At 41.0% G+C, this 53,316-nt stretch carries 46 protein-coding genes and 2 pseudogenes; 31 read left to right on the top strand and 17 right to left on the bottom strand.

From position 1 onward, the window contains the following. Positions 1-154 precede the first annotated feature (154 nt). Complete coding sequence (locus tag HWQ40_RS10020; protein WP_292777206.1) at positions 155-895, bottom strand: 2-phosphosulfolactate phosphatase; 741 nt, start codon at positions 893-895, stop codon at positions 155-157. A gap of 131 nt (positions 896-1,026) precedes the next feature. On the opposite strand from HWQ40_RS10020, the gene HWQ40_RS10025 reads away from it, so the two are divergent. Continuing rightward, positions 1,027-1,401 carry a hypothetical protein gene (locus tag HWQ40_RS10025; RefSeq protein ID WP_292777208.1) on the top strand — a complete coding sequence of 125 codons (375 nt, stop codon included), beginning with the start codon at positions 1,027-1,029 and terminating at the stop codon, positions 1,399-1,401. Further along, positions 1,398-1,820: a type II toxin-antitoxin system VapC family toxin gene (locus HWQ40_RS10030; protein WP_292777213.1), complete on the top strand. Its 423-nt coding sequence runs from the start codon at positions 1,398-1,400 to the stop codon at positions 1,818-1,820. Before HWQ40_RS10025 ends, HWQ40_RS10030 begins: the two co-directional genes overlap by 4 nt. A 22-nt stretch (positions 1,821-1,842) precedes the next feature. Here HWQ40_RS10030 and HWQ40_RS10035 read toward each other — a convergent pair whose 3' ends face one another. Continuing rightward, positions 1,843-2,070 carry a barstar family protein gene (locus HWQ40_RS10035; protein ID WP_292777215.1) on the bottom strand — a complete coding sequence of 76 codons (228 nt, stop codon included), beginning with the start codon at positions 2,068-2,070 and terminating at the stop codon, positions 1,843-1,845. A 57-nt stretch (positions 2,071-2,127) separates the two neighbouring features. On the opposite strand from HWQ40_RS10035, the gene HWQ40_RS10040 reads away from it, so the two are divergent. The 3 genes from HWQ40_RS10040 (at position 2,128) to HWQ40_RS10050 (ending at position 3,891) form a co-directional block, all read left to right on the top strand. Beyond that, a complete protein-coding gene (locus HWQ40_RS10040; protein WP_292777297.1) occupies positions 2,128-2,310 on the top strand; it encodes an element excision factor XisH family protein in 183 nt (60 codons plus the stop codon). Further along, positions 2,298-2,627 (top strand): XisI protein, encoded by a 330-nt coding sequence (locus HWQ40_RS10045; RefSeq protein WP_292777217.1) that lies wholly within the window; start codon positions 2,298-2,300, stop codon positions 2,625-2,627. The genes HWQ40_RS10040 and HWQ40_RS10045 overlap by 13 nt, the downstream gene beginning before the upstream one ends. 82 nt (positions 2,628-2,709) lie before the next feature. Continuing rightward, entirely contained in the window at positions 2,710-3,891 is a 1,182-nt protein-coding gene (locus HWQ40_RS10050) for a class I SAM-dependent methyltransferase (protein WP_292777219.1), read from the top strand. A 70-nt stretch (positions 3,892-3,961) separates the two neighbouring features. On the opposite strand, the gene bioB is transcribed toward HWQ40_RS10050, so the two are convergent. Continuing rightward, entirely contained in the window at positions 3,962-4,969 is a 1,008-nt protein-coding gene (bioB, locus tag HWQ40_RS10055; protein WP_292777299.1) for a biotin synthase BioB, read from the bottom strand. Between the two features lie 478 nt (positions 4,970-5,447). Here bioB and HWQ40_RS10060 point away from each other — a divergent pair, with 478 nt between their 5' ends. Further along, positions 5,448-6,023 (top strand): GNAT family N-acetyltransferase, encoded by a 576-nt coding sequence (locus HWQ40_RS10060; RefSeq protein WP_292777221.1) that lies wholly within the window; start codon positions 5,448-5,450, stop codon positions 6,021-6,023. Between the two features lie 293 nt (positions 6,024-6,316). Here the strand turns inward: HWQ40_RS10060 and HWQ40_RS10065 are convergent. After that, positions 6,317-6,518: pseudogene (locus tag HWQ40_RS10065) on the bottom strand (transposase); the annotation flags it as partial. A 454-nt stretch (positions 6,519-6,972) separates the two neighbouring features. On the opposite strand from HWQ40_RS10065, the gene HWQ40_RS10070 reads away from it, so the two are divergent. Then, positions 6,973-7,428: a hypothetical protein gene (locus tag HWQ40_RS10070; protein ID WP_292777223.1), complete on the top strand. Its 456-nt coding sequence runs from the start codon at positions 6,973-6,975 to the stop codon at positions 7,426-7,428. 452 nt (positions 7,429-7,880) lie between these two features. Then, entirely contained in the window at positions 7,881-9,338 is a 1,458-nt protein-coding gene (locus tag HWQ40_RS10075) for a YdiU family protein (RefSeq protein ID WP_292777226.1), read from the top strand. Positions 9,339-9,524: 186 nt separating this feature from the next. Here HWQ40_RS10075 and HWQ40_RS10080 read toward each other — a convergent pair whose 3' ends face one another. From HWQ40_RS10080 to smc, 5 genes are all read right to left on the bottom strand, one after another. After that, positions 9,525-10,328: a hypothetical protein gene (locus HWQ40_RS10080; protein ID WP_292777228.1), complete on the bottom strand. Its 804-nt coding sequence runs from the start codon at positions 10,326-10,328 to the stop codon at positions 9,525-9,527. Beyond that, positions 10,325-10,483 (bottom strand): LCP family protein, encoded by a 159-nt coding sequence (locus HWQ40_RS35605; RefSeq protein WP_366933947.1) that lies wholly within the window; start codon positions 10,481-10,483, stop codon positions 10,325-10,327. The genes HWQ40_RS10080 and HWQ40_RS35605 overlap by 4 nt, the downstream gene beginning before the upstream one ends. Before the next feature lie 68 nt (positions 10,484-10,551). Further along, positions 10,552-12,276: an ABC transporter ATP-binding protein gene (locus HWQ40_RS10085; RefSeq protein WP_292777230.1), complete on the bottom strand. Its 1,725-nt coding sequence runs from the start codon at positions 12,274-12,276 to the stop codon at positions 10,552-10,554. A gap of 382 nt (positions 12,277-12,658) precedes the next feature. Next, entirely contained in the window at positions 12,659-13,654 is a 996-nt protein-coding gene (locus tag HWQ40_RS10090; RefSeq protein WP_292777232.1) for a PRC-barrel domain-containing protein, read from the bottom strand. Positions 13,655-13,854: 200 nt separating this feature from the next. Then, the gene (gene smc / locus HWQ40_RS10095) at positions 13,855-17,514 is read right to left on the bottom strand and encodes a chromosome segregation protein SMC (protein ID WP_292777234.1); all 3,660 of its coding nucleotides are present in this window, start codon (positions 17,512-17,514) and stop codon (positions 13,855-13,857) included. A 497-nt stretch (positions 17,515-18,011) separates the two neighbouring features. Between smc and HWQ40_RS10100 the strand changes: the two genes are divergently transcribed. Next, positions 18,012-18,833: a carbonic anhydrase gene (locus HWQ40_RS10100; RefSeq protein WP_292777236.1), complete on the top strand. Its 822-nt coding sequence runs from the start codon at positions 18,012-18,014 to the stop codon at positions 18,831-18,833. Between the two features lie 358 nt (positions 18,834-19,191). On the opposite strand, the gene HWQ40_RS10105 is transcribed toward HWQ40_RS10100, so the two are convergent. Continuing rightward, positions 19,192-19,650 carry a BON domain-containing protein gene (locus HWQ40_RS10105; RefSeq protein ID WP_292777239.1) on the bottom strand — a complete coding sequence of 153 codons (459 nt, stop codon included), beginning with the start codon at positions 19,648-19,650 and terminating at the stop codon, positions 19,192-19,194. Positions 19,651-19,940: 290 nt separating this feature from the next. On the opposite strand from HWQ40_RS10105, the gene HWQ40_RS10110 reads away from it, so the two are divergent. The 5 genes from HWQ40_RS10110 (at position 19,941) to HWQ40_RS10130 (ending at position 23,365) form a co-directional block, all read left to right on the top strand. Further along, positions 19,941-20,141 (top strand): hypothetical protein, encoded by a 201-nt coding sequence (locus HWQ40_RS10110; RefSeq protein WP_292777241.1) that lies wholly within the window; start codon positions 19,941-19,943, stop codon positions 20,139-20,141. Next, the gene (locus HWQ40_RS10115) at positions 20,119-21,039 is read left to right on the top strand and encodes a ribonuclease D (protein ID WP_292777243.1); all 921 of its coding nucleotides are present in this window, start codon (positions 20,119-20,121) and stop codon (positions 21,037-21,039) included. The genes HWQ40_RS10110 and HWQ40_RS10115 overlap by 23 nt, the downstream gene beginning before the upstream one ends. Positions 21,040-21,272: 233 nt before the next feature. After that, complete coding sequence (locus HWQ40_RS10120) at positions 21,273-22,115, top strand: tetratricopeptide repeat protein (protein WP_292777246.1); 843 nt, start codon at positions 21,273-21,275, stop codon at positions 22,113-22,115. A 279-nt stretch (positions 22,116-22,394) separates the two neighbouring features. Beyond that, positions 22,395-22,748: a hypothetical protein gene (locus tag HWQ40_RS10125; RefSeq protein ID WP_292777248.1), complete on the top strand. Its 354-nt coding sequence runs from the start codon at positions 22,395-22,397 to the stop codon at positions 22,746-22,748. Positions 22,749-22,822: 74 nt separating this feature from the next. Beyond that, the gene (locus HWQ40_RS10130; RefSeq protein WP_292777251.1) at positions 22,823-23,365 is read left to right on the top strand and encodes a hypothetical protein; all 543 of its coding nucleotides are present in this window, start codon (positions 22,823-22,825) and stop codon (positions 23,363-23,365) included. A gap of 5 nt (positions 23,366-23,370) precedes the next feature. Here HWQ40_RS10130 and HWQ40_RS10135 read toward each other — a convergent pair whose 3' ends face one another. After that, the gene (locus HWQ40_RS10135; RefSeq protein ID WP_292777253.1) at positions 23,371-24,939 is read right to left on the bottom strand and encodes a tetratricopeptide repeat-containing serine protease family protein; all 1,569 of its coding nucleotides are present in this window, start codon (positions 24,937-24,939) and stop codon (positions 23,371-23,373) included. 236 nt (positions 24,940-25,175) lie between these two features. On the opposite strand from HWQ40_RS10135, the pseudogene HWQ40_RS10140 reads away from it, so the two are divergent. Next, a pseudogene (locus tag HWQ40_RS10140) lies at positions 25,176-25,310 on the top strand (IS701 family transposase); the annotation flags it as partial. An 85-nt stretch (positions 25,311-25,395) separates the two neighbouring features. On the opposite strand, the gene HWQ40_RS10145 reads toward HWQ40_RS10140, so the two are convergent. Both HWQ40_RS10145 and HWQ40_RS10150 read right to left on the bottom strand, forming a co-directional pair. Next, a complete protein-coding gene (locus tag HWQ40_RS10145) occupies positions 25,396-26,964 on the bottom strand; it encodes a sodium/solute symporter (RefSeq protein WP_292777256.1) in 1,569 nt (522 codons plus the stop codon). 191 nt (positions 26,965-27,155) lie between these two features. Then, entirely contained in the window at positions 27,156-27,431 is a 276-nt protein-coding gene (locus HWQ40_RS10150) for a DUF485 domain-containing protein (protein WP_094349845.1), read from the bottom strand. Between the two features lie 527 nt (positions 27,432-27,958). On the opposite strand from HWQ40_RS10150, the gene HWQ40_RS10155 reads away from it, so the two are divergent. Both HWQ40_RS10155 and HWQ40_RS10160 read left to right on the top strand, forming a co-directional pair. Beyond that, positions 27,959-28,567: a site-2 protease family protein gene (locus tag HWQ40_RS10155; RefSeq protein ID WP_292777258.1), complete on the top strand. Its 609-nt coding sequence runs from the start codon at positions 27,959-27,961 to the stop codon at positions 28,565-28,567. Positions 28,568-28,921: 354 nt separating this feature from the next. Beyond that, complete coding sequence (locus HWQ40_RS10160) at positions 28,922-30,571, top strand: ATP-binding protein (RefSeq protein ID WP_292777260.1); 1,650 nt, start codon at positions 28,922-28,924, stop codon at positions 30,569-30,571. A gap of 149 nt (positions 30,572-30,720) precedes the next feature. On the opposite strand, the gene HWQ40_RS10165 is transcribed toward HWQ40_RS10160, so the two are convergent. From HWQ40_RS10165 to HWQ40_RS10180, 4 genes are all read right to left on the bottom strand, one after another. Beyond that, positions 30,721-32,112, bottom strand: coding sequence for a hypothetical protein (locus tag HWQ40_RS10165; RefSeq protein ID WP_292777261.1), 1,392 nt, complete (start codon positions 32,110-32,112; stop codon positions 30,721-30,723). 587 nt (positions 32,113-32,699) lie between these two features. Then, positions 32,700-34,370: a phosphatidylglycerol lysyltransferase domain-containing protein gene (locus HWQ40_RS10170; protein ID WP_292777263.1), complete on the bottom strand. Its 1,671-nt coding sequence runs from the start codon at positions 34,368-34,370 to the stop codon at positions 32,700-32,702. Positions 34,371-34,428: 58 nt separating this feature from the next. After that, positions 34,429-35,337 carry an alpha/beta hydrolase-fold protein gene (locus tag HWQ40_RS10175; RefSeq protein ID WP_292777265.1) on the bottom strand — a complete coding sequence of 303 codons (909 nt, stop codon included), beginning with the start codon at positions 35,335-35,337 and terminating at the stop codon, positions 34,429-34,431. Between the two features lie 268 nt (positions 35,338-35,605). After that, positions 35,606-36,586, bottom strand: a complete 981-nt coding sequence (locus tag HWQ40_RS10180; RefSeq protein ID WP_292777267.1) for an alpha/beta hydrolase-fold protein — start codon at positions 36,584-36,586, stop codon at positions 35,606-35,608. A 157-nt stretch (positions 36,587-36,743) separates the two neighbouring features. Between HWQ40_RS10180 and HWQ40_RS10185 the strand changes: the two genes are divergently transcribed. From HWQ40_RS10185 to HWQ40_RS10250, 14 genes are all read left to right on the top strand, one after another. Continuing rightward, complete coding sequence (locus HWQ40_RS10185; protein WP_292777301.1) at positions 36,744-37,676, top strand: lysylphosphatidylglycerol synthase domain-containing protein; 933 nt, start codon at positions 36,744-36,746, stop codon at positions 37,674-37,676. Positions 37,677-38,024: 348 nt separating this feature from the next. Then, positions 38,025-38,414 (top strand): agenet domain-containing protein, encoded by a 390-nt coding sequence (locus HWQ40_RS10190; RefSeq protein ID WP_292777269.1) that lies wholly within the window; start codon positions 38,025-38,027, stop codon positions 38,412-38,414. Between the two features lie 160 nt (positions 38,415-38,574). Beyond that, on the top strand, positions 38,575-38,949 hold the full coding sequence (locus HWQ40_RS10195) for a hypothetical protein (RefSeq protein WP_292777271.1): 375 nt from the start codon (positions 38,575-38,577) through the stop codon (positions 38,947-38,949). 75 nt (positions 38,950-39,024) lie between these two features. Then, positions 39,025-41,607, top strand: a complete 2,583-nt coding sequence (locus HWQ40_RS10200) for a tetratricopeptide repeat protein (protein ID WP_292777303.1) — start codon at positions 39,025-39,027, stop codon at positions 41,605-41,607. A 565-nt stretch (positions 41,608-42,172) separates the two neighbouring features. Beyond that, a complete protein-coding gene (locus tag HWQ40_RS10205) occupies positions 42,173-42,400 on the top strand; it encodes a hypothetical protein (RefSeq protein WP_292777273.1) in 228 nt (75 codons plus the stop codon). A gap of 30 nt (positions 42,401-42,430) precedes the next feature. Next, positions 42,431-43,000, top strand: coding sequence for a Uma2 family endonuclease (locus HWQ40_RS10210; protein WP_292777275.1), 570 nt, complete (start codon positions 42,431-42,433; stop codon positions 42,998-43,000). Between the two features lie 120 nt (positions 43,001-43,120). Then, complete coding sequence (locus HWQ40_RS10215; protein ID WP_292777277.1) at positions 43,121-44,977, top strand: aspartate kinase; 1,857 nt, start codon at positions 43,121-43,123, stop codon at positions 44,975-44,977. Between the two features lie 193 nt (positions 44,978-45,170). Further along, positions 45,171-47,231, top strand: coding sequence for a serine/threonine-protein kinase (locus HWQ40_RS10220; RefSeq protein ID WP_292777280.1), 2,061 nt, complete (start codon positions 45,171-45,173; stop codon positions 47,229-47,231). A gap of 281 nt (positions 47,232-47,512) precedes the next feature. Further along, positions 47,513-48,493, top strand: a complete 981-nt coding sequence (locus HWQ40_RS10225) for a CorA family divalent cation transporter (RefSeq protein WP_292777282.1) — start codon at positions 47,513-47,515, stop codon at positions 48,491-48,493. Between the two features lie 144 nt (positions 48,494-48,637). Then, on the top strand, positions 48,638-50,122 hold the full coding sequence (locus tag HWQ40_RS10230; RefSeq protein WP_292777284.1) for an acyl-CoA synthetase: 1,485 nt from the start codon (positions 48,638-48,640) through the stop codon (positions 50,120-50,122). Positions 50,123-50,315: 193 nt separating this feature from the next. Further along, positions 50,316-51,794: an amidase gene (locus HWQ40_RS10235; RefSeq protein ID WP_292777286.1), complete on the top strand. Its 1,479-nt coding sequence runs from the start codon at positions 50,316-50,318 to the stop codon at positions 51,792-51,794. 126 nt (positions 51,795-51,920) lie between these two features. Beyond that, positions 51,921-52,394 (top strand): type II toxin-antitoxin system VapC family toxin, encoded by a 474-nt coding sequence (locus HWQ40_RS10240; RefSeq protein ID WP_292777288.1) that lies wholly within the window; start codon positions 51,921-51,923, stop codon positions 52,392-52,394. 2 nt (positions 52,395-52,396) lie between these two features. Further along, positions 52,397-52,588, top strand: coding sequence for a hypothetical protein (locus HWQ40_RS10245; protein ID WP_292777291.1), 192 nt, complete (start codon positions 52,397-52,399; stop codon positions 52,586-52,588). 118 nt (positions 52,589-52,706) lie between these two features. Further along, entirely contained in the window at positions 52,707-53,186 is a 480-nt protein-coding gene (locus HWQ40_RS10250; protein ID WP_292777294.1) for a tetratricopeptide repeat protein, read from the top strand. Positions 53,187-53,316 lie beyond the last annotated feature (130 nt).

Raw genomic sequence — 53,316 nt, forward strand, 5'->3', positions numbered from 1 at the left:
TGACTCTAATTAAGCTTTTGTTACATACTTGTAAATTTTCCCGCCGACTTACTTAACTCCTGCAACGTTTTGTCTTCTTCTGGAGTCAACCGAATTCTTAATGGCGAAGGCATTTTCTAGCATCGATTACTGTCCGCTCTTATCTTATAATTTTTTATGTCTCACTACTTAGTATGTAATTTACATAAGCATTATCAGTAAATAAAGGCACGCAATCACTAACGTTGTAGGCAGCGGACATTTCAACATCTGACTCAAAACCTTTTTCAATCAACTCTTTACCCGAACTGCATTTTTTCAAGTACCCGACTAAATCCTGCTGGAAAGCCTGAAATGTTGTCACAGCAACTTCAGCTTCTGGTGATAAACTGCCATCTAAATAACTGAGAATTGCCCCAGCACCAATTAAATCTTCAAATGCAGGACGTAAGCTACCATCTTCTTTCCACCTTTCACCGGCAGGAATGACAGCGATTTTATCACCATACTTTTGAGCAAACTGCGCTATAGCTTGGCAATTTCGCAAGCAACCAGCCAAAGTTGGTGTATTCCCTGTATGTAAAGTCAGAAAAGAACCATTAGGTGATGGTAAAACTAGTCTAGTTCCAGCAGGAATCTGAACTACCGATTTTGGCGAGAGAGAATATCCAGTTGTAGTCCAACGTTGTCTATGACTTGCCAACTCTGCTTGTACTGACTTGGCATAATCTATGACAGATTCATCTCTCATTGCGTAGGGAAAAATTATCGCGCCGTTGTTGGTGGCAATTTCTACGCAGGTAGAAAAAGAGAGAACATCAACTATGACAACTACATCACTGATGGGAGCGAGTTCAGCAACTCCTTGTGGCCCCCATTCACAGCGTAAATTAAACTCTGATTGGTTGTAAATCATTGGAGCGATCGCAAAAGACAATATGATAAAAATCAAACCACAAATTAACCAAGCCAGCGATTTTAATTTGTCTCAAGGCTAAATTGACCTAAATGTTATAATCAATATAAAAATTGAAATATCAAAATATTATGAATTTAGCTGTAAAAAGTACCTCTATAACAACTGTACCCAAGTTAACTTATGATGTGCTGATTGAAAATCAACAAGATGGCGAGGTTAGTGCGACAGTGCTAGGCTTGCCAGATTTTCAAGGTTCTGGTGTGACTAAAGAAGAAGCACTAGAGAAACTAATTCAACTTTTACAAGAGCGAAAACCAGAAATAGTAACTTTAGAAATTGAACCTACCCAAACCGAACATCCTTGGATGAAATTTGCAGGTATGTTCAAGGATGATCCACAATTTGACGAGATGCTGGCATATATAGAAGCTGATCGTCGTGAACTTGACGCACAAATGGAGGAATATTATCGGCAACTTGATGCAGAGGATGAAACTAAGTGACTTTATGGATACTTGATACGGATCACGTATCACTTTTTCAACAGTTGCATCCAGTTATCACACAGCGTATTAATGCAGTTAATTCTGAAGACATTGCCATAACGATAATTACAGTTGAAGAACAACTGCGTGGTAGGTTTAATGTAATCAGAAAGGCTTCATCATCTGATGCATTGCTATTAGCTTACGCAAAGCTACAGGATACTTTAGAGTTTTTCAAAAATGTGCGTTCGCTAGGATTTGATGAGTCTGCTATTAATTGTTACGAAGGCTTGATTCGTCAAAGAATCCGCATTGGTACTCAAGATTTACGCATTGCGGCAATTACGCTGTCAATGAATGGTATTTTGGTTACTCGCAACCGCAAATATTTTGAGAAAGTTCCTAATTTACGTTTAGAAGATTGGACTATATCTTAATTTTTCTCAAGGCTAAACTGACCTATTTGTTTAGAGGTAAAAAATTCAGAATAATATTATTCGCTTCCCAGTATTCTTTGGCTGAATTTAAAATATCCAATGCTATTTGGTACTGTGTCGGTTCAGCTTGAGCAAATATATCAGCATAGTCATACAATATGACGTATCTCTCAGCCGGACACCATGTTAAATCGGTGATACATTCATCAAAAGCATCCCAATTAGCACCAAAGTATGTAGGAAATTGCATTGCTTCAGCAGCTTTACTTATGAAGTAACAGAATTTCATCTCGCTTTAGGTCAAACCTTGAATTATCGGCTAGCATTAAAAAAAGAAGAACCAGAACGCATTTTATATCTAGCTATTAGCCATGATACATACGAAGACTTTTTTTCACGTCAATTTATTCAAGATTCTTTAAAAGAATATCAAATTAAACTTTTAATATTTAATTCCTTAAGTCAGGACATTGTTTTATGGAAGGAATAAATTACTCTCAAATAATTCAAGATATTTTAAGTAATGATTCCGCTAATGACGTAGCTAATGGCACGGAAGTTCAATTGTTGTTTGACGCAGAACGCCATCATTATCAAGTCTTAAATATTGGCTGGAAAGAACAACGGAGAATTTATGGAGTTATCATTCATGTTGATATAAGAGACAAAAAAATTTGGATACAAAGAGATGGTACAGAAATCGGTATCGCTAATGAATTAATTGCTGCTGGTGTACCGAAAGAAGATATTGTATTAGGATTTCACGCTCCTTATAAACGCCAATTTACTGACTTTGCTGTTGGATAAATATCAGGAAATAAACAATAGTAATCTTTGCTCTAATCAGCCACTATCCGCTAAACTCAGAAATGCTGCGTTATTCCTCATCATGTCCGATTCCCAAACTGTTAGTGCTGCTGTTGCCAAACTCTACAATACCTACCCCTTTCCGCCGGAAGCCCTGTTGGATGAACCACCTCCAGGCTACAACTGGCGCTGGAATTGGCTAGCCGCTCACAACTTCTGCACAGGTCAAAAACCCCAAAAGCAAGATATTCGGATTTTAGATGCAGGTTGCGGTACTGGTGTGGGTACAGAGTACCTGGTTCACCTCAATCCTCAAGCTTCTGTTGTGGGAATTGATCTTAGTAGCGGCGCTTTAGCTGTAGCCAAAGAGCGTTGTCAGCGTTCAGGGGCTACCCGCGTTGAATTTCATCACCTCAGCTTGTTTGATGTGGAACAGTTGCCGGGTGAGTTTGATTTAATTAACTGTGTTGGCGTTTTGCATCATACCCCCGATCCCATTCGGGGTATTCAAGCTTTGGCGAAGAAGTTAGCCCCAGGCGGCTTAATGCACATTTTTGTGTACGGGGAGTTGGGGCGCTGGGAAATTCAACTCATGCAAAAAGCGATCGCACTTATTCAAGGTGACAAAAAAGGCGACTACCGCGATGGTGTCCAAGTCGGGCGACAAATATTCGCCTCTCTACCAGAAAATAACCGAATTGTCAAATATGATAAACAACGTTGGTCGCTAGAAAACAACAAGGATGAATACTTTGCTGATATGTACGTTCATCCTCAAGAAATTGACTACAACATTGAGACGCTGTTTGAATTAATAGATGCTTCGGGATTGGAATTTATTGGTTTCTCGAATCCGAATTTCTGGGATTTAGAAAGACTTTTAGGCAAAGCACCAGAGTTAGTAGAACGGGCAAAAGAACTGAGCGATCGCCAGCTTTATCGCCTGATAGAATTATTAGACCCAGAAGTAACTCATTACGAGTTTTTCCTCGGTCGTCCTCCTTTAATCAAAGCTGACTGGTCAGAGGATAATGCTCTACTAGCAGCGATTCCCGAACTGAATCCTTGTATTGAGGGATTTCCCAGTCAATGTTTCTTTAATTACGATTACCAGATAGTTAATTTATCTGTAGCAGAGTTTGAGTTTATGCAAAGATGTGATGCTAATTCCACAGTTGCAGATATTTTGACAAATGTAGAACTGGGATTGGATGGGGTAAGAACCCTTTTGCAACAGCAGTTGATTTTATTGACGCCTGCTTAGAGAATTCAGGTAAAAAATATCCAATTATTTATTGTGGGATAGCCAAAAGGCCCATCCCACAATCAGATAGTTATCCTACAACAGCCGGACTTGCTATCTTTTCCTGTCTTTGGGAAGGCGGACGCATCCCCAAACCAAGTAAATTCAGCATTTCTCGGTCAGTATCGTAATCTGGACAGGGAGTTGTCACCGTCAACATCTTGTTGTCGTCGCTGGAAAAGATAGAATTGGCTCCTGCCATAAAGCAGAAAGCTTGCTCAACTTGAGAAAGTCTCGCCCTTCCGGCACTAAGACGCACATCGGAAGCTGGCATTAAAATTCTGGCTGTGGCAATCATCCGCACAATATCCCAAATGGGGACATCAGGCTGATTTTCTAAAGGTGTGCCCGGTACTTGGGAGAGAATATTAATCGGCACGGACTCTGGATGTGGATGTAAGTTTGCCAGAGTTTGTAACATACCAACACGGTCATCGACAGTTTCGCCTAAGCCCAGGATACCCCCGGAACAGACAGTAACATTTGTCTGACGGACATTCTCAATTGTGTTCAAGCGATCGCTATATGTCCTCGTGGTAATAATTGTGCTGTAATATTCCTGCGAGGTATCTAAGTTATGGTTGTAGGCATAAAGTCCCGCCTCTTCCAATTTCCTGGCCTGATTTGCCGTCAACATACCTAGAGTGCAGCACACTTCTAAACCCATTGCAGTCACATCCTTGACCATTTCCAGGACTTCCTCAAATTGTGAGTTATCCCGCACCTCGCGCCAAGCAGCACCCATACAAATGCGACTAACACCAGTTTCTTTAGCTTTCTGGGCGATGTTAACTACCGTTTCCTTTTCTAGGAGTGCTTGCGCCTTTACCTCTGTTTTATAGCGGGAAGATTGGGCGCAGTAGCTACAATCTTCTGGACAACCCCCCGTTTTAATAGATATGAGCTTGCAAACTTGTATTTTTGTTGGGTCCTGATATTGGCGATGCACGCTAGCAGCTTGATAAATAAGCTCTAGCAATGGCGTGTTGTATATCACCCGAATCTCTAATTCCTGCCAATCGTAGCGTATTCCCACCACATCACTATCCTTCTTGTAGACTGGGTTAATCAAGAGCTGTCTTTTGCTTGAATCTGCTGCGGTACAGCGTTTAGGCAAAGCAGTTTTATCGAAGTTCTGCCGCGCACTGTGCTTTATCACCCATTGGCTCTCAATCCTTCCGCTCTAGATATTAGACATCAGCTTATCAAGATTTTGGTTGAATGGCAGATTAAGAGCAAAAATACTCACCCCATCTTTTGTAAAGGGCATTGGGCATTGGGCATTGGGCATTGGGCATACATATATCTTTTGTCATGCTGGTCAAGAATTCAAAGTCTATATAAAATCAGTTAATTGACTTCTGACTCTTGACAAACTTTATGAAAAAACTATGACACTTGGTAAGTCGTGATAATCAGACAGCTAATCTAACTGCTGGTGCTAAACCACAGGTTATGAGAGAATTTATAAAATTTAGAGAATGTTTTGGGAAGAGATCCCGCCGATTAAGTAATTTATGATATCAGAACTGCCAATAATTGCAAGCGATCGCCTATTATTACGAGCAGCGATCCATGAAGATATACCCGAAATTCTTAAATACTTCATTGATAACAAAACTTATCTCACTCCATTTTACCCTCTTTGGGCTGATGGTTTTTTCACTGAAGAATATTGGCAATATCAGATAGAGAATAGTTTTCTAGAATTTATCAATGGGCAATCGTTAAAACTATTTGTTTTTACCAAAAAAAATCCTACCGTAGTTATTGGAACGGTCAATTTTAGTAATTTTGTCCGAGGAGTCGCTCATTTTTGCTATGTGGGATATAACCTTGCTGAAAATAAACAAGGTAAAGGATATATGACAGAGGGGTTAAAATCTGCAACTCAATATCTATTTCAAGAGTTAAATTTTCACCGAGTCATGGCTAATTATATGCCTCACAATCGGCGCAGTGGTAATGTACTCAAAAGACTCGGTTTTGTCATTGAAGGATACGCTAGAGACTATTTGTTAATTAATGGGCTATGGGAAGATCATATTTTGACAAGTCTTACAAATCCTGATTGGAAAGCACCTAAAATTTAAAAACCTGAGGATTATTGTCAAGATTATTTATTTTATTTATCGATTTTACCTGCTTATATAGCAATCCTATTTGAGTTGTGAAAAATATAGATTAGAAAACGAACCGCCTTATCTTCTCCTTCTCCTGTCGGAGACGCTGCGCGAACGGAGACGCTAACGAGAGGCTTCCGCCAACGCGCAGCGTCTCGTCAGAGAAGGACGCAAAGGAAAGAAACAAGAAAGAGAGATATAATTTTCACGAATGATTTAGGACTGCTATAAATCCATTTAGAGACCATTTATAAAGTAAATCTTTAGACCACAAGACGACGCAGCATGATACGAGTCATAACAGCATATATAGCAGCTTCACTGATTTCTGGGAGACGCTCATAATCCTTACTAAGACGACGGTACTGGTTAAACCACCCAAATGTTCTTTCTACAACAAGCGCGTTTTGGGAGAACCTGAAATTCTTGCTCAGTGCGGCGTATTACATCAACATGAGCTTGGATTGGAATTAACGGAGCCAAGATTTCCCACTCCATATCATTTAAGTCTGTGGGATAAGACTTTCGTGCCATGAGTAACTATGTAAATATACTGTATATTAGGTATCTTACTCCTTGCGATAATCCCCTCATACTCGCCTTTAGATTTACTTTATAAATAGCCTCTTAGGATTGCTATATATTAAGTAAGCAATGCTTAAATTTCATTCAAATGCTTATTTGTACTTTGTAAGTAATGCCCACCTTACAGCTATTTGCAATACTATGATATCTATATAAGAATGAATTTAATATATCAATTGTGAATATCTACAAATTCATAGTAAATTCATAATAACTACACAACAACTCCACAAGCAAATGCAATAGTAATATTTGTTCACTACCAGGCTCAGTTATTAAGGTTAGCTTTAGCCGATGTGTCCAATTTTCTTAAATAGTTGAGGAGTTTTTTAAAATGCTCATTAATTCTATAAAGCGCTTATCTGTCTTTTCTACTATCTTTGCTTTTGCTACCATCTTAAACGGAGTTGTCTTGGCAACACCAGGCCCAAATTCTGCCACTACACCAGCCTTAAAAACTCAGACTAGTGCTGCATCACACCAGCCAATCAAACTCACAAATCAACAGCGGCTACAAATCCAAGTGGCTCGCCAGCAAAGAGATAAGGATATTGAGGCTCTATTAAACCCGTCCCAAGATACTAAATTTAAGGCGGCACTGCAATCCCGTCAGAGAATAAGAATAGTTTTAAAATCTTTGGATCTGAATCAAGATCAACAGAAACAGGTTCAATCAATTTTGCAAGCTTATAACCTGCAAGTAAAAAAAATTCTAGCTTCACAGGTATCACAAACAACATCAAACCCAGTAGGAATTGCTGCACCAACATCACAACCAATTAAAAAATAAAAAATCAGTTTTATTTAATTAAGTTTAAGTTTCGCAAGACTGGCGGATTTTATCCAAACTTCGGTTGAGCCAGTCTTATTTTTTTTAATGTGCAAAACTTTATTTCTTCTAAAAGAAGGCAATTTTGGGTCATTAGCCAGTTTAAAAAGAAGAATTGCATCGGTCAGAAAGTATCATAAAATACAAATAAGTCAGTGCGGTCTTCTTCGCTCTCTACGAGACGCTCCGCGTTCGCATAGCCTCTGTTTTTGGCAGAAAAGGAGACGCCCACCGTAGGATGCTTCGTTCTTACTTCAATTCCACGCTTTTCAAGGTGGGTTACTCCTGCCTCCTGAAGCTGAAGCGCTCCAGATTTTGATAGCATTTAGATATGGGTCGCTTTTTGCGTCTATGCTGATGATGCTGAAGCCAGAGGTAGTATTAAAGGAAGAATGAATTAAGCTTTGCTCGTAATGACTCTGGCTGAAACTCCAAACGACAAGAATTCTAGCAATCCTTTTCTCACCCTCAACTACGAAACTGCCTTAGAATCTCTAGGCGGTGACTACTACGATGAGGTTGCAGCAGCTGAATTTCCCCAACACCTCCTACGTTGGCGTAACGATGAACTATTACCCCGTTTCGGTTTAAACCCCCAAGTAGTCAAAGACGAAGATTTTATCACAGCCTTTGGCAAATTCCTGGGACGCAAACCCTTGTTGGCTCTGCGTTACCACGGCTATCAATTTGGTGAATATAACGGACAGTTAGGTGATGGTAGAGGCTTTCTCTACGGGCAAGTACGCGCCAATGATGGCGAATTGTACGATTTTGGCACTAAAGGTTCTGGAAGAACGCCCTACTCCCGTGGTGGCGATGGTATGCTCACGCTCAAAGGTGGAATGCGGGAAGTTCTGGCTGCGGAAGCACTACACTACTTGGGTGTACGTACTTCGCGCTGTCTGAGCATGATTGAAACAGGTTTACCACTCTGGCGGGGCGATGAACCTTCACCTACCCGTTCATCTGTGATGATTAGAATGAGCAGTTCTCATATTCGATTTGGCACTTTTGAACGACTGCACTATTTTCAACGTCCAGATTTAACTAAGAAGCTGTTAGACCACGTAATTGAGCAGTATTATCGACACTTAAATGCTGAAGAAGATAAATATACCCTGTTTTACGCCGAATTAGTTAAACGGGTTGCAGAACTAGTAGCACAGTGGATGGCGGCTGGCTTTTGTCATGCAGTTCTCAATACTGACAATATGTCGATTACTGGAGAGAGTTTTGACTATGGGCCTTACGCATTTATTCCGAGTTATAACCCATCTTTTATAGCTGCATATTTTGACTATTATGGACGCTACTGTTACGGTAATCAACCAAGTATTTGCCAACTGAATTTACAAATGCTCCAAGAACCTTTAAAGGCGATTATTGATAAAGGCGAAATGGAAGCTAGATTAGCAATGTTTGATAAGTATTATCAAGCTGAATACAGTTCTTTGATGTTGAAAAAGTTAGGCTTTTCAGATTTGCCACATCCACAAGCTGCGGAAGTGTTGAATCTAACGGTTGAATTTTTGAAAGATAGCCAAGTTGGTTATCACCAGTTTTTTTATGAGATGGCTCGTACTTTTTCATCAAAATGGCGAGATGAACCAGGTTTTGTCATGAATAATTCAGATATTGTGCCAGTAACAGGTGCGTCAGGAATGTTTGATGATTGGTGCATACTATACCATAAAATTTTGAACGATTTTGATAGCGATCGCACCGATGTAATTGCTCAAACTCTAGCTGCTCATAATCCAAAAACGGTATTATTAAGACCAGTAATTGAATCTACTTGGGAATCAATTGCCCAGGAAGACAATTGGCAACCTTTTTATGAGTTAATCAAGGCAATTCAGTTTAGGAGATAGTTAGCAAGGGGCAAGGCTTGTACCGAAAATATTTTTTTCCTTTGCCCCTCTGCTTCCCTGCTTTATTGTCAATATTTAGATGCATTTTCCCTGCGTTTCCATGAGAAAATGGGGTATGAGTAGCATTCGCGCAGAAAACCGAGTTTGGATAAATACATTGACGAAACTAATCATTCAGTTTATCAACTAACTATCGTGCTTCTTGTATCGACTTTGCAATAACTTAACTATCAAAATGATCGCAACAATTACAGGAAGGACTACTTTGTAACCTGCTATTATTGATGTATAAAGACGAGGAGAAGGAAGACAAGAAACCACATCCTGAGTACCACAGACTAGAAGTTGCAAAAGCCTGTTTCCTGCAAAAGAACACAAAAAAGAAAGTAAACCAACACATATCCAGACCCAATTTCTAGACGACAGAATAGCTTCTAGATGTTGGTCTGCTTTGTTTGGGGTAATAGTACTATGCAGTGTTTTACTGACTATTGGTTCTCGCCCGTCTCCTTTAGTTTTTTGTTCATACCATTGAGAAATATTCTGACCTGCTAACCATCCTGCCAATCCAGCAATCACAGACGCAAGTACAGAGCCAAAGCCAAGCCAAACTGCTGAACTGGGTGTCATCGGTCTCGAAAACATTGGTGTCGAAGAAAAGTACCAAGGCCCGAAGATTGCTACTCCGACTCCAGCTACAGAAGCACTAATAACCTTGACTGTTACATGATAGAGTCGAATATGCCTTAGTGGGTAAAAGAATAGACATGTTATGACACTCACCAACAGCCCATTAACTAACCCCAGTCCTAAGCCTAATCCAGCACCAAGCATTCCCGTAAAAACAAAAAACAAAAGACAAAAAAGCACACCCAGTACACCTCCAGATATTAGTCCTATTGCCACGCTTCGCAAGACAATGTACCATGCCAATTCCAGTCTTGATATGGACTTTTGACTCTTAAAACTATACTCATTGCTATTAGTCATTGGCTTACACTTTGGGCTGCTTGTTTTGTTCCACCACGCACGTTTGCATAATTAATTTTATCTGCACCAACTCCATAAAATAGAACGAGAGTATCTCTAAGAATAGATAGTATATTAATCGAATTAGAATCTGGCATTATTTTGGCTAGCAGCATATAGCAGTCCCGTCCCTTCTGGGCAGAATCAATCTAAAATCGCAAATCTAAAATTCAAAATCGTTTGACTAACTAAACTGTTGAGCATAGAACCGCGCATAACGACGCTCTAAGGCTAATAATTCTTCATGGGTTCCCGATTCGAGAATTTGACCCTGTTCGAGAACTAAAATACGATTGCACCGTCTCACTGTAGATAAACGGTGAGCAATAATAAACACCGTCCGTTTTTCCATCAATCTTTCTAGCGCTTCCTGTACCAAAGCTTCTGACTCGGAATCTAAGGCTGATGTCGCCTCATCAAGAATCAATATTTGGGGATTGAGCAGAACAGCACGAGCGATCGCAATTCTTTGTCTTTGTCCACCTGATAAGTTTACCCCACGTTCGCCTACCCAAGTCTTATAACCTTCTGGTAGTTGGCTAATAAATTGATGTGCATTCGCAATTTTCGCTGCCTCTTTAACTGCTTTTATGTCAAAAATATCTTGTCCAAAGGCGATATTTTGGGCAATTGTCCCCGAAAACATGATGGTTTCTTGAGGAACAATCCCAATTTGTCGCCGCAGACTATGCAACTTCACATCTCGAATATCAACACCGTCAATGAAGATTTGACCAACTTCAGGATCGTAAAAACGGGGTAAAAGATTCACAAATGTAGTTTTACCAGCGCCAGAAGCACCTACAAGTGCGATCGCTTCACCTGGTGATACCAATAAATTGATATCTTTTAATACAGGTTCACCTGGTTTATAGGCGAAGGAAATATGACGATATTCTACTTTGCCTTTGACTGGGGGGAGAGCGATCGCATTTATCTTTTCGATCACCGTTGGCTGAATTGCCATCAATTCAAAAACGCGGTCAACAGATGCTTCACCCTGCTTAAATTCGTTGTAGTTGTTAGTAGTGTGACCAATAGGATCAATTAACAGCGCCGCCGCCGCCAGATAACTGAAAAAATTCGCTACTGTCAAGTTACCTTGGGAAATTTGCCATGCTCCCACAATCAGTAACGATAACGCACTTAAGGCTTCCAAAAATCCGATGATGGGAATCTGAATCGCTTTGAGGCGTTCGGCTGAGTATTTTGCTTTGAGACTGCGTTCTGCTTCATGGCCAAAGCGGGCGATTTCGTAATTTTCGGCAGCAAAAGCCTGTACCAAACGAATCCCGTTGAAAACTTCCGCGAGGATAGCTGATAAACCCGACACGCGATTTTGACTTTTTAAGGAATATTTGCCCAAGCGTTCACCAAACCAGCCGACTAAAATACCCATCAGTGGTGCAACTATCACCGTTGCTAATGTCAGTTGCCAATTTAGGTAAATCATGTAAATCGGAATTGCAAGTAACTGCAAAATGCAGGGGATAAAGTCGTGAAATACTTTATTTACCACTTCGCCAACGCGGTCAACATCTTCGGTGAGGCGGTAAGATAAATCACCAGCTTTTGCCGTTTCAAAATAGCTGAGATTTAGCTTTTGAAGATGTGCATAGACTTGCTGGCGGAGATGAAAAGCAACTCTCAAAGCAGCTTTCGCTATGTACATATCTTGTATAGACTGAAATAAGCCTCTGACAAGAAACACTAAAGCACAGCTGCCAGTTATTTGAGCGATCGCGACCACATTACCTTGGGCAAAAGGAATTGCCAATTTACCGGCAAGATTAATTAATACTAAAGTCGCCAGCACGTATCCCAAGATCCCAATAAGTCCCTTGGTGATAGTTTGCCACTGGAGTCGGATATAAGGTAGCAGTTGCCAGTAATTAGAACGGGTTTTCAAGCTCGAAAGTCCACAGCGATATTTTACTTTGTTTGACGCTAACAGTTTTTGGTGAGTTTCTGAACACTTAACTAATTAGTTACAAACTGTTTTAGCGTTCTTCTATGATTGAAGTAGAATGTTCATTCGAGGGGTCTTGCTTTATGAAACTGGAAGAGTATTTCAACGCGCTTGCACCAGATGACATTCGACTCAAAGGGACTCGGATTATGAATACCAGGATCGAATTGAATATCTACCCCTGAGCCAATAGCCCATTCTCCACTCCCTCACTTATCCTAAAAAATTAGCCCCCTCATTGCTTGCAAAGAGAGGACTGAATTTATCAGAGAAATAATTTGTAATTTAAGCCGAAAATTACGAACTACGAATTACGAATTACTTAATATCCGCCTTCTTCTTCGTATTCTGGCTGTCTTTCCTTGACTTTCTTAGGAATATTCACAGGCTTTGGCGCATCTTCCCAAGCGTCGCCCTCTACATCGTCATAATCATCGTATTCGTCAACATAAGGCTTGCTGTAAGGCTGGGCTTCATATTTTAGCGGCTGCGGTTGTTGATACCTGTCGTTGCCCGTTGCTTCGCTCCAGTTATCTTCTTCCTCATCTTCTTCGTATTGAATAGATTCATACTGCCGCGCCTTCATTACCTGACGCTGTGGCCTTTCTTCTTCCACATAGTCTTCATTCCATTCTTCTTCTTGCGCTACGGGTTCAGGAGCACGAACTTTTTGCCTGGGTGGCTGCAATGGCACTCCACTAGGCAGTTGATTACCTGGTGCAACTTGGCGCGGTGGAGTATAGCCGTATTCTTCTTCTATATCTCGTTCCCACGGTGCTTTGCCGATACCCAGGCGCTCTAGTAAACCAACTGTCAACTGGTTTACTCGTTCTTCGGCTCCCTCAAACACAATCAACCGATTGGGGCCAGTGCTGACAATTTCATCTACTGAGAACTCGTAAGTACTCACAAATTGATCGGGAATTTGGGGCAATCCTAAAGAAGCAATGACTATAGATTCAAGCTTCCCGCTTTCGCCGTTGAACTTGAAGCCCCGAACTTTGCCTAAGACTTCACCTGTTTCTGTAATTACTTCCCAGTTAATCAGATTACTGAGAGATTCAACTTCGATATCTTCAATGACATCTTCGTTATCAACCAGGATGACATCACCAATCTGGCTGATGTTGTTGAGGTACATATAGCGCGGTATGCCCGAAATAGAGATCAGGCTGTCTCGCAAACCAAGAGCCACAACCTCTCGTTGATCGATATCAACCCAGACTTGACTGATGATGCCTAGCCGCTTGCCGTTGTCGCGGGTAATCACCTGGGTATTTAATATGTCGGAACGCCTAATTATCTGTTCGGAGGTCATTCTATACCGAGTCCTGATCTCGAATCCGGTTTAACGCGACGTGCAACTTATTCTTGTAACCCCACTTCCATTCCTCTATCCCAGTGAACGAGAGGCTTTGATTTTTGCTCTCTTTCCCTGGTAGGGAAGGGGTTGGGGGTTAGGTTTGAGAGAAAGTCACACATTACGTGGTTTATCTATACACTATTATTAACAAAAACTCAAGCAGATGTATTGGATGATTGTAACTTAATCCCCAAAACTTGAGTGTAAGCTCCTCGTGCTTGAGTAACGCCAATTGTGCGTTCGGCTGATTCTATCATCGGACGACGCAAACTCACAACTATAAATTGCGCCTGTTGTGACTGTTGTTTAATCATTCTAGCTAATCGTTCTACGTTTGCCCCATCTAGGAACATATCTACTTCGTCAAAAGCGTAAAATGGCGATGGACGGTAGCGTTGCAGGGCAAAGATAAAGCTCAAGGCGGTGAGTGATTTTTCTCCCCCAGACATGGAAGCTAGACGCTGTACGGGTTTGCCTTTGGGGTGCGCGACTAAATTCAGTCCGCTGCTAAAGGGATCTTCGGGATTTTCAAGTTGCAAGAAGCCGTCGCCGTCGGAAAGAATGGCAAAAATTGATTGAAAGTTTTCGTTGACAGCATCGAAAGCTTCTTTAAAGGCAAGTTGCCGCAATGTGGTAAAGTTTTCAATCCGCAAAAGTAATTCGGTGCGTTCCCCTTCTAGTGTCTCTAATTTTTGCGTGAGTTCTTGGAGACGGTTTTGAGTGCGTTCGTATTCTTCCAACGCCAGCATATTCACAGGCTCCATTGCCTGTAAGCGTTTGGTAAGCGATCGCAATTCTTTCTGCAATTCTTCTAAATCTACCTGATCTGGAACTTCCGGCAGCGGATTTGGTAATTCTGCTCCCACATCCCGCAATTGAGTTTGCAGTGCAATTAGTTCTTCCCGCCGCTTCTCTTGGATTTCTTGGAGTTTTTGGATTTCCCATTCCAATTGCTGTTGACGCAAAAGGTGCGATCGCACTTCCAGTTCTGTAGCGTCGCGTTTTTGTTTCTCTTCGCCCAAATTCTGCTCCATAAGGCTGAGGTTGGCGCGGGTTTGGGTGATTTGATCGTCTATCGTTGTGATTTGTGTGGAGACGCGATGAATCGCTTCTCTACAAGAGATTTGCTGGGTTTCATATTCGGTGATTCGCGTTTCACCTTCTTGGATTTTTTCTTGCAAACGTTGTTGCTGATTTTCTAAATTTTTTAATCTTTGTTCAGCTTCCCGTAACGCTGTTTCGCGTTGTTGTAATTGTTGCTCTTGGATTTTTATGGTTGCCTGGATTTGTTGCCATTCACTGGGGGTTTGGGATGCTTCTAACTCTGCTAACGCCTGTCGCAATTGTTGCAATTCATTTTCTTGCCCAGGTAATTCCCGCTCTAAAATTTCCAGACGGGATTGAGCAGTGGCTAATTTTTCGCTGTTTTGGGCGAGTTGCGATCGCGTCCCCTCTAATTGCACTGTTAAACTCTTAATGTCTTTTTGCAACTGCTCCAATTGCAACTGCTGTTCTCGCCGCGCCTGACGCGCTTCGGTGAGTTCCTGGGTGAGTTTTTTTGTTTTGGTTGACAAAGTAGCGATCGCTTCGGTACAACGCTCTAAAATTCGCTCAATGTCCACCAAGCGAGTTTTTAAAGCGATCGCTTCATCAGATTCCGCCGCTTCCGCATTGCCAAACCGCAAGGACGAACGCTGGGTGTTGCTACCACCAGTCATTGCACCACTAGTTTCCAGAAGTTCCCCGTCTAAGGTGACGATGCGATACAGTCCTAAATTTTTCCGCGCCGCCTCTAGGTTGGCAAAAACTACCGTGTTACCGAAAACATAGCTGAATACATCTTTGTAACGGCGATCGCAATCGACTAAGTTAACAGCATAGTTAACGAAGCCACTAGCAAAACGCAGTGTTGCATCTTGGGTAAATTTGGGAGCGTGAATTTTATTCAGTGGTAAAAAAGTTGCCCTCCCTGCCCGTTTCTGTTTGAGCAGTTCAATACCCGCTGCGGCTACACCATCATCTTCCACCACAATATGTCCCAAGCGTCCCCCAGCAGCCATTTCTAAAGCAAGTTGATGGCGAGGTTCCACCTTTCCCAACTGCACAACTAAGCCACAAAGTCCAGGTATTCCCGATTGTAAAATGACTTTACTAGCTTGGGTTCCTTGGACTTCTTGTTGTGCTTGCGCTTGCGCCTCGATTTTATCCAACTGGCGTTGTTTTTCCCGTTGTTCAGAAAGTAACCGTTTTTGGGTTTCTTGTTGGATTTGCAGTTCTTGTTCTGTGGCTGAGAGATTTTGGGCTAAATTTTGGATGGGTTCGCTAGAGGTGTTAAATTCCGTTTCAACTCCACTACACTGAGTTTGTTTTTCTGCTAATAATGGTTCGTCGCGTTCAATTAACTGAGTTTGCTCTTGGATAAGCTGCTGTAACTGATTATTGCGTTCCCGGAGTTGTGCTTGTTCGGTGCGTTGTGGTTCTAGGGTGTGCAGCAAAGCTTCAATTTGACGGTTAAATGCTGTTTGTTGCTGCACCCAGGCTTCCGAAGCCGAGGCGATTTCTGCGGCGGCTTCGCGGGAACTTTCTAAAGCTTGCTGTGCTTCATTCCTTTGCTGCTGGGAAGACGCGATGAATCGCGTCTCTACAATGTGTGTTTTGGCAATTTCTTCTAGGGAATGACGGTGTTTTTGAATCTCTTGCTGAGTTTGAGTCAGACGTTTGGCAGTTTCCTGCGTTGCTGTTTGTAATTCCGTTAGCTGACGCTGGAGTTGTTTACGTTCTGCTTCTTGGGTGGCGAGGGTAGATTGTACCGCCAAAAGTTCCTCTTCTCCCAATGCTTTCACGTGGGCATTGAGTTGTTCGAGTTCAGCAGTTTTTTGGACGATTTCGGAATTTAGGTTTGTGAGTTGGGTAGTGAGTTCGCTAAAGTTGCGATCGCCTGTTTGAATTTCGTGAACTAACTTTTCTTGGTGTGCTTGTAGCGATCGCCATGATAAAACAGCTTCCCAGGATTGCTTCGCGAGAAATTCTGTGCGGAGTTTTTGATATTTCTCAGCTTTCGCCCGATCTTGGGAAAGGCGATCGCGCTGTGCAGTTAATTCTGTCTCAATAATCCGACAGCTATCTTCCTTTTCCTTTACCTCATCTAAAGTTGATTTGGCTTGAACAATTTTGCGATCGAACGCCGCCACCCCAGCTAATTCATCAATAATTTCCCGTCGTTCCCGCGCATTCATCGAGATAATGCTGGTGACATCCCCTTGCAGTACCACATTGTAACCTTCAGGATAAACCCGGAGGTTACTTAGTTCTCCATGCAACTCTGTCAACGTGCAAGGTACACCATTAATATAGTAATTCGATGTGTAAGTCCCTTGATGAGTAACTCGTAGCCTTCTAGTAACACTCCACTCTCCCGATTTTGGATTTTGGATTTTGGATTTTGGATTTTCTTCCCCTACCTCCCCAGCTTCCCCTACCTCCTCTATTTCCTCTACTTCCTTTACTTCCTCCCTTTGTGCCTTTGCGTCTTTGTGTGAGATTTCATCCGACAAATCAAATGTCACCGTGACGCTAGCCTCAATCGAAGCACGTCCTTTAGCCGTTTGAGTGTTATTTACCAAATCCGGTAAGCGTTCGGCTCGCATTCCCTTAGAACTAGAGAGTCCCAGGCAAAAGAGCAGTGCATCTAAGATATTAGACTTACCCGAACCATTTGGCCCAGATATGACAGTACACCCCGGTAGCAAAGGGACAGAAGTAGTGCCACCGAAGGATTTGAAGTTCGTAAGTTCCACGCGCTTGATGTGCACCATAGGCGCTGGTTCCCTGGGCTAATGAAGAACAAGTGTATCAACTAATTAAGAATTCGCAAGAGGGTAAGGGGGAGAATTGGAAATTATAGTAGACGCCTTGCGGTGAGCCTGCAAGCTTCACCCAAAAGGCTTACCACAGGCGATCGCTCAGTGTACGGCAAAAATTTTGATGTCGCAAACTGACCATCAAAATTTTCCCAGAGCAGATAATATCATGTCCGCCTAATTACTCGTAATTCAAAAATTTATCTCAAGATATAACTAGTTTGAAATAGGCTCAAGGCATTCTCACACCCTAATGTGACCTGCTAAGGAACAGAAGGGAGCAAGGAAAAAAAGTAACTCAACCAAATGGTAGAGGATATTAAAAGCACCAAATGAATTTATAATATAGTAATCTTTACAATTGGAAAAACGTAGAAAGAAAGTCCTCTTTACTACCTCAATTTGCTGTCTGTGATTTGTTCTTAACCCCCAAATATTTATAGAACTTAGTAATGAAGAGATTAATTAAAGGTCTGCGCGAATTTAAATCTAGCTATTTTTCGACACATCAACAATTGTTTGAGCAACTTTCACATGGTCAAAAGCCCAGGGTCTTATTTATTACCTGTTCTGATTCGCGTCTCGATCCAAATCTAATTACACAAGCCCAAGTTGGTGAATTATTTGTCATTCGCAATGCAGGTAACATTATCCCTCCGTATGGGGCAAGTAATGGCGGTGAAGGTGCGACAATTGAATATGCTGTTCAAGCTTTAGATGTTCGCCAAATTATTATTTGTGGTCATTCTCATTGCGGTGCAATGAAAGGATTAATGAAGTTACACAATCTCAGCGATGAAATGCCGCTTGTACATGATTGGCTTAAATATGCAGAAGCAACTCGAAGGCTAGTTATAGACCACTACAGTGACTACGACGGAGAAGAACTGCTAGAGATTATGATTGCCGAAAATGTTCTTACTCAAATTGAGAATTTGCGGACATATCCAGTGATTCACTCTAAGCTCTATCGGGGAGAACTCAGCATTTATGCTTGGATTTATCATATTGAAACAGGAGAAGTTTTCGCATACGATCCCCAGAAGCACGCTTATGTTTTGCCTCAAACTGAGCTTCCAGAATCAGAAATAGATGAGTCGTTCAGGGGTCAAGTTCCAAATACCAATGTAGCAGTGCGTTCCCCTCTAAACCAGCAGGATGATGTTCAACCTTATGAGAAACAGTCTGTTTCTGCATTTGAGTGGTTTCCAATGAGACGACTTTCTCCAGAGCAGATGGAGCGAATTTATCGAGGTTCAAATAATGGAAGTTGAAAGATGAAAATATAGAATTTCAAACATCCTCTTAGTGGTTTGGGGGTGGAGTTTTTGTACCTTACTCAACCGATAACCTCTATATAAACTTACTCAAGTGGTATCAACTCAATACGGTTCGGATAAGATCCCCCCGCCTGCGACGACCCCCTTAAAAAGGGGGTAAAGAGGAGAAAAAGCCCCCCTTTTTAAGGGGTTGGGGGGATCTTCGAGAGACAAATATGTTAACCGAACCGTATTGGGTATCAAGTACCTATTCCTTACTTTTATTTAAGTAAGTAAAAAACAGAGACTTACACAGATGTAAGTCTCTATTTGGCTTTCATGCCGATGCTAACTGAAAGCTTTAGTTATTCTTTTATGGCTTTTTTACAGTATCAACTTTTGCTTCGACCTTCACTGTCTTCACACCTTGAACTTCTTTAGCCAAGGTTTCAGCTTTCTTGAGTTCTTCAACAGAAGCGGCTGTACCTTTAAGGATAATTTCACCCTGTTTGTTTTCAACTTGTAACTTGTTGCCTGGTAGGTCTTTATTCAACTTGGCGCTAACTTCAGTTTTTAAGTCGCCCTTAGCTTTTGTTGATGCCGTTTTTTCAGAATCGGTTTTAACTTTAGTACCTGTACTAGCTGCTAAAGGAGTCGTTTGTGTTTCTGGAACTTTGGCAGTTTGATTTGTCTGCGAAGCTGGTTTTGCTGGTACTTGAGCCGCTTCATTAGTTGTGCTAGGAGTTTCGGAACCAGTTTTAGAAGAGTCTTGGCAGCCAAAAGTACCAACTACCAAAATGCTACTAACTACTAATAGAATTAGCTTTTTCATTATTTATCTCCGAATTTAGTACTTGAAGCGGTTAATTGAAGTGTGTGTCATGGTGAGGAGCAAATTTAAAAAAAACAATTAAAAGTGAAGTAGCAAAAGTGCTTAAGCAATAGCTCAGGTTACTGAAAATTGAAATTTGGACGATTTCTTGAAGCTAAAATTTTGCACCCGGTTTTGAGAAATGTCAATTCAATTTTTCTGATGGCTGCTAACCAGGATGGCTTTACACACAGTCTGTGGCTCTCTATGAATTTAATCTAGATGCACAGTAGCTCTTTCGATGGTAGACTATGCCACTCCACAGTAGTGACTCGATGTTATCAGATTTGAGTCAATTTGGCGATGTCTATGATGAATTCCAAACTTCAGCGTTTTTGCAATCCTATGCCAGCAAACTTACCAACAAAATGTTACTTTATAAAACTATAGCTTACTTACAATGCCTTAAATATCAGGAAATATTAGCCAATGCCCTACCTTACTTCGGCTAGCGAAATTCGTGCCATTGTCGCTGAATATACAAACGCTAAAACACTGTGGATAGATACAGAAGTCGCTGACTATAAAAGTCGTAATCCCCGATTATCGCTGATTCAGGTATTAGATAATCCTCAAGATATGAGTGGCGATCGCGTCTATCTTTTAGATGTCTTAGATCAGCCTACTATTATAGCTGAATTTATTGATAAAATTATGATAAATTCTGCGATTGAAAAAGTTTTTCACAACGCGAGTTACGATCTAAAATTTCTCGGTAGCAAGAAAGCCAAAAATATTACTTGCACTTTGGAAATGGCCAAAAAAATTCCCTATTATCTTTTGCCATTACCCAACTACCAACTCAAGACAATAGCTACAGCACTTTGTAGCTTTAATAATATCGATAAACAAGAACAAAAAAGTGATTGGGGAAAACGCCCTCTGACTGAAGAACAGATAGAGTATGCTTACCTAGACTGCATTTATCTTGCTCAAATTCACCTAAACTTGTTAGGCTTACAAGCCCAAGCCAGCCCCGAACCTGCAACGGAAGACTTAATATCACTAAGTACTAGATACTCGCAAGTTGAGCAGCAATGGAAGTTGTTGAATTCCGAATTTGAGCATTTGCAAGAACGTATAAAAAAAGCTATGCAGGCTCAGAATATATCAGAAACTTATGATTATAAGCTGACTAGTTATGAACGGACTACAATCAAAGCTGCATTTACAGAATTGGCAAAGCTAGCACAAACTCAAGGTATTAATTTAGATTTTCCGATCACACTAACTCAGAAACTCCAAAAAGATTTAGGGCAAAATCTAGAACAATTGTCTGTAGATATTGACAAAAATACTTCTTGGCGGCTAATTCCCAAAACTCAAGAGAGTGAAGCTGAAGATGAGTAAATTGTTCATCAGGCTACAAATGTCAGAATTTATAGAGTTATTGTGAAGAATAAATATTTAAATTTAATAATTCTTTCCTCCTACCTTCTCTGATAAATCTATAAAATATTAGGGAAATTTGTCAATTAACTTGAAAGTCCTAACAAAAGTTAGAATAGTTATTCAGTTAAAGAATTAAAATCTAGATTTTGGTACTAATTCCGTTCAGGTATTATGGCAGTTTATATTAACTTATGAGACGGCGTTTATTTGGGCAAAAGCGAACAAGGGTAAATACTTTATTTACCATAGCTATTTTTACTACATTGACTGCAATTAGCAGTGTTTCTTGTAGTAAGAATGACAATGTATTGGTGACAGAAATAGGAGTTAGTCAACCTAGCCGTCGTTCAGCTACAACTTCCAGAGGTGGGGAATTTTATCTTCAGGGAAAGAATCAGCATTTAAACGGCGACTTGCAAGCTGCGATCGCTTCTTATAGTAAGGCAATTAGTCAAAATTCTCAGTATGGCGCCACCTACAACGCGCGGGGATTAGCCTACTTTGATTTGGGAGACAAGGAAAAAGCGATCGCAGATTACAATCAAGCACTTCGCATCAACTCTAACGATGCCGAAGCCCACAATAACTTGGGGAATGCCCGCGCCTCACTGGGAAACAACAGAGAAGCAATTAAAGATTACAGTGAAGCGATTCGCCTGAATCCCAACTATGCCGAAGCCTACAATAACCGGGGAAATGCCCGCGCCACCAATGGAGACAAAAAAGGGGCAATAGACGATCTCGATCAAGCGATTCTCCTTAACCCCAAATATGCGATCGCCTATAATAACCGAGGAAATGCCCGTGCTGCCAATGGAGATTTCAAGGGTGCGATCGCAGATTACAATCAAGCCATTCGCCTTAATCCCAACTTTGCCCCTGCCTACAATAACCGAGGAAATGCCCGCGCCACCAATGGAGACAAACAGGGAGCGCTTAAGGACTTACAACAAGCAGCAAGTATTTTTCAAAGTCAAGGTAACAACGATTTATACCAACAAGTCATGGGTAACATCAAAGAACTTGGACAGTAGAGAAAAGTAGGGTTTTAGTTATCCAAAGCTAACAGCCTAGCGATTTATCTTGCTACTGGGACTTAAATTCTAGCCGAGTTTTTAGGTGAGCTAATTTTTGTCTTTCAATGAGTTATCCAAAAGCCAGGGGATGAGAGAGGTGACAATTGCTGTCACGCTTGAGATGATAACGGTTACTGTATCACTGGGTAAACGTCCACTGAGCCAGGTGCTGGTGAAAACTATCTATGGGGACGTAAAAAGCAAGAGAGACTAGGCCCCAATGTTGGTTTTGGGTTTGTGCAAGAGTACCAAGATGATCTCAGTTCTGCGGCAATCTCTGGCCCCACCATGACTGCAATCCACGTTGCAAGTAAGTATCTGCGCGCCCAGCAGTTAGATAACGACGAAATCGCTGGCTCTCTAATTCCTGTTCGTTCTCAGTATGATGATTGGGGTACTTGGGAAGGTGATGACGATCCAGAGCGAGGTAGGACAGGTGTTGGTTTCACCAACTATAGAACCAACTTAGGAGAAGTAACCTCTCGCTATGACTTAAAACAAAACCGCAAAGCAGGATTTGGTGAAGTGCAACTAACTATTGAAGCTGGTGGTTACCCTCGCAGAGATATCCTTGTGCGCGTTCATTTTTAACGCAATATGGGCACGATATAACTAAGTTCTTCTTTACAAAAACACATATTTCAGAATACATTAAGTGCGTCACTATGAAGCTAAAGCAAGCAATTATTTCCTTGTCAATTCCTTTAATGATGTGGACTGTTGATAGTCTGCACTTAAAGGCTCTAGCAAACACTGTTTCACTAATGTCTAGGGACTGTGTAGATACAGGTGGAAGACACTGGAACAAAATCAGTCAAGATGTTTCTGTTGGTAGAGAGCTTTATACAGCGATGCTGTATATGAGCAGTCATTATATTGATGGTTTTCCAAATTTCACTTCTGCATTCACCTGCAAGATTAGAAATGCGGGTAAAGGCCCAACACCAAAAACACTAAAACTTGTGTTTGGAAGAAGTGATGCTGATAAAGCTCCTGCTGATCCAATAGTCTCCGTATTTCTTAAGGGTAATAAGGCTGGTCAAATCATTGTTCCTGCTGGAGAAGTGAAAACAGTTATTCTTGACGTTGCTAATGTGAATAGTGTCGCTCTTGAGACAGCATGTTCCAGTGCCAGTGAGAACTGTCCTACTGTCTACTTCCTTGAGGCTAGTCTAGATATGGGTTCCCGCAACCCTGGCAGTAGATAATCAGCTTACAACTCACGCTTGGCTTTTTCCAATTGTATTAGCGCTTTTTCGTAATCATCAATCAGTTCTTGTTCCAGAAAAAGATTAGCTGCTTGCTGAAAATCCTTGATAGCAGCTTCTCTATTTCTAAGTTTGGCATAAGCCGCACCACGATTTCCGTAGGCTTTGGCATAATCTGGCTTGTAGGTAATAGCAAGTGTGTAATCTGCGATCGCTCCTTCAAAGTCTTTGAGCCTATAGTGAGCTAATCCTCGGTTTAGGTAGGTATTGGGGCGTTTTGGCTCAAACTTCAAAGCTTGATTGAAATCCAAGATCGCTTCTTGTTGTTGACCTGAAAAACTCAGCAAGCGACCTCGGTTATTGAGCGCTGAAGCTGGCCCTGGTTCTAGATTAATAACCTGCGAATAGTCTGCGATCGCCCCATCCGAATCTCCGATTTCAGCACGGATAATAGCGCGGTTGTAATAAGCATTTGCATATTTAGGATTGATTTTGATCGCATGGGTATAGTCTGCGATCGCACCCTTCAAATCTCCCATTTCATGCTGAATCAGTCCTCTTTGGAAATAGGCATCAGCATTTTCAGAATTTGCTTTGAGTGCTTGGTTGTAGGCTATTACTGCACCTTGGCGATCGCCAGCCTCATACTTAACTAGCCCCTGGGAATAAGGATCGATGGATATTGCTTCGGGAGTTTCTATGACCGAATTATCTAACTGCAAATCAGCTTTCTTCAGAGCAATTTTAGGTAATTGCTCAAGAAAGGTAGTGATGGGAATAGCTGAATTAAACCCTGTTTTGATGAGATTATCCTCAGAACTATCACTTTTTGAGGAAGTTGTGGTTTTGACCATGCCTACATTAGTGTCGCCTCCCTGTCCATGAATGCCTACAACTCGACCTGAAACGTCAAAAACAGGGCCGCCGCTCATCCCTTTCCAAGTAGGGGCAGTGTAGTGAATAGCATACCCTTGTGAACGGGCTGGATTGAAGCTAGACACATCGCCCCGCGAAAATTCTGCTGTTCTATTAGTCGGGTCTTCAAAGGCAGGAAAGCCACAGACAAAAATCATAGAAGGCACTGTGATTTGAGGGATATTTGCCAGGGTCGCCACTGTATAGTTCTTTGGGCTGCGAAATTTGACAATAGCTAGATCGGGATAATTGGCATCAGTTTGCAAACGATTAACTTCCTCAACAGGATAGTTTTCGTCTTTGTTTATTTTAACTCTGTAGCTACGATCGGTGTCTCGAACTACATGATTTGCAGTTAGAACGGTGTAAATATCCCCTTGTTTGGCAATAATTACTCCAGAACCACCCTCATCTTCAGCAGCATTGACCTGAACTGTCACTTGATCCGCAAGATTTTTAATCCGAGTGTCAGTTTGGATTACAGCAGCTTGAGTATACATTGCAATCACACCGGTAATGCTAAGTACTCCAGTAAATAGTAGATAATAACTGTACTTAATTAGATGTTGCATTGTGTAAGGATTTAGTGTATAAAAAACAACATCCAATTGGGCATTCCACCAGTATAACCACTGCCCATTACACTTATCTAGCGACATCGTAGTTTAACCCTGTTTTGTAACTCCGGGAAAACAATAATTGAAGCCAAATTCTCAGACTTTGATTTAATGAGAATTAAACAAAAAAGATTCTATCGCTCCCCTTATGCTAAAGTGACTTACGCTATTATTAAATACCAAGTTGTAAAACTGCAAAACCCTTTCTACATAAGGATAACAGGTTGAAAAAGTATGGATTTAATATTTAGTAACCATAAAAATAGCGATAGAGCTAGAAAACTTTGAACACTTTTACTGAAGCTAATAACGCCTTTAGAACAGCTATGTCTTTTCGATTTTTCGATTGTTTGACCGTTCATCGTGACGTATTTGCTGCTTATAAAGCTAGTTTGGGTTACACTTGGGCTTAATTTTTGTTTAAGCCCCGCCACGCATTTTCACTCTAGTTCTGAGCGGCGAAAGCCGCCGCTTATAATTGTTTGTGCTTTCACAAAATCACATCTCAGAACCAATGTGAATGCGATCCTCTACTTCCGCAAATTTTTCCTGTGCCTGTTGTTCAGTACTCAATAGTGAAACGACAATCGCCACAATAAACGCCAGTGGGATACTGATTAATCCAGGATTTTTTAGCGGAAAGGGTGCAGAAGCGTGCTTGAGAATTGTAACTTGAATAGTAGGTGACAAATAAATCAGCACCAAAGATGAGACAGTACCTACTAACATACTCGCAACCGCACCGTTGGTAGTGAAGCGTCGCCAAAGCATTGATAAGAGCAACGCTGGAAAATTTGCACTCGCAGCGATCGCAAATGCTAAACCTACCATATAGGCTACATTTTGTCCTTTAAACAAGATGCCCAGGAATATCGCTACTAACCCCAAAAGCATTGTCGCACCGCGAGCCACCTTCAGCTGTTCTGACTCGTCGGCATGGCCAGAGCGCACCACATTCACCCACAAATCGTGGGACAATGCAGCTGCACCTGAGAGTGTCAACCCTGCGACAACTGCCAAAATCGTCGCAAAGGAAACAGCAGCAATAAAGCCTAAGAAAGCATCACCACCGAGAAATTCTGCCAACATCGGCGCAGCCATATTACCACCAGTACCAATTTGCTTGATGGCATCTTGACCTACTAGCACCATCGCTCCAAAACCCAGAATGAAGGTAAGGAGATAAAAAACGCCAATAATAGCTGTGGCATAAGTAACAGAGAGCCGCGCTGCTTTAGCGTCGGGTACTGTGTAGAAACGCATTAGGATGTGGGGTAATCCAGCAGTGCCGAACATCAACGACATCCCTAAAGAGATAGCATCAAAGGGATCGGAAACCAGTTTGCCTGGAGCTAATACACCTGTATACTTCTGGGATGCAGCAGCGAAAAGAGCGATCGGGTTAAAGCCAAATCGTGCCAGTACCAAGATAGCTAGTAAGACAGTTCCGCCAAGCAACAAAACTGCTTTGATAATTTGTACCCAAGTGGTGGCAATCATCCCGCCAAAAATCACATAAGCCATCATCACACAACCGACGATGACCACAGCTAATTCATAATCAAAACCAAACAGTAGTTTGATTAGCTCACCAGCACCTACCATCTGGGCAATTAAGTAAAAGCTAATTACTACCAGCGTTCCAATCGCAGAGGCGATACGTACAGGTTTTTGCTGCAAGCGATAAGCCACTACATCGGCAAAGGTGTATTTACCTAAGTTACGTAATGGTTCGGCAATTAGAAACATAACAATCGGCCAGCCCACCAGAAAGCCGATAGAATAAATTAAGCCATCAAAGCCGTTGAGTGCCACCAGCCCAGCTATACCTAAAAAGCTAGCTGCACTCATAAAGTCTCCTGCTAGGGCCAGCCCATTTTGGAAACCGCTGATCTTACCGCCAGCTGTATAGAACTGTGCAGTATTTTTGGTGAGCTTTGCCGCCCAATAGGTAATGCCTAGAGAACTTACAACAAACAGAAAGAAGAAAGCGATCGCTAACGGGTTAAACTTACCAAGACTAGTAATATCCGCCGCTAGTGGCAGATCGAACCACACACTATTCATGCTTTTTTGGTTTAGGATTTTGGATTTGGGACTAGAAATTGCTAATAGCTATTGGGCATGGGGCATGGGGCATTGGCCATTGGGAAAGAGGAGGCAGGAGGCAGAAGGCAGAAGGCAGGAGTTCTTTAATTTTGAATTTTGAATTTTAAATTTTGAATTGATTTCTCCCCCTCATCCCCCATTCCCAATTTTCATTTGCGTGTCAGCCTTGCGATTTGGTCGTCGTAACTGCTATTTGCCCAACGCACGTAGATAAAAATTAATACCCATGCTGAGACAATTACCAGCGCCCCCAGTAAAATTCCCAGGCTGAGACCAGGAACTACTAATGACCCCAGCAGGGGCTTATTGAACGCGATTAATAGGATAAAGCCAAAGTAAATAAACATCATGGCTCCAGTCAGAATCAAGGATACCCGCCAACGTTCAGCGGCGAGAGCCTGGAGAGCCTTTGTGCGATCGTTCATGTCTTCCTTTAGGTTGAGAAGATTAGGTCAGATTGTCTCATTGAAGCTGATTTCTGCGTAATTTTCTTAAAGATTGTTAGTAAATCTATTACTATATCAGGTAATAAAATTAACTTTGCAAAGTGATATACCCAAATAACAAGACAATAGCGACTCTGTTTTGAGTCAAGAAACATAAAACTATAGATGCGGTTAGACACAAATAAAGCCGATCTATTCAGTGATATGTTATTTTCTAGGCTTTAAGTAACTTTTTATACCTTTAACTAAAGCATTAACTCAGGAATTAAATTTTTATATACTAAAAAATAAAATAAATACGTAGTCCCTACCAGGCTTTAAAATCCTTCAAGTGTTATGAAATATTTTTTGAAGTTATTAAATCAACTGAGATTAATAAAAATAGTAAATTTTGATTTATAAAATATACCAAAAATCACCCTGGCAGATTAAGTAAATATTTTAATAGCATTTATATCAATAGCTTGTTATTCCACAGATGAAGCATTACCAAAATTTAGTAAAGTATGTTTATCGAAACACTCATCACAGAGCCGATTCATTTTTTTAGAATCGTTGCCATTGTCATATTTTCGATCACTTTGCATGAACTTGCTCACGGCTGGGCTGCGATGAGTCAGGGAGATAACACTCCACAACAGACTGGTCATCTGACGCTGAATCCTGTAGTTCACATGGGCAAAGAATCAATCATCTTTCTCTGTCTTATGGGTATAGCTTGGGGACAAATGCCCGTCAACCCATCTAAGTTTCGCTCTGGTAAGCTAGGCAACATTTTGGTATCGGCAGCCGGGCCATTATCAAATCTGACTTTAGGCGTTCTATTTATTATGGTGCTGAAATTTCTTTCTAATCTAAGTCTTTCAGAAATTTTGAGTGAGGATTTTTTTTATTTAGCAGCTCGGATTAATTTGACATTATTTCTGTTTAATCTCTTGCCAATTCCACCACTTGATGGATTTCATATTTTCAGTGAAATTTTTCCTCAGCTAAAGCCACTGCAATATAGCCAATTTGGACTCTTTGCCATGATGCTTATATTCATAATTCCAGAATTTGGGATGGGACTTGGTAGCATTGCTGAATTATTTATCCAGTCAGCATTGAGGATGTAAACAGCAATTTTTAGAAAAATACAAAAGCTTTGTAGGAATTGCAGGTTATTCTTACTTTGTAAAGCGCTACTTTCAAATCATTATTAATGATTTGAAAATTATTTACTACAGTATTATTTTGTTATTGTCTTTATAGATTATAAATAGTGTTATTGTTTTAATATCTTCACCCACAAGTCCTATTTATTCTGCAATTCGTCCAAGCTTTAGCTGTATTTTAGGTAACTGCTAATGATAGGCAGTTGCCGCACATGTTTTTTTAAGTAAAAGTACTGAAGAATAGTGGATAGGAATTACTTCAGTAATCTTAACATTGAAGTTAGTGGATATGCTTAGTTACCTTAAAGGCACAATTTGAGTGACAAGATTACTGTGTTTAATCTGGAAGATTTTTTTAACCTTTCATCTGACCTATTCTGTATCATCGGACAAGATGGTTTTTATGAGCAAGTGAATCCAGCATGGGAACAAGTGTTGGGATGGAAAGCGGAAAACTTAATCGGGTATCCGTGGCTGGGATTAGTGCATCCAGAGGATATCACAATCTGTCACTTGCCAACGGAACCACAGCAACAGTTGCACTGGGACAGCCGTTATCTTCATAAAGATGGTAGTTATAGGTGGTTGTGTTGGAGTTTATCAACTTCTGAAAAGGGACTCATTTATGCAGTAGGTAAAGACATCAGCCAACAACTACGGCGAATAGAAGCGCTGCAAACTGAACGCGAAAGCCTTTATAACCTACTCAATCAGTTACCAGCTTTTCTCTATCTGCAACCCAAGGATTACGGGGTGGGATTTTATAACCAACGCTTCCGCGACGTATTTGGAGATCCTACAGGGAAACGTTGTTACGAAGCGATCGCCGGCTTAAAGCAACCTTGTCCTGAATGTCCCACCTTTCACGTTTTTGACAGTAATGCTCCGCAACTCTGGGAATGGGTAGATAGTAAAACAGGCCGGGTATATCAGATTTACGATTATCCGTTCAAGGATATGAATGGTGAGCCGATGGTTGTGGAAATGGGTTTAGATATTACTGCTGTCAAAAAAGCAGAGGCTGCTTTGCGACAGCGAGAGCAAGAATTAACTCTAAAAAACCAACAACTTCAAGAAACCCTTGAACAATTACAAAAGACCCAAGCACAACTAATTCAAACAGAAAAAATGTCTTCTTTGGGACAATTAGTCGCGGGTGTAGCTCACGAAATTAATAATCCTATTAATTTTATCAATGGCAATATTACTCCTGCTAAAGAATACATTCAACAATTGCTAGAAATACTGCAACTTTACCAAAAAGAATATCCTCATCCAACACCAGTTATTCAGGAAGGAATAGAAGCGATCGAGTTAGATTTTGTCATTCAAGACCTACAAAAATTACTAGATTCCATGAAAATGGGCAGCGATCGCATTCGTAACATTGTACTGTCGTTGCGGAACTTCTCACGACTGGATGAAGCAGAAATGAAAGCAGTCGATATCCATAGCGGTATTGATAGTACGCTAATGATTCTGCAAAACCGCCTCAAAGCCAAGCCTGACAGTTCCCAAATCCAAATTATTAAAGAGTATGCTCAACTTCCTCTAATAGAGTGTTACGTCGGTCAACTTAACCAGGTATTTATGAATATCATCACTAACGCGATCGATGCTTTGGAAGAGTTATATGTCAATAACCAGGAGTTAAGTTGCAATCCGCAAATCACTATTAGTACTGGGTTACTCAACTCAGATTGGGTTGCTATTGAGATTGCTGACAATGGAGTGGGAATGTCACAAGAAGTTCAACAACGTCTATTCGATCCCTTCTTTACAACTAAAGTAGTAGGTAAGGGAACTGGTTTAGGGATGTCAATTAGTTATCAAATTGTCACAGAAAAACATCAGGGTCAACTGCGATGTATTTCATCTCTAGGAGAAGGAGCAACGTTTATAATTGAGATTCCTATTCGACAAAATAAATCCATACAGCCAAATTTACTGGCTGACAATAAATAAATGCAACAATACTAAAAATCCATAATTTTTTGGGATTTTACATAAGGTTTTCCAGCAGTTATAAACTAGAATCATAATATATGTTTGTAGTGACACAACTATTTGTACCACTACTGTGTAATCAGCAAAAATTATAATTGCTATATAATCTAATTATCTATACTGGCAGAAAGAATTTTACTGTAATATTCAGTTTTTGCATAGATGCTAATAATACTATCACTAACTGCAAAAAAAGTACCTTTTTGCTCATTTTTAGAAAATTGCAAATTTGGGTATTTCGCAGCAGCTTCGTCAGCGGTCATGGCTTTGGCTTCGATTTCATCTGGTAATAATCCAGTAGAACCAATGTAAAAGACTAAAGGAGATATTTTATCTTGGTAGATATTTTCTGCATATTCTTCTAACTTGTTATTTGCCACCGTTAAAGCTGCAACCATTTCTTCTTTGCCGATCTGCTTCCCATTTTGTTTATCCTGTAATAACTGCGCCAAACTATCAGCAGTAACTTTCTTAAGAATACCTCCAACAATGCCATTTTGCTCAAGCCCAAGAAAATTATCAAAAATTGGTTTCATCAACTCGTCAACTTTTGTAATCTTGATACGTGATGACAATAACCTGTGCCTAACAGCGAGATTCTCATGAAATACCATATCAAAACTCGGCTTCATGATAATTTCTCCAGTTTCTTTGTCATAAAGGCGATACATTTTATTGAAAAACTTGTTAGCAGAAGGGAACTTACTCAGGTTCAGAATATCTTGACTGCCAATATCGATTTTATAGCTCAATTTTGAGTCAATAGTACCATTGACTAAAGCTTGGTTGATGTCAGTGTATTCGTTAGTTGTAGGAAAGTTGATGTAAATATTTTTAGACAGATAGTGCTTTTTAAACTCATCTAATTGTGTCTCGATAAATACATCTGACTCTTTTTTCAAGTGAGCGCAAATAATACTAGTCAGTACTTTAATTTCTGCTAGTTCATTAAATAGTCCATCAATACTGCTGTAACTACTATTAGCAGCTACAAGTGGCAAATTATCTAACTGAATCGTATGTTCTAACTGGAAATCAAATTTTTCTGCATCCAGTATGCCTTTTTCTTTGAGTAAATCAAAGACTTTTTTACTGCTAATTTTGACTTGTAATGACTTTACGTTGATTATGCCGTCACTTACAATTGTGTAATTATTAAAGGTGTTGAGGTCATTTACTAATAACCCTGCTACTTCAATGGTAGGAGTTTGGTCTTCAAATTTAGCAAGTTTAACTCTACGTTTGACAAGCATATTGATAGTAGCAGTATTGCGGTTAAACTGAAACTCGCCCATACCAACATAGTCAGGATCATCTATATATTCTGTTATCAACCAAGGTTGGAGCAGTTCTCCATTTTCGTTTCTAACACCTCTAATACGTTTAATACCTGTTCTTTGATAAGATTCTTGTAGGTGCTTAATATTGATAATAATATTATTACGGTATTGTGCAAAAATTTGGATTAGTTCTACTAGAAAAATCTGATTATTTGTCATATTGCCACCTTCCATATAAAGGTCAAGAATCTTTTATAGCTACGGTTATTGAAGTTTATTAATATTCCAAAATAAGCTATTATAACCGTACTAATTTAAAGTAAAAATACACAATTATTTGATTACCAAACTTTGTACACAGTTTGGTAAGTTCGTGGATAATTGAGGGTTTAAGTTTAAACGCATAGGCGCTTCGCCTTCCCGTAGGGTAGGAGCGCAAAGTATAGCACAGAGGAGCGCAAAGTTTGTTTGAGTTTATTCGCTACGAACTTAGGCAAAGCTGTACTTCGCATTGCATACTTATCAGACATTCATACTTTTATAGTACAATTGTATCATACAAATACCAAGTTGTGTCGGCATAGCCCCTAGTAGATATCGTTGTGCAATGAGGTGTTATGGTATAAAGCAATTCGGTCAAAATCATTGCGAATTTTTTGAGTCCACATTTATTTTTACCCCACCCTAACCCTCTCCTTGGAAAGGGGAGGGAACCAGATTTTTCTTGTTTCCCCCCTTGTAAAGGGGGGATTAAGGGGGGTGATAATGTGATTAAAATTACAGCTAACTACTTTTCAAACAACCTCTTAGGCTCCGGGTTTGAAATAATCGAAGAGGCGATCGCCTGAATCTGCGCGAATCAATGCTACAACTACATCTGGTAAGGTGGCTAAACTGGGGTAAACCAAATAACGCGGTTCCCAACGAGGGCGGAATTTGTCTTTGTAGGCGTGCAGTCCCTTGAAGTTGTAAAAGCGATTCAAATGGTCGTAAAGATAGTGCAATACTTTTTCCAAGCGGCGCGATTCGGGGTTGTCTCCAACTCCAGCAAGCGCAGAAAGACCAAAATTAAAGCTGTCGTAACCACACTCTTTAAAATGCTGGAGTAGGGAAATAAATAGAAAGTCCATTGTGCCATTTTCAAGAGATGAGCGATGTCGCATCATATCAATAGTCGCTTCGTTAAGTTGATACTCCTGGATAATGTTGGCAAAGGCGCTAATCTGACCTTCGGGATTATACACCACAGCAATCTCGCACTCTCGCAGGTAAGCTTCGTCAAACCAACCCAAAGAAAATTGTTTTTCTGAACCTTGTACCATTTTCAACCATTCATCACTTATAGGTTTGAGGAGGTGCAATAAATCATTGGTGATGGGTGGTTGGTAAAAGTCGATTTGGTATCCTAGCTTAGTTAAACGACTAATTGATGGTCTAAAGTTTTTACCGGCTTTACCTTGTAACGTAAAACTTTTTAAGTCAACGATCGCTTCTTCTCCAATCTTGAGTACCTTAAACCCCAACGATTTGTAAAGCTCAACATCATCGGGCATAGTTTGGTAAAAGCCAGGATACCAGTCGTTACGCTGACAAAACTGCCAGAAAGCAACAATTGTCTCTTTGCGGTCTTCAATGGGGCCGATGGGATCTCCCAAGGCGATCGCACCCCGTCCTTTGGGAACATAAGCAATTACACTATTACCCGAAGGACTAAAATAATAACTTTTATCATTTAAGAGTGTAAGCGCTGCTAAAGAAGAACATCCATATTGCTCGACAATTTCTTTAGCTCTTTGTCGCTCATTTGTAGTTGCTATATTCCGCCAAAACACAGGTTGCAAGAGCATTACTATTGCATAAGTAATAGTACCTGCGGCAATAATATAGATAGAATTAGCAAAAAATTCTCCAAATCGACTCTTTGGTTGCAGTCCCCAATTATCCTCGGTGAAGAACATCGCTAAAGTCTGAACTATCGCTTCACGCCAATTAAAATTCTCTGAAAATTTGCCGTCTAACAAGTAAAATCCAATAGTTCCGTATGCCAGGGTAAATAATAAAGCGCCTATCAGCACTCTAACTCCCCGTGCAATGGAAGGACGGTCTGATTGCGCCGTGAAAAAATGGCGCATCAAGATTAATTGCACTAGCAAAACTCCAGAGAGTAGACTTTCTTCATAGTCCAGTCCCTTCAGCAAGTGGCTGCAAATGGAAATTATTAGTAGAGCAATGGTTAGTAACCAGGCTATTCTTTTCCGGCGTAATAAATTAGTAGCAAGTGTTAATAAAACAAACCCAGTCAATGCTGCAAATATATGACCACTGGCACGAATTTCAAATGGTAAAAATTCCTTTAACCAGTGAGTCCGCCCATACAGGTTAGGTGTCACTGCTGATAATAAATTTACTACTCCGACTAAACCTGTTAGGAAAGCTGCACTCCAAAGTCCAATCTGAGTTTTTAAATTATTTGTCATTTTTCATTAGTAGTTAGGAGTGAGGAGTTAGAAGTTAGGAGTTTTCAATTTTTAACTCTTAACTCCTAACTCCTAACTTTTTAAACTGTTCTCCGACATAGGTGAGTGAATCTTTTAGATGTTTGTGAAAGTAGTTCCAACCTACATTTGCACCAGACAAACCATGACCTCCAGGAAATGCATAAAATACGTGAGTAATGCCTAACTTATTTAAGGTTTCGTTGAAGGTTTTGGTAGAGGCTAGCAAATTAGTATCGTTCAAACCCGCATCTAGATAAACACGCAATCGCTTCCTATCTTGAACTGGTAGCTGTTGCACAATTTGTTGAGGACTATTTTGTGAACCGCTGTCATCAGTAAAGTAACCGCTATGGCTAAACAAAATCTGAAAGTTGTTGAGATAGCGTAATCCGATATTAAATGCACCCCATCCTCCAGAAGATAGACCTCCTAGCGCCCAAAATTGGGGTTCTTCCAAAGTGCGGTAGCGCGACTTGACAACTTGTACTAATTCTGAACCAATCAAAGTCCCCACTTTGCCATTCGGCCCATCAAAGTAATCGGGGTCGTATAAAGGACTAGAACCGCGATTATCATTACCATCAGGTGTAATCACAATCGATGGCGGTAATTTTCCACTTTGATAAAGTTCATGCAATACGTCTAAGAGTGCATATTTATCAGCATAAGCACGAGCATCATCATGACCACCGTGTAGTAAGAATATCACAGGGTAGCGCTTTTGTGGATTTTTGCTATAACTAGGGGGCAAAATCACGCCGTAGTTACGGACTGCACCCATCGCTTGGGAGTTGAAGGTTGCTAATTGAAACTTTAGTCCAATATTTGCCTCTTTTTTGGGTGGGTCTAGTTGTGGCGCACCTAAGATGAATACATAATAATAACCAGCAGTAGTAAGAAGTGCGATCGCTCCTACCAAGCTAATTAACAATTTATAAATCTTCATATTCTTTATATTCTTTTAACTTTAAAAAAAATCACCTCCATTAGAACTTACTATAATGAATCTTTTGAAAAATGGCAGTATAGTTTTTCACCTTGAATTTTAAGTATCAACTGCTCGGCAAAATAGTATTATTTCTACTCTTAGTCTGTCAAGTTTAAATTCATGGGTAAGCAAGTTCGTAGTAAGGACTTCACTCCTTAATTTTCTAAGCACTAAAGTGCTTACTACAAATTTTTTATTACTAGCTTAGACATTGCGCTATGGATTTTTAATTCTTTTGAGCATTTTTTTTATGATTAATACTTAAATTTTTCTCAGCCATATTTGCTGTTTCGGAAGCTCGAAATTGTTCGCCGACAAATGTCAATGAATTTGCTAAATGTTTCCGCCAGTATTGCCAAGTGTGACTGCCAGGAAACTGACGAAATGAATTATAAATTTTCAGTTGTTCTAGTACTTTATTAAATCGCTTTGCTTCGCGGATTTCATCAATATCTGATGTACCCGAATCTAGGTAAATCTTTAACCTTTTTTGAGCTTGTTGGGGAATGGTTTTAATATAAAATATTGGGCTATTTGCTGGCCCACTTTTATCATTGAAATAACCACTATGACTAAATAAAATCGAGAAACGATCTACGTTGTGTAATCCCACATTGATTGCTCCCCAACCACCAGAAGATAAACCACCTATCGCCCAAAAATCTGGATTATTTATTGTACGATAACGGCTTTGCACGACTTTTACTAACTCATCGCCTACGGCTGTAGAGACTTTACCGTTAGGGCCATCGATATATTCGGGATCTCGGTAAGGACTAGAGCCACGCTTGTCGTTGCCATCTGGTGTAATGATGATGCTGGGTGGCAACTTACCTGTAGTATAAAGTTGTTCTACAGTCTTGAGAGCTTGTCCCTTATTCTGAATAAACCAATCAGTGGGATTACCATGTCCACCGTGGAGGAGAAAGATTACAGGATACCTTTGTTTTGAGTTTTGCTCATAGCCAGGAGGTAAAGAAACGCCATAAGTGCGACTTGCACCCATTGCTTGACTATCGTAGGTTTCAATTTTATAGGTTAGGAGAGTCGCTGAGTTGCTAGTATTGCGCTGGGTTGGAAGAACGGAAGGCGTTGTTTGTAAATCTTGCTGTTGCGGTGGTTTTGCGACGACACCTTGAGAGAAATTACAGCCAACTAGGGTTAATACTGAAAATAGCAAGAAAATTTTAGATTGTTTGTAGTTCATCTTTGAAGGACATTGGTTAAACAGAGCATTATTGGGTAGAGTCGATGCTTGCCTTCAAAAGCTTATGCAAATGATATGTCGATGCTGTGTCAACAGGATGGAAACTTTGCGACTGGTTGTAAATTAAAAGTCAAGAGTTAGGATAAGTTTCTTCATGATGCTTAAAAAGCTGCGACTCAATTTCAGTTCTTTGTTTGGCTTGTTGCTGCTGGTGCTTTCCCTGTTGGCGATCGCTAACGAATTACGTGAGTATAATTATCGTGACATCCTCCACTCTCTAGCTGCTATCCCCAAAAGCCGCTTAAGCTGGGCAATTTGGCTGACAGCTTTGGGCTATTTAGTGATGATTGGGTACGATATCTTAGGTTTTAACTACATTAATCGTTCTTTAAGTTGGAATAAGATAGCTTTCACTAACTTTATTAGCTCTGCATTTAGTAATACCATCGGTTTTGCTTTGCTGACTGGCAGTGCTATCCGTTATCGATTTTACTCAAGTTGGGGAGTGTCAGCAGTAGCGATCGCTCAAGTAATTGCTTTCGCCAATTTCACTTTTTGGTTGGGGATGTTTGCTGTTGCAGGTTTCTTGTTCCTCATCAACCCCCTGAAGATTCCTACTCAATTACATTTACCTTTTGCTACTGTGCGTCCCATCGGCGTAATTTTTCTACTATTAGTTGCGGCTTATTTATTAGGAAGTATTTTTATTAAACAACCATTAATAATTCGTGGGCATGAATTTCGATTTCCTTCTTTTAAAATATCTCTGCTTCAAATAGCAATTTCTAGTTTTGACTGGATTCTTGCGGCGGCAGTTCTTTATGCTTTACTTCCTAGCAATATATCTTTGTCATATCTAAACTTTTTGGGAATCTATTTACTAGCGATGTTTGCAGGTGTAGTTAGTAATGTACCCGGTGGTTTAGGAGTATTTGAAACTATAATTTTGCTGATTCTCTCCTCAAAGGTTTCGGCAGCGGCAGTTTTGGGTTCAATGTTAGCTTATCGGGGAGTCTACTATTTCTTACCTTTGCTAGTAGCAGCAGGTTTGCTAGGAATTTATGAAATTAGATTTAGATCGGGGAATTAAACGATAGACCTCTTGCATGAATCAAAAGCCCTCATCCCCCAACCCCTTCTCCCTAAGTTGGGAGAAGGGGAGCAAATTTCAAAGTCCCTCTCCCAAGCTTGGGAGAGGGATTTAGGGTGAGGGCTTTTGATGTCAAATTTGTAAAATCAGTAACTACTGTTATTTTTAAATGCGGAATCCTGCGGTGCTATCTTCACATTCGGCGGCAGAAATTCCTAATTTTTGCTGAGGCGCTCGCTAAACAAATCTCACAAAAATAGTAACAGTTAGTTGTAAATTTTGAAGTAGATTTCCATAAATCATCATCAAAATTCAGTTTTACTTTACTGTTTAAGGATAGAAATAATCATGAAAAACAAAGTATTGTTTGGCGCTATATTCATGGCAACTTGGGTAGGAACATTAATTCCTAGCGCTTTTGCTGCCTCACCCTGTTCTGTGGGACAAAAGGCTGAGGTTCTTTGGAAAGAAGCATGGTATCCAGCTACGGTACTTAAGGTTAATGATGAGAAGTGCTATATTACCTACGATGGTTATGATAGTTCCTGGAATGAATGGGTTGGCACTACACGCTTTCGGGCATCATTTCAAACTGGAGATGCAGTAAGAATTTTGTGGAAGGGAAAATGGTATCCAGGGCAGGTTTTAGAAGTTAGTAACGATCTTTATAAAATTACTTATGATGGCTACGATAGCTCTTGGGATGAGTGGGTTGAACCTGCAAGGGTAAGTAGATAGGGAATATTTCATTTTTATAATTTGGAAGGGACGATTTCACTTGTTGGAGTCGTCCCTTAAATTGTTTTATAATTTATTCTGTTATTTGCTCTCCATTACGTGTTTAGGGGCTGTTAGACTGAGAGCCATTAAGTAAAATCTCGTGTATTTTGGCAAACTTATGGAGCCAGTATCACTCACCGCAGCTGCGATCGCCACTTTGGTAATCACCAAAGCCTTTGAAAAAACTGGTGAAATCATCGGCGAAAAGGCTTGGGATGAAGGCGAAAAATTGTTAGTTCTGCTCAAACGCAAGGAACCTAGCACGGCGAAGGTTATCGAACAGGCTAAAACACAACCTTTAGATTATGGTCAAGCTTATCTTATTGGGCAGCAGGTAGAGGAAGCGGCAAAGAAAGATGATGAAATTGCTCAAGCTGTCGCAGCATTGGCTAAAGAAGCTCAACCGCAATTGACTCAAACTATTGAAAACTATAAAGGGATAATCATTAAAGGCGGAACTAATACTGTTTCTGGCAATACCTTTAACTTCTGACTACAGTCGCCCGAACGGGAACGGGTAAAGTCAAATCCCTCTACTGAAATACCGCAAAATTTGCCCCTGAGTGGGGTGGTGGAATTTATTGGACGTGAAGAAGAATTGCAAAATCTTCACCAACTTTTGCAGGATAAAAGACAAGTTGCGATCGCAGCTATTTCTGGTATGGGTGGAGTTGGTAAAACAGAACTCGCCCTACAATATGCCATCCAGCAACGCAAAACATATAACGGTGGGCTTTGCTGGTTGCTACCAAAAACTGGGGATATGGGCATTCAAGTTGTGCAGTTTGCGAGAACGCAGCTTGATTTAAAGCCGCCAGAAGATTTTGATATACTCGCCCAAGTGCAATTCTGTTGGCGGCGTTGGCGTGAGGGCGAGGTGCTGCTAGTGCTGGATGATGTCAGCGACTACGAGCAAGTTAAGCCTTATCTACCGTCGTCATCTTCTCGGTTTAAAGTGTTGATGACTACGCGCCAGAAGCTGGGACGCATCGCACAATTATCTTTGGATGTGCTGCAACCAGAGGCGGCGCTGGAGTTATTAAAGTCTTTACTCAAAGAAACACCGGGGCGAATTGAAAAAGAATTAGCTTTAGCAAATCAGTTGTGTGAATGGCTGGGATATTTACCTTTGGGTGTGGAATTAGTAGGGCGCTATCTGGCGTGGAAACAGGATTTATCTTTAGCAGAAATGTTGCGGCGGTTGGAGAACAAGCGATTAGATGAGCGTTCCCTCTCTAAATCTAAGTCGGAAGCCGATATGACAGCACAACGTGGTGTGTTAGCAGCTTTTGAGTTGAGTTGGCAGGAATTAGAGGACGACGATAAACAATTGGGCTGTTTATTGAGTTTATTTGCCGCCGCACCCATACCTTGGAAGTTGGTGGAACAGTGTCTACCAGAAGAAGATGCCGAAGATTTAGAGGAAATTAGAGATTATAGCCTGCTGAATCTGCATTTACTCCAGCGCAAAGGTGAGGGAATCTATCAACTACATCCACTGTTGCGGGAGTTTTTTCAATATAAGCTTACAGGTTTAGAACAGGCAGAGGAATTTAAGCGATCGCTTTGTCGGGTAATGGTAGCGATCGCCAAAGATATTTCTGAAACTCCCACCCTTGAGCAAATCACCATTGTCTCTCCGGTCATACCTCATATAGCTGAGGTAGCGAAGAATCTGATTCAATACGTCAGCGATGATGATTTAATTTGGGCATTCGTCGGAAACGCTCGATTTTACGATGGTCGAGGGTTGTATAACCAAGCTTTCCCTTGGTACAAGCAGTGTCTAGAAGTTACCAAAAAACGCTTAGGAGAGGAACACCCATTTGTTGCAGAAAGCCTCAACAACCTAGCATTACTCTACAACTCCCAGGGCAGATACAGCGAAGCAGAACCCCTTTTAATTCAAGCATTGGCACTCAGGCGCAAGTTGCTGGGAGAGGAACATCCAGATGTCGCCGTTAGCCTCAACAATCTAGCGGGACTCTACAGATATCAAGGCAGATACAGCGAAGCCAAACCCCTTTACATCCAAGCTTTAGGACTCTGGCGCAAGCTGCTGGGAGAAGAACATCCATCTGTCGCACGTAGCCTAAACAACCTAGCGGCATTGTACGTATCTCAAGGCAGATACAGCGAAGCCGAACCCCTTTACATCCAAGCATTGGCACTCAGGCGCAAACTGCTGGGAGAAGAACATCCAGATGTCGCACTTAACCTCAACAACCTAGCAAGACTCTACGACTGCCAAGGCAGATACAGCGAAGCCGAACCCCTCTACATCCAAGCATTGGCACTCAGGCGCAAACTGCTGGGAGAAGAACATCCATCTGTCGCACTTAGCCTCAACAACCTAGCGAGACTCTACGAATCCCAAAGCAGATACAGCGAAGCCGAACCCCTTTTAATCCAAGCTTTGGCACTTAGGCACCAACTGCTGGGAGCAGAACATCCAGATGTCGCCGTTAGCCTCAACAACCTAGCGTTACTCTACTACTCCCAAGACAGATACAGCGAAGCCGAACCTCTTTTAATTCAAGCTTTGGCACTCTGGCGCAAGCTGCTGGGAGAAGAACATCCAGATGTCGCTACTAGCCTCAACAACCTAGCGTTATTCTACGACTCCCAAGGCAGATACAGCGAAGCTGAACCCTTGTACATCGAAGCTTTGGCACTCAGCCGTCAACTGCTGGGAGAAGAACATCCAGATGTCGCCTCTAGCCTCAACAACCTAGCGGCATTCTACGACTCCCAAGGCAGATACAGCGAAGCCGAACCCCTTTACATCCAAGCTTTGGCACTCAGGCGTCAACTGCTGGGAGAAGAACACCCATTTGTTGCAGAAAGCCTCAACAATCTAGCAGTACTCTACTTTTCTCAAGGCAGATACAGCGAAGCCGAAACCCTTTTAATCCAAGCATTGGCGCTCAGGCGCAAACTGCTGGGAGAAAAACATCCAGATGTCGCCTGTAGCCTCAACAATATGGCAAAACTCTACTACTTACAAGGACGTTACACCGAAGTTGAACCGTTGTATTTGCAAGCTTTGGAGATTTTTGAGCAACGATTAGGGGTAAGTCATTCCCGCACTATCAAGTGTTGTGAAAATTTGGCAAGTCTTCGCGATCGCCTCCCCCAAAATCCAGAATAAGCTAGTTTTGTGCAAAGCCTACCGTGATAAAACTGAAAAGCGCGATCGCCTAGACTAAAATTCATATTGAACTAAGTAAAAATGCCATTCGACTTACTCAAAATGAGCTTTTACTTTCTCAAAATAAGCTTTTACTTTCTCAAACCCCAGTTTGCTTTCTCATTTTGGTGTTTTCCGCAAGCAAAATAAGCTTTTACTTATTCAAACTCCAGTTTGCTTACTCATTTTGGTGTTTTCCGCAAGCAAAAGGAGCTTTTACTTACTCAAACCCCAGTTTGCTTTCTCATTTTGGTGTTTTCCGCAAGCAAAAGGAGCTTTTACTTTCTCAAACTCCAGTTTGCTTTCTCATTTGAGTAATTCACGCATTCATTTTGGTATATCATTGAGCCGAAAGCTGGCGATGCTTTAGAAAAGAAGTGTAAATCGACAAGCGATGACTACGACAGCTACGCCTACGCATAGAGCGTATTGCTAGAGGCGATCGCTTTTCTTTAGATAAAGTTGTAAAAAAAAGCTATATGACCAGGGTTTATCTAGATACCAGTATTTATTTTAGAGGTAGACAATGGAAATTAAAGTTATTAACAAACAAGAAAATTTGCAAGAAGTTATGCAGGTTTTGCTCACTCATTTAGAACCATCGAAGGTAATGAAATTTTGGGCAGCTTGTAAACTAAGTGAAGGTGACTATTTGCAAGTTAAAGAAAAAGTATTTGCTAAAGAAACGGTTGCTAGCTTATATGCCAAAATCAAAGAATATCAAGATGGTGATAGTAAGCAATCGCTAGAATGAAGCTTATATTCCTGAATTAAAGTTTCAACTATGATAGCCTCGCCCCAACAAAACTATCTTACTGCTGAAGAATACCTCCAAATGGAGGAACAGAGCGATATCAAGCATGAATATATAGACGGCTATATTTACGCAATGGCTGAGGTGCTTGATGCACATGTAACCATCGCTGGAAACCTTGCTACCTTCCTCCGTAATCATGTGCGTGGCTCTGGTTGTCGTGTTTACATCGCTGACATGAAAGCCAGAATCGAAACTCTGAACCGCTTTTATTATCCCGATGTGATGGTTACTTGCGATCGACGAGATCGAGAAACACCAGGTTATAAAAGATTTCCCTGTTTAATTGTCGAAGTTTTATCTAATTCTACCGAAGCCTTTGACTGGGGCGACAAATTCGCCGATTATCAAACACTGGAAAGTCTGCAAGAGTATGTTTTAATTAATACAAAACGTCAGCGAGTTGAGTGTTTTCGACTTAATGAGCAAGGGTTGTGGGTTTTACAATCCTACACATCAGAGCATCAATCATTTCGACTCAACAGCGTGGATTTTGAGGAAACAATGGCAGCACTCTACGAAGATGTAGTTTTTGAATAATCAATTATTATAGGGCATTTGCCGCGATATTTAGTAAACTATATAACTGATAAGCCTTGAAGGCTTCCTAACCAGGCGGAAGCGTTGATGAAAGCAGGCACAATTGATTAAAAAAAAGTTATGGCGCTCATAGTTCAGAAATACGGTGGTACATCTGTCGGTTCAGTCGAACGTATTCAAGCTGTTGCACAGCGTGTTTATAAAACTGTTAAAGCTGGAAACTCTATTGTCGTAGTGGTTTCGGCAATGGGCAAAACCACCGATGGACTCGTCAAACTAGCTACTGAAATTTCTCCAAATCCTAATCGCCGGGAAATGGATATGCTGCTTTCTACTGGCGAACAAGTAACTATTGCCTTACTCAGTATGGCATTGCAGGAACTCGGACAACCAGCAATTTCCATGACTGGCGCTCAGGTAGGAATTGTTACTGAGGCTGAACACAGCCGCGCTCGGATTTTGCATATTGAAACTACTCGCCTAACTCGCCACATCAATGCAGGTAAAGTAGTTGTAGTAGCTGGCTTCCAAGGTATATCCAGCGTCGGAGAGATGGAAATTACGACTTTGGGTCGTGGTGGTTCCGACACCTCAGCAGTGGCGATCGCAGCCGCATTAAAAGCGAATTTTTGCGAAATTTATACAGACGTTCCAGGGATTCTCACTACAGACCCCCGTTTAGTTGCCGAAGCGCAGTTGATGGATGCCATCAGCTGCGATGAAATGTTGGAATTAGCTAGCTTGGGCGCAAAAGTGCTGCATCCCCGTGCTGTGGAAATTGCTCGTAACTATGGTGTTCCCCTTGTAGTTAGGTCTAGTTGGACGGATCAACCAGGTACTTGGGTGACATCAGCCAAACCTCAAGGGCGATCGCTGATTAATTTAGAAATTGCCCGTCCTGTAGATGCTGTAGAATTTGACACTAACCAAGCAAAAGTCGCTTTGTTGCGCGTCCCCGACAAACCAGGTGTTGCAGCCAGGTTATTTGGTGAAATTTCTCGGCAAAAAGTAGATGTAGATTTGATTATTCAGTCAGTTCATGAAGGTAACAGTAATGACATTGCCTTTACGGTTACAACACCAATATTAAAACGGGCAGAAGCAGTAGCAACAGCGATCGCCCCAGCCCTGAGAAGTCAATCTAACCCCAAATCTGACGAAGCCGAGGTAATGGTAGAACATAACATTGCCAAAGTCAGCATCGCAGGCGCAGGAATGATTGGCCGTCCTGGTGTAGCTGCAAAAATGTTCGCTACCTTAGCTGAAGCAGGCGTGAATATTCAAATGATTTCCACCAGCGAAGTGAAAGTAAGTTGTGTAGTCAATGCCGCGCAATGCGATCGCGCCGTCACCGCACTCCGCACCGCCTTTGAGATTGAGGCAGGGGAGCAGGGGAGCAGGGGAGCAGGGGAGAGTGCGTGCATAGATTCCCCTCTGCCCCTCCGCCCCTCCGCCCCTCTGCCCAATTGTCCTCCCGTTCGCGGTGTTGCCCTCGATTTGAATCAAGCGCGTCTTGCTATTCGCCAATTGCCAGATCGTCCGGGAATGGCGGCGAAGTTGTTTGGATTATTAGCGCAACATAATATTAGTGTTGATATGATTATCCAATCTCAGCGTTGTCGGGTGATTGATGGTGTTCCCAGACGAGATATTGCCTTTACAGTCTCGCGGATAGACGGGGAAAATGCAAAAAAAATGCTTACCCAAGTAGCGGCAGAATTAGGATGGGGTGAAGTTGTTTTAGATAGTGCGATCGCTAAGGTGAGTATTGTCGGTGCAGGTATGGTAGGACAACCAGGTATTGCCGCTAAAATGTTTGAAGCTTTAGCTCAACAACAAATCAATATTCAAATGATTGCCACCTCTGAAATCAAAATTAGTTGTGTTGTGGCACAAGAGCAAGGTGTTAAAGCTTTGCAAGCTATTCATGCAGCCTTTGAACTGGCTGGTAGCGAGAAATTTGTCGTGCCAGCGTAAAATCTGAATCAAAAGCCCTCACCCTAAATCCCTCTCCCAAGCTTGGGAGAGGAACTTTGCAATATACACGCAGTAGCAGCCCACGCGTTGATCTCATTTGAAGTTGCTTAATAAATAAATATTTATATTTTAAAATCAGTAGTAATAACACGTAAGCTATAATCGAACAATTTATCAGACTATATTTATATTGATGAATAGTCATTTACTAGATGGACATTATCAAATACTAAAAGTTCTCAATGATGGGGAAAAAGAGAAAACCTATCTAGTTGAAGATATTAATCTGACTGGTAAACAATTTATAGTAAAGCAGTTATGTCTCCCTAATAGCAATCCTCAAGCTTTAACAATTCTACGTCGCTTGTTTACGAGTAAGGCAGCAACTTTAGAAAAACTAGGACAGGAACACGACCAAATCCAAAAGCTCATTGCTTCTTTTGAAGAAAATGAAGAATTTTATATAGTCCAAGAATTTATACCTGGTAATCCTTTAAGTGACGAAATTATCCAGGGCCAACCTTTGAGAGAAGATGAAGTAATTAGTCTTTTGTCAGAGATATTAGAAATTTTGGTCGTTGTACACAGCTATGGCGTGATTCATCGGAATATTAAACCAGCAAATATTATTCGTCGTGAGTCAGATAAAAAATTAGTTTTGGTTAATTTTGGTACTTTTAATGAAGCAATCGCGAATACCGTTGATGATATGGAGTATATGCCTATAGAACAAATTAACGGCAACCTCAAATACAACAGTGATATATATGCTTTAGGTATCGTTGCGATCGCAGCACTGAAAGCTTTACCTACAAACGAAATATCTAATTTACGAAGTCAGAAAAATAAGCTGACAGGTGAAATAGTTTGGCGCGAGAAAAATCTCAAAGTTAACATAAAATTAGCAAAAATTATTAATAAAATGGTGCGTTTTGACTATCGTAAGCGCTACCGGTATGCAACCGAAGTTTTAGACGACCTGAAAAAGTTAATAAATGTTGATGACGATCAACAAAAACAGCATCAGAAAAAATTATTACTAGTTCTAGCGGGGATAGTTGGCTGTATTTCTCTTAGTGTTGCAGCTTGGCAATTGAGATCGCCAAAACTTGTAAGTGATGCCCAACAGACATTATACCAAGAGGGAGTAAATAAATATGAGTCAGGAAACTATGAAGGAGCAGTTGAAGATTTCAATCAGGCTATTAAATTAGATCCGCAAAACGCTTTAGCTTATAATAGGCGAGGTGATGCTTATTATCGATTAGGAGATTACGAGCAAGCACAAGCAGACTCTAGCCAAGCTATTTTACTGAATCCTCAAGATGCTAATGCCTATTTTGACCGAGGATTTGCTTTTTCGGAATTAGGCAAATACAAAGAAGCGATCGCAGATTATACTCAAGCAATTAAGTTAAATTCTAAAGATGCTTATGCTTACTATGGACGAGGATTAGCTCGTGCTCAATCGAAGGATCATAAAGGCGCAATTGGAGATTTTAGCAAAGCGATCGCTCTTAAACCTCAGTATACTGAAGCCTACTTGCAACGAGGTATTCTCCACCGTCGCCTCAAACTTAGACTTGAAGCAATCCAAGATTTTGATAAAGTAATTAAGATTAATCCTAGTGATGCTAAAGCTTATTATCAAAGGGGTTTAACTCAATCTATTAATAAACAAAAAGATGAAGCAATTAAAGATTACACAGATGCAATCAACATTAATCCCAAATACATAGAAGCTTATCTGAATCGTGGTGATATTTACAGCGATCTGGGAAATCAAGTAGAAGCTACTGAAGATTACAACACTATTTTACAGATCGATCCTAAATTTATTGCGGCTTATATTCACAGAGGTATTCACCGCTTTTCTTTTGGAGATTATAAAGGCGCTATTGAAGATTACACCGCAGCCCTAAAACTAGATACTAATAATGTAGCAGCTTACAATAACCGTGGTAACGCCTATCTCGAGCTGGGAAATAAAAAAGCTGCAAATCAGGATTATTCACGAGCGATCGCAATTAATGCTAACAACGCCTTAGCCTATTATAACCGGGGTGTGATTCGCACCAAGCAGAAAAATAAATCGGGTGCGATCGCAGATTTCAAAAAAGCTGCAAAACTATTCCAACAGCAAGGGGAACAAGATAGTTATCAAGATGCACGGCGGGAAATTACAATTTTACAAAATAAGTCAGCGTCAGCGCCAACTACTCGCCCTAAATCTGGGAAAATAGAAAAAAATTGAGCTACCACTCAATACAGTGTTAACTATCAATCGTCAAAACTCTTAAAGAGTGATTGTATTATTTAAATGTGTCTTACCTTACAATTTTACGACTAGTACTTTATCAAGCTGGTTTTGAAAGTTGGTAGTAAGCACTTTAGTACTTATCAAATAAAGACTAAAGTCTTACTACATAGCGTTATAAATTGTAAGCTTTGACATTTTATGTGTCGTTGTAGTCAAATAAATTATCGCTCAATATGAGTCCCCGTGTTTTTTCACGACTCAATTAGGATTGCTATATGCTAATTCTCCTGACTTTTTATCCAGATAACCTGGAAATATTCACCCATAGAGATGTCGATACGGTACTGAAAAGAATTGATGGTTCTCACAATATTTGGTTACGTTGTGTTCACTTCCGCGATCGCACTGGAACAGCCAGAATTATCAAGCACTTTGGACTAAATCCATCTCGTGTTAACATGATTTTCAACCATTCCCCTGTAGGAATTGATGAAGATATAGAAGATTGTTTATTTGACAGCTATGAAATCCTAAGTTCTCAAATAAAAAATAATGAGTTTGAGGTTGTACGTGGCAATATTGTAGTTGGAAATAATTTTATCATAACTTTTGAAATCACTGAACTAAAAATTTTAAGTATTTTAGCTAATAATCTCCAAAAACGAACTCTAGATATTCAAGAATTGGGAATTGACTATCTTTTTTATCTCATGTTTAAAGATATTTTGAATAATTACGAAACTGTATTTACCTATATTTCTAGAAAACTTGATGATTTAGAAGATGAAGTTTTAGACAATTCTGGTGATGAATCAACTTACCAAAAAATTGCCACAATGAGGCAATCTACTCGTTCTGGACGCCGTAATTTTCAAAGCATCAAGTTACTTATGGCTATTATGGATAATGAAGATTTCCAATGGATTGGTCAGCCAGTAAAAGAACTATTCAATCAAGAATTAGTTCATCACGTTGATAAACTCTGGCAAGAATATCAAGCTATAAGAGCGTGGATGTCAGAATTAATGGAAATTCAACGTGATAATATTGCTAGTAAAACTGGTGAACGAATTAATCGTCTGACTATCTTATCAACGATCTTTTTACCAATCACTTTTATGTCTGGCTTCTATGGTATGAACTTCAAATATATGCCGGAATTAGAACAACCTTGGGCTTACCCTGCGGTAATCTGTATGATGGCATTAATTGTGATTGGCAGTATTGTCTATGCCAAAAAACAACGTTGGTTGTAGTATCTATAAAGTTACGAATAAAACGATTATTGATTTATTAAAAAAGTCGTGGCTCTGCGTCTGTCGGTGCAGAGCAAATCAAATCAGATTTATATATATACTTTCATTAAGTAGACTGAATCAACCCTAAATCGGTAAACAAACGTGAATCTCCCATTGATTATTCGTGCTGAAGAACACAACGAGAAAAGAGCAATCACGACAACGGATGGATCATTTACTTATCGGGATTTGCTACACACTTCTAGTCAAATAGCAACAAGTCTTCTTCAAAATACAGAAGATTTACAAGAGCAACGAGTTGCCTTTCTTATCCCGCCTGGGTTTGAGTATGTAGCCACTCAATGGGGAATTTGGCGGGCTGGTGGCATAGCTGTACCTCTGTGTGTTTCTCATCCACGCCCAGAATTGGAGTATGTAATTACCAATTCTGGAGCATCGATTATTATTGCTCATCCTAATTTTGAGGATATACTGCGATCGCTCGCCGAAGCACACAATTTGCGATTTATCCTCACCTCAGAAATGCTCCCACATAATATTAGTAACCTCCCAGAGATAGATATCACTAGAGGCGCCTTAATTCTCTATACCAGCGGTACAACAGGTAAACCAAAAGGTGTAGTTACGACTCATCAAAATATTCAAGCGCAAGTGACTAGCTTAATCACCGCTTGGGAATGGACATCTAACGATTGCATTTTACATATACTGCCCCTACATCATATTCATGGGATTATTAACGTACTGACTTGTACTTTATGGGCTGGCGCGGAGTGCCATATATTGAGCAAGTTTGATGCCGAAACCGTTTGGAACCGAATTTGTGACGGTGACTTAAGCTTATTTATGGCAGTACCAACAATTTATGTAAAGCTAATTACGGCTTGGGAAACTGCCTCTAAGGAACGCCAAAAAAGGATGTCAGAAGGCTGTGCTAAGATGCGCTTGATGATTTCTGGCTCGGCAGCATTACCAGTTCAAGTTTTAGAAAAGTGGCAGAGCATCAGCGGCCATTTTCTGCTGGAGCGCTATGGTATGACTGAAATCGGCATGGCGCTATCGAACCCTTTACACGGTGAACGATTGTGTGGATATGTAGGAAAGCCTTTACCTCAAGTTGAAGTGAGATTAGTAGATGAGAACGGAGAGTTAGTTCCAACTGGGACACCAGGAGAAATCCAAGTTAAAGGCCCAGGAGTGTTTCTAGAATATTGGCAAAACCCCGAAGCAACCGCCAAAGCCTTCCAAGATGGCTGGTTCCGTACTGGAGACACCGCCGTAGTTGAGAACGGTAACTACCGCATTCTGGGACGGATGAGCGTGGATATCATCAAAACCGGAGGGTATAAAGTTTCAGCTTTAGAAATAGAAGAAGTATTGCGATCGCATCCAGATATCCAAGAATGTGCTGTGGTTGGGGTTGCCGATTTAGAGTGGGGTGAACGAGTTTGTGCCGCGTTAGTATTGCAAGGTTCACAACCTTTAACATTACAAGCTTTCAGGAGTTGGGCAAAAGAGCAATTGGCTGTTTATAAAGTGCCAACCCAAATTCTGATAGTTGAAGAATTACCGCGCAATGCGATGGGGAAAGTGACTAAGCCGACCGTGGTTGAGCTATTTTGCTGATAGCGATCGTCACAGAATTTTGGATTTTAGATTGAAAAGAGCAATCAAGTGAAATCGACTTATCGACTTATGATATCATGTCCGGCTAATTAGTTATAATTCCCTTTATCTATGCAGAAAGCCCAAAAACCCATCCCCTCTGCCCCTCTGCCCCTGGAGCGGTCTTAATGATAAGTCTTTAACCGGACATGATATGAGTGACTTAGTTTTTCTACCCGCTCATCAACTTGCTCAGATGATTCGCGATCGCCAAGTCTCTGCTATGGAAGTGTTAGATGCTTACCTGGCGCAGATTTCTAAACACAACTCAAAGCTGAATGCGATTTGCACGTTAGACGAAGACAATGCTCGTACCACAGCCAAGCTTGCAGATGAAGCCCTAGCTAGAGGAGAACACTGGGGCGCTCTGCACGGTGTCCCTGTCACGATCAAAGACATTTTTGAAACAGTAGGACTTCGTACCACAGCAGGTTACATTCCTCTCAAAGACTACATTCCTCAACAAGATGCCACCGTTGTCGCAAGGCTGCGGGCAGCAGGAGCCGTTATCCTTGGAAAAACGAACATGGCGGAACTGGCTGGTGATTTTCAAAGTACAAATTCTCTGTTTCCACGGGTAAATAATCCCTGGAATCTTGACTATACAGCAGGTGGCAGTTCTGGAGGCAGTGCTGCTGCTGTTGCAGCCGGACTCTCACCATTAGATATAGGCAACGATCTTGCGGGTTCCGTGCGCCAGCCTGCAACTTTCTGCGGTGTGTATGGCTTAAAGCCAACAGATCGCCGTATTTCCACCGCCGGAAGTATCCCTGAAGTACCGGGAATGCCGCTATGCTTGCGACAAATGTTGACTATTGGCTGTTTTGGGCGATCGCTCGAAGATATTCGCCTTTGCTTCTCGCTCATCGCTGGTGCGGATCTGCGTCGCCCAGATGTGCCACCGATTCCCCTTGATACTCCATCAGGCAAGTCTTTGCAGGATCTTAAAATTGCTTGGATTGATCAATGGGTGGAAGTTCCCATTGCTGCAGAAATTCGAGCCGCAGTACAGACAGTCGTGCAAAAACTTGCTCAAGCAGGTAGTTATGTTGAACGCTGGCTTCCCAAAGACTTTAATCTATCGACAGTGTGGAACCTCTGCGGGCGGATGGAAGCATACATCAACAACTACGCCCAACCCAAGGATCGCTATAATGTGCTACGCAGCTTAGAGTTACTCTTTCGCACGGCAACTCAAGGCGACAAAAAATTGCGAAAATTGGGGAATTTCAGCAGCTTTCTGCCAGAAATTTGGAATCCCAGCTTAAAAGGATATTTTGAGACACTCACCGAGCGCGATCGCTTCATTGCCCAAATCGATGAAGCTTTAGAAGCGTGGGATGTATGGCTCACTCCTGTGACAGCAACTCCTGCATTTACCCATTGTCCGGCTTGGAGCGCCATTGATATAGACGGCAAATCCTATCCTTATGTGGTGGCAAACGGAGCTTACACTATGCCATTTAATCTCAGTGGTCATCCGGCGGTAGTGATTCCTATTGGGCAAACTCATAATGGCTTACCGATTGGAATCCAAATTATTGGCAAGCGATGGCGCGAGATGGAGTTGCTAGCGATCGCTCAAGAAATTGACAAAGCGGTTGGTGATTTCCGCCATCCATTAGGCTATTGAGGAATGGCAGCAATTAAACTTCACCGTTATAACCCAATACGCTTGGGTTTCGTTCCTCAACCCAACCTACGCAGTTTATGGTTTTTGACTTCGGATAACATGAGAAAGTTAACAGCTTAATACCAGATGAGCGAAACTGTTTACATCGAAACCAGTATTGTTGGCTACTTGACTGCTAGACCCAGTAACAACTTGATCCTGATGGCTAATTTAGAAGCTACGCCAGAATGCTGGGACACACGTCGCTATCAGTTTATGCTCTACATTTCTCAAGTGGTTTTGGATGAAATAGCACGAGGCGATACAGAGATAGCAACGAAGCGACTTGAAATAGTGCGTGATTTTCCTTTGCTTGAAGTCAGTGAAGCTGTTCAAAATTTAGCAGGACAATTTCTCGCAAAAAGTAGCCTTCCACCGAAAGCCGCTGATGATGCACTTCATATTGCGGCGGCTACAGTTTACGGATTGGACTATCTGTTAACGTGGAACTGTAAGCATATTGCCAATGCTCAAATCCAGAAAAAGCTAGCCCAAATCAGTCTTGATGCCGGATACGAGTTGCCGAGCCTTTGTACACCCTACGAACTAATGGGAGAGTAGATATGTGGAAAGATGAAATTCTTGAAGAGATTTATAGAATTCGAGAAGAACATGCAAAGGCTTTCAACTACGATTTACAAGCAATTTGTGATGATTTGCGACAAAAACAAGCTGTAAGTAATCGGCAGATCATTTCACAGCCACTCAAACAACGCAATCATTTGCATAGCAAATCGCAATACGCAACTAGCTAAAAGTTATCTGTTGGGTGTTGCGGTTTATCTAGGGTGATTGGGAATGTTATGCCGTACAAGATTTTTGGGAATACTATCTGGTAGCTAAACACAAATCTCAAGCTAGGGAGTGTGAACTATGAAAAGCTACACAGATCAAGCTAAAGCCGAACTCTTTTTCAACGAAGGTAATGTAAGCGCTAAGATGGGCATGTTTGAAAATGCTCTGTCTCTTTATGATCAAGCTATCACTCTTGATGACGCCAATCCAATGTACTACAACAATCGTGCTGCCACGCTTAAGAGGCTCGGTAGGTTTCAAGAAGCGATCAAGCAATATGAAGAAATTGTCCACAAATTTCCCGACTATGGAAAAGCTTTTCTTTGCATAAGCAGCACATGTATTGAAACAGGTAATTATCAAGGGGCTGTTTCCAGCTATCGGCGTTTTCTTGACGCGTACAACAATGGGCAGTTCACCTTTAATCCAATATGGGGAGAAATCAATCAAAGTATCTATGGAGAGAGTTTGCTAGAGACTGCTTTATTGACATCTATCAACTACCTGTCCGTAGATCAGCAGGGACTAGCGATTCAGGCTTTCCAGGAAGCACAATAGTGAATCAGATTGAACTAAAATCCATTTAAAAAACCTTTCTTAAACGTGTGAGTACAATGGGACACAAACCTTACTACTCCCGGTTCGCCCATTTTTTTATGAGTTAGGGAAAATAAGCAGTTAAAAGTAT

It is taken from the genome of Nostoc sp. NMS9 (assembly GCF_017114995.1).
Taxonomy (GTDB): domain Bacteria; phylum Cyanobacteriota; class Cyanobacteriia; order Cyanobacteriales; family Nostocaceae; genus Nostoc.

What these genes read in the sequence shown, in the direction of transcription:
- HWQ40_RS10100 (WP_292777236.1), top strand. Translation starts at nt 18,012, where the DNA reads ATGAAGAGATTAATTAAAGGTCTGCGCGAATTTAAATCTAGCTATTTT.
- HWQ40_RS10105 (WP_292777239.1), bottom strand. Translation starts at nt 19,650, where the DNA reads ATGAAAAAGCTAATTCTATTAGTAGTTAGTAGCATTTTGGTAGTTGGT.
- HWQ40_RS10080 (WP_292777228.1), bottom strand. Translation starts at nt 10,328, where the DNA reads ATGACTAATAGCAATGAGTATAGTTTTAAGAGTCAAAAGTCCATATCA.
- HWQ40_RS10050 (WP_292777219.1), top strand. Translation starts at nt 2,710, where the DNA reads ATGTCCGATTCCCAAACTGTTAGTGCTGCTGTTGCCAAACTCTACAAT.
- HWQ40_RS10155 (WP_292777258.1), top strand. Translation starts at nt 27,959, where the DNA reads ATGTTTATCGAAACACTCATCACAGAGCCGATTCATTTTTTTAGAATC.
- HWQ40_RS10090 (WP_292777232.1), bottom strand. Translation starts at nt 13,654, where the DNA reads ATGACCTCCGAACAGATAATTAGGCGTTCCGACATATTAAATACCCAG.
- HWQ40_RS10150 (WP_094349845.1), bottom strand. Translation starts at nt 27,431, where the DNA reads ATGAACGATCGCACAAAGGCTCTCCAGGCTCTCGCCGCTGAACGTTGG.
- HWQ40_RS10235 (WP_292777286.1), top strand. Translation starts at nt 50,316, where the DNA reads ATGAGTGACTTAGTTTTTCTACCCGCTCATCAACTTGCTCAGATGATT.
- HWQ40_RS10185 (WP_292777301.1), top strand. Translation starts at nt 36,744, where the DNA reads ATGCTTAAAAAGCTGCGACTCAATTTCAGTTCTTTGTTTGGCTTGTTG.
- HWQ40_RS10075 (WP_292777226.1), top strand. Translation starts at nt 7,881, where the DNA reads ATGACTCTGGCTGAAACTCCAAACGACAAGAATTCTAGCAATCCTTTT.
- HWQ40_RS35605 (WP_366933947.1), bottom strand. Translation starts at nt 10,483, where the DNA reads ATGCTGCTAGCCAAAATAATGCCAGATTCTAATTCGATTAATATACTA.
- HWQ40_RS10220 (WP_292777280.1), top strand. Translation starts at nt 45,171, where the DNA reads ATGAATAGTCATTTACTAGATGGACATTATCAAATACTAAAAGTTCTC.
- HWQ40_RS10170 (WP_292777263.1), bottom strand. Translation starts at nt 34,370, where the DNA reads ATGACAAATAATTTAAAAACTCAGATTGGACTTTGGAGTGCAGCTTTC.
- HWQ40_RS10245 (WP_292777291.1), top strand. Translation starts at nt 52,397, where the DNA reads ATGTGGAAAGATGAAATTCTTGAAGAGATTTATAGAATTCGAGAAGAA.
- HWQ40_RS10190 (WP_292777269.1), top strand. Translation starts at nt 38,025, where the DNA reads ATGAAAAACAAAGTATTGTTTGGCGCTATATTCATGGCAACTTGGGTA.
- HWQ40_RS10035 (WP_292777215.1), bottom strand. Translation starts at nt 2,070, where the DNA reads ATGCAATTTCCTACATACTTTGGTGCTAATTGGGATGCTTTTGATGAA.
- HWQ40_RS10250 (WP_292777294.1), top strand. Translation starts at nt 52,707, where the DNA reads ATGAAAAGCTACACAGATCAAGCTAAAGCCGAACTCTTTTTCAACGAA.
- HWQ40_RS10120 (WP_292777246.1), top strand. Translation starts at nt 21,273, where the DNA reads ATGAGACGGCGTTTATTTGGGCAAAAGCGAACAAGGGTAAATACTTTA.
- HWQ40_RS10165 (WP_292777261.1), bottom strand. Translation starts at nt 32,112, where the DNA reads ATGACAAATAATCAGATTTTTCTAGTAGAACTAATCCAAATTTTTGCA.
- HWQ40_RS10115 (WP_292777243.1), top strand. Translation starts at nt 20,119, where the DNA reads ATGCCCTACCTTACTTCGGCTAGCGAAATTCGTGCCATTGTCGCTGAA.
- HWQ40_RS10045 (WP_292777217.1), top strand. Translation starts at nt 2,298, where the DNA reads ATGGAAGGAATAAATTACTCTCAAATAATTCAAGATATTTTAAGTAAT.
- HWQ40_RS10130 (WP_292777251.1), top strand. Translation starts at nt 22,823, where the DNA reads ATGAAGCTAAAGCAAGCAATTATTTCCTTGTCAATTCCTTTAATGATG.
- HWQ40_RS10240 (WP_292777288.1), top strand. Translation starts at nt 51,921, where the DNA reads ATGAGCGAAACTGTTTACATCGAAACCAGTATTGTTGGCTACTTGACT.
- HWQ40_RS10135 (WP_292777253.1), bottom strand. Translation starts at nt 24,939, where the DNA reads ATGTCGCTAGATAAGTGTAATGGGCAGTGGTTATACTGGTGGAATGCC.
- HWQ40_RS10195 (WP_292777271.1), top strand. Translation starts at nt 38,575, where the DNA reads ATGGAGCCAGTATCACTCACCGCAGCTGCGATCGCCACTTTGGTAATC.
- HWQ40_RS10205 (WP_292777273.1), top strand. Translation starts at nt 42,173, where the DNA reads ATGGAAATTAAAGTTATTAACAAACAAGAAAATTTGCAAGAAGTTATG.
- HWQ40_RS10180 (WP_292777267.1), bottom strand. Translation starts at nt 36,586, where the DNA reads ATGAACTACAAACAATCTAAAATTTTCTTGCTATTTTCAGTATTAACC.
- HWQ40_RS10110 (WP_292777241.1), top strand. Translation starts at nt 19,941, where the DNA reads ATGCCACTCCACAGTAGTGACTCGATGTTATCAGATTTGAGTCAATTT.
- HWQ40_RS10175 (WP_292777265.1), bottom strand. Translation starts at nt 35,337, where the DNA reads ATGAAGATTTATAAATTGTTAATTAGCTTGGTAGGAGCGATCGCACTT.
- HWQ40_RS10210 (WP_292777275.1), top strand. Translation starts at nt 42,431, where the DNA reads ATGATAGCCTCGCCCCAACAAAACTATCTTACTGCTGAAGAATACCTC.
- HWQ40_RS10215 (WP_292777277.1), top strand. Translation starts at nt 43,121, where the DNA reads ATGGCGCTCATAGTTCAGAAATACGGTGGTACATCTGTCGGTTCAGTC.
- HWQ40_RS10060 (WP_292777221.1), top strand. Translation starts at nt 5,448, where the DNA reads ATGATATCAGAACTGCCAATAATTGCAAGCGATCGCCTATTATTACGA.
- HWQ40_RS10020 (WP_292777206.1), bottom strand. Translation starts at nt 895, where the DNA reads ATGATTTACAACCAATCAGAGTTTAATTTACGCTGTGAATGGGGGCCA.
- smc (WP_292777234.1), bottom strand. Translation starts at nt 17,514, where the DNA reads ATGGTGCACATCAAGCGCGTGGAACTTACGAACTTCAAATCCTTCGGT.
- HWQ40_RS10025 (WP_292777208.1), top strand. Translation starts at nt 1,027, where the DNA reads ATGAATTTAGCTGTAAAAAGTACCTCTATAACAACTGTACCCAAGTTA.
- HWQ40_RS10225 (WP_292777282.1), top strand. Translation starts at nt 47,513, where the DNA reads ATGCTAATTCTCCTGACTTTTTATCCAGATAACCTGGAAATATTCACC.
- HWQ40_RS10145 (WP_292777256.1), bottom strand. Translation starts at nt 26,964, where the DNA reads ATGAATAGTGTGTGGTTCGATCTGCCACTAGCGGCGGATATTACTAGT.
- HWQ40_RS10070 (WP_292777223.1), top strand. Translation starts at nt 6,973, where the DNA reads ATGCTCATTAATTCTATAAAGCGCTTATCTGTCTTTTCTACTATCTTT.